This window comes from Acidobacteriota bacterium (assembly GCA_030949985.1).
In the GTDB taxonomy this organism is placed as follows: Bacteria; Acidobacteriota; Polarisedimenticolia; order J045; family J045; genus JALTMS01.
This window is the reverse complement of the sequence record JAUZRX010000119.1, coordinates 1-55802: the sequence shown is the minus strand read 5'-3', so window position 1 is coordinate 55802 and position 55802 is coordinate 1. Positions and strand designations below refer to the sequence as shown.

The following is a 55802-nucleotide window of genomic DNA, read 5'->3' as shown; positions in this document are numbered from 1 at the left end:
CAGGGCCAGCAGCGTGCGGCCATGGAAGGCGCCCTCGAAACAAAGCACCGCCGGACGCCCGGTGGCGGCCCGCGCGATTTTCAGGGCGTTCTCCACCGCCTCCGCCCCCGAGTTGAGCAGCAACCCCCGCTTGGGGAACGAGCCCGGAGTCAAGTCGATCAACCGCCCGACCAGCTCCTGGTAGGACTCGTAGGGCATCACGGAGTAGCAGGTGTGCACCAGCCGGTCGAGCTGGCGCCGGACGGCGGCGAGCACCTTCGGATGCCGGTGACCGGTGGCCAGGGTGCCGATGCCGGTGGCGAAATCGAGGTAGGTGCGACCTGCGGTATCGGTCACCCAGGCCCCCTCGGCGTGAGCCGCGAGCCGATCGGTCAGGGTGGCCAGCGCCCGGGGCACTCCGGTCTTTCCGTTGTGATTAGGCCTTGACATGAGAGGGCAAACCTACCACACTTTTGCAGATTTGCAACACGAAAGAGGGACCATGGGCGCCACCTCCCCCATCATTTTCTTCGCCCTGGCCGCCGAGCCCCTGGGCGCGGCCCACCGGCACCAGGTGACCCTCATCGCCTGGGTCGGCGTGCTGCTGCTGCTCGCGCTTTTCGGCTGGCTGGGAGCACGCTTTTCGAAGATCGAGTCCCGGGGCGAGTTCCTGCTGATGGGCCGCGGGGTGGGCTTCTGGCTGTTCTTCGGCGCCTATACCGGAGCCTCCATCGGTGGGGCCTCGCTGGCGGGGTTCACCGGGGAGGGCTATGCCAGCGGCATCTCGTCGATCTGGCTGATCGTGGTCTCCAGCCTGACGGTACCCCTGTTCGCCGCTTTCTTCGGCCCGGCGATCAATCGCTTCGGCCGCCGGCACGGGGCATTCACCCTGGCCGATTTCCTCGTCTGGCGCTTCGGGCCGGGGATGCGCGGGCCGGCCCTGGTGCTGACCTACCTGCGGCCGGCCTTCATCACCGGCCTGCAGTTCCTGGCCCTCGGCACCCTGCTGCGGGCGGCTTTCGGCCTGGACACGGCCAGCGGAGTGCTGCTGGGAGCCGGCGTGGTGCTGGCCTACAGCATGCTCGGCGGGCAGTACTCGGCGATCACCAGCCAGTGGCTGCAGGCCCTGTTCCAGGGCCTGGGGATGTTCCTCTTCCTGGTGCTGGCGATCGGCCTGCACGGCTCGCTGCGGGAGGCGGGCGCGGCCTTGACCCGGGAGTTGCCGGCGTCCTTCCTCGACGTGTGGAGCATCGATCCGGCCCTGTTGTCGGTGTGGGTGATCTCCATGGGCCTGTTCTACTTCGTCGATCCCTGGCTCTACCAGTGGGCCTACATGGCCCGCGACCAGAAGACCTCCCGCAACGCCCTGGTGGTCGCCTCGGTCTCCTCCCCCTGGACGGCGGTCTCCTTCCTGGCGGGCATGCTGCTCGCCGCGGCGGTCCGCAGCGATCGGCTGAACCTGCCGGACGACATCGGATCCGACCTGGTCTACCTGCATTTCATTCAGAACCACGTGGGCACAGGGGTGGCCGCTTTCCTGCTGGTCTCCTTCCTGATGACAGTGCTCTCCTGCGCGTCGTCCTTCCTGATGAACGGCGCGACGATCCTCCAGAGCGACCTGCTCGAGCGGGTCGCCGGGGCGTGGAGCCGGCGGCATCCGGTGCGCGTCGGCCGGCTGGCCGTGCTGGCCACAGGCCTGTTCGGCGTTGCCGCGGCCCTGTGGATTCCGGTGCTCGTCCCCCTCTGGATCATCGGCCAGACGATCGCCGTCAGCGGACTGTTCTGGCCGGTGCTCGCGGCCTGGTACTGGCCGCGGGCCACCTCGGCCGGCGCCATCGCCGCACTGGTCTCCGGATCGGGATCGAGCTTCGCCTGGGCCATCGGCGCCTGGCTGCAGGCCGGTTCGGCCAACGCCCTGTGGCACGGGCTGCACGCCGCCCACGTGGGCATGGGCCTGTCCCTGCTGGTGCTGGTCACCGTCTCCCTGGCGACTCCCGCGAGGAAACCCGCATGAAACGGACGGCGATCATCGCCGGGTGGATCCTGGTCTGGGGACTGTTCGTGCTGTTCAACGTTCTGCTCCTGACCGGCCGCATCGTCGCCCTGCTCTACCTGACCCTGGGCAGCCTGCTGCCGATCTGGATCCTCTCCGCCGTGGGCGGCTCGCTGGAAGTCGCCACGTTGCTGCGTGCGCGCCCGACCGACAAGAAAGGAGAAAAACCATCATGACCATCGCCAGGACCCTGGCCGGACTCGCCCTCGTCACCGCTCTCACCGTGCTCCCCTTCGCCGCGGCGGGCACCGGGGAGGTGGAGGTTCACGCCGTCTTCGACCGCAACCCCGACTGGTACTACGGATCGGGCGCCAGCTACCTGATGACCCTACGGGGCAATGGCTTCACCTCCTGGGGTTCGTTCAACTACTACCTGGACGTGGACTTCAAGCCCGATCGCTCGACAGAGACCGACACGCTCTACCTGGAGGTCGCCCCGATCCTCAGCCTGAGCAAGACCACCGGCATGACCCTGCCCCGCTGGCTGACCGACCTGGGCCTGACGGTGCAGTACAACCACGGCCTGGCCGACAGCCGCTACCAGCTCATTCCCCAGGCGTGGCTCTTCGGCACGGTGCTCAGCTTCGGCGGCGGCGCGATCGACGTGCTGGACGTCCACCTGCTGCGCAAGAAGTTCAAGACCTACCACGAAGAGTACGAGATTCCCTACATCGACTATTTCGGCTACCCCCAACTGGCCACCGTGCGCGACGACTGGCCCTACGAGGACGGCTGGCAGGTCACCGTCGAGTGGCTCAAGACCTGGCGGGCGGGCAAGAACGAGATCTTCACCCGCGGCTTCTGCGACTACTGGAAGCAGGAGTGGCAGGTCGTCGAGCAGTGGCCGGACTTCTATCCCGGCCTGATGAGCAAGGGGCCCACCTGGCTGGCTCCGGGCGGCGAGCACAAGCTGATCTGCCAACCCCAGGTGGGCTATCGCTTCGGCATGCGCGGGCAGTACGCCGTGGGTACCGAGATGGAGTACGCGCGCAATCTCTACCGTGTCCCCGCCGCAGACAGCACGTATTCTTACGAGTACGATTCGAGCACCTTCCACTACAGTCTCTTTTTCTCCGTGCGTTTCTGAGCCCCCTGGAGTCCTGCCCACCATGAGCCTGCAGTCGATCAACCCCGCCACCGGAGATGTCCTGGAAACCCTGGCGACCTGGCCCGCAGAACGGGTCGAAAGCGCCCTGGACACCGCCGCCGAGACAGCCCGATCCTGGGCCGCCACGCCGCTCCGGGACCGCTGCCGAATCGTCTCGCGCGCCGCCGGTGTGCTGCGCGACCGGCGGGAGGAACTGGCGCGCACCATGAGCCTCGAGATGGGCAAGTGCATCAACGAGGCCCGGGCGGAAGTGGACAAGTGTGCCTGGGTCTGCGAGCACTACGCCGAGCACGGGCCGGCCTACCTCGAGCCGGAGGTCGTGGCCAGCGATGCGGGCCGCAGCTACGTGGTCTTCCAGCCCCTCGGCGCCGTGCTGGCGGTGATGCCCTGGAATTTCCCCCTCTGGCAGGTCTTCCGCTTCGCCGCACCGGCCCTCGTGGCGGGCAACGTGGGCCTGCTCAAGCACGCGTCGAACGTGCCCCGCTGCGCCGTGGAAATCGAGCGCGTGTGGCAGGCCGCCGGCGCTCCCGACGGAGCGTTCACCACGCTGATGATCCGCGCCTCGGAAGTGGCGCCGGTGATCGCCGATCCGCGGGTGCGCGCGGTGACCCTCACCGGCTCCGATCCCGCCGGCCGGCAGGTGGCCGCCGCGGCGGGGCGGGCGCTGAAGAAGACAGTGCTCGAGCTGGGAGGCTCGGACCCCTTCGTGGTGCTCGAAGACGCCGACCTGGACCTGGCCGTCGAGCAGGGGGTGACTTCGCGTTTTCTCAACGCGGGCCAGAGCTGCATCGCGGCCAAGCGATTCATTCTCGTGGACTCCATCGCCGAGGCCTTCCTCGAGCGCTTCCGCTCCCGGGTCGAGCAGCTCCGGCCCGGCGACCCACTCGACGAGACCACCACCCTCGCTCCCCTGGCCCGCCACGATCTGCGGGACGAGATCCACCAGCAGGTGCTCGATTCGGTGGCCGCCGGCGCCCGGGTGCTCTGCGGCGGTGAGCCCCTGCCCGGCCCCGGCGCCTTCTACGCCGCGACGATCCTCGACGCCGTGCGCCCGGGCATGCGAGCCTACGAGGAGGAACTCTTCGGCCCGGTGGCGGTGGTGCTGCGCGCCACCGACGAGGCCGACGCCCTGCGCCTGGCCAACGACACCCCCTTCGGCCTGGGCGCCGCGGTGTTCAGCGGCGACACCGCCCGCGCCGAACGCTTCGCCCTGCAGATGGAGGCCGGCGCCGCCTTCGTCAACGGCATGGTCAAGTCCGACCCCCGCCTGCCCTTCGGAGGCATCAAGCTCTCCGGCTACGGCCGCGAGCTGGGCCGCGAGGGGATCCGCGAGTTCGTCAACATCAAGACCGTCTGGATTCGCTGAGCGCCGAGGGCCCGCCATCACCCAGGCGAAAGGGCTCGCTCACGGCGAGGGCTCGAAGAAAGTCCGGATGCGTAGATCGCCGGCCGAGAGAAACAGGAGCCGGTTCGCCGATCTTCCCATTTGCCGGGTGATTTCCTGCAATTCGTCGACCCAGTCCCTTTGGCCCGCGGAGGCATGGCGGGGAAAAGCCACCATAACCTCCGTTGTAGAGGCGGTCGCGCATGTCGCCAGAGAGGGGGTCGAGGTCGCCTGGGAGTGGAGCCGGGCTGTTGCCGGCCGAGACGGCCGGATCACGTCCGGGAGGACGCTGCGCCGCTGACAGGAAGCTGCGGAGCAGCGCTAGATATCCAGCGCCACCTCGTGGGTCCGTGAGGTGGAGTGGCCGGGATCCACAGCAGATCAGCTCATCCACCTTCTCGACGACCTTTCCGGGGACCACCTTCTCTCCTCCCGCACCGCCACGGGGCGCGCGATGCTCGACAAAACACCGCGCCACGGCGACAGCCCTTCGGCAGACAGGGCTGCGAGACCGGTCAAAGCGATGAACCCCTCGATGATCACGTGCCGAAGGTTTGTACCCTCACGTATGTCCGAGAACAGATCGACCCCTGCGAGGACCGCGAAGAGGAGCGCCAGCCAGAGGGGGCCCCGTCTCCCATCCGTGTCGTTTCGACCTCGTAACCCTATGTTTTCCATGGAGTTCGCAAAAGGAGGGTGGCCTCTCACCCCAACTGTGGGCACAATGCGCTAGCATCGGACCAACGACTCCCACCTTTCACGGAGCATGCCATGGAGAGCCTCATCTTTCACCCGAAGGTCGTCCATCTGCCCATCGCCCTGGGCGTTCTCATGCCGCTGATCGCGGCTTCTCTGGCGCTCGCCTGGTGGAGGAGCTTCCTCCCGAAGAGGGCCTGGCTGGTAGCGGTCGCCTTGCAAACCATGCTCGTCCTCAGCGGGTTCGTCGCCATGAGGACGGGCGAGGCAGAAGAAGGGAAGGTCGAGCCCATCGTCGGTGAGTCGGTCCTCGAGGCCCACGAGGAGGCGGCGGAGGCGTTCGTATGGACGAGCGCCGCGGTCCTCCTCCTCTTCGTCGGCGCGGCCATCCTCAGGAGAGAGGGAGCATCGCTGGCGCTCGCGGTGGCGGCGACGATCGGAACCCTCGTCGTCTTCGGGCTGGGCTATCGAACCGGCGAGGCGGGCGGCAGCCTTGTCTACGAACACGGCGCCGCGAGCGCCTACACCTCTCCCGGCGAGGGCTCTCCAGCCCCCGCCTACAGGGGAGACCACGAGGACCACGACTAAGGCCCAGGAGAACCCATACCACCGGGCGGCGACGGTCGTCTCTTCCGGTCCGGGGCGGCGGGGCGAGACGCCCCTACACACGAAAACCCACCTCGCTGGAGGTGGGCGCGGCCGGAATCGGCGGATGTGCGGCGATCAGATTCCTTCCGGAGTCACCTCCGTGGCGCGGCGGGTCCACCACCACCAACCGGCGGCGGCCAGGCCCGTAACCAGAATCTGAGTCGCAATCAGCATCTCCGCCATCAGGTACGGCGCTATGCCCCGAGGGTCACCCGAGGGTCAAGGTAAAAGCTCCGCGCTTCCAGCGGTGGGGGGGGGGGGAGGGACAGAGCGCGCACGACATTCTCAATGGGCACCAACCGGGGCAAAACGAACGATCTCAGGATCAAGGCTCGACAGGTTCCGGTCGTTCCGCGGGTCGGGAATCGGCCCCTCGCCGTCGCCCCACGAGGGCCGCCGAGCAGGAAGTGATCTCGCGCTTTCTCGGCGCGGGACAGCGTCGCATCGCGGCCAAGCTTCATCCTGGTCGAGGCCGTTGCCGAGGCCTTCCTCGAGCGATTCCGCGCCCGGGTCGAGCAGCGCCGGCCCGGCGACCCGCTCGACGAGACTACCGCTCTCGCCCCCCTGGCCTCGCCGCGCCGGCGCTCCCCGACCGGATCGCCCGCATCGCGGACTCATTCGACGGGTGAGTCGGTTTCTCTCGAATCCGGAGCGCGCGGGTTTCGAGCAGCCGCCGGAGTCACTCGGCGACGAGGGTCAAGCGGCATCAGCAGAGCCGCGCGCGACGCGTCCTGCGCGTCGGTTCGCTCGCCCCGCTTCGAGCCGACCCGCGCTCTTGGACACTCGACTCGTATCGAGTCGGAGTCAACGGGAGCACACGCACCCGCAGGCCGGCTCAGGGGCAAGGCGCCGAATTGTTCCTCTCGTTGCCCGCCGAGTCGCTGCCGAGGGTCGACTCCTGGGTGCAGTTGAACGACGAGACGAGCTGCACGAAAAGACCGGATGCCGGCAGGGCGCCGTCGTCGAGCAACTCGGTGGCCATGATGCCGCTCTCGTAACAGCTCAGATCGCCCAGCGCGACCTGCTCCCCGCGGTAGACGTTGTAGTGCTCCACATCCCCGGAGGGAGCCATCCACGCCAGGCGCGCGACGGTGCTGCCGGAACTCTCGAGGCTCAGGTCGAGTTGAGGGACTTCCAGCGGGGGGGGAACCAGGGTATTGGAGCAACCGGTGGGATCGATGCACGAATCGTCGGTGCACACGTCGCCATCATCGCAGCTCGGCGGTGCTCCAGCGGCGCACTGGAAATCGCCGCAAGACTCCGTCCCATTGCAGGGCAGGCCGTCGTCGCAGTCCGCAGCGGCCAGGCACTCGGCGGTGGGCTCGAAATAGAAGCGATAGCCGAATTGCTGGCGCTGCATGCGCAGTAGCTCCACGTTCTGGGCCATGCTGGCAAATGCTGGATCGTAACCCCGGCCATAGTCGTCTCCATCGGAGAACGTGTCGACCGTTGCTTCGGTGCCCAGGTAGTCACGGGAGAAGTCAGCACCCTGGACGCGACCGTACCAGTCGTCGCCCTGGTTGGGGTAATCGAAGTCCAGTTGGTATTCGGCGGCGCGTACACCCGCCATCGTGGCGATGAGCACTCCCACCATCGCCAGCATACCGCCCCACTCTCGCGCCAGGCTGGTCACGGTCGCTAGACCTGCGGGCCGGAGGGATTGGTCAAGGTTCTGCTCTGGCCGTCGACGTCGATGGTGATGGTGCCGTACTCGAGGCGGATGCGCTCCCGCGGCGGCTGGCGTGGGCCGCCGCCGTCGGTGGGCTCGATGTCGATCAGCTCGATGGCCAGCACCCGAACCCTCTCGAGAATCACCTGATGGTGCAATACCAGCCGGCCGCTGGGATCAGGATCAAAGAACGAGAACGTCACTCGCGGCAAGATCTGAAAGCTGTTGTAGGCGTCCCAGAAGCGGGTCGATGTCGCCTCCAGTTCTTTGAGAAAGATCACGTTCTCGTGCTCGGTCCCTCGCGTGGCAGATCGCATGAGATGATGGAACTCCAGGCCAGTGATCTCATCGATACTCCGGCGACAGTGAGGGGCCGGATAGTCCGAGACCCAGTCGGTGCCCGAGCCGTCATCGACCAGCACGCAACTGTCGTAAGCACCGAGAGCGAAGCTGCACACAGCACCGCAAACCGCCAGAGCCAGTATCCACTTTTTCATCACAGAGTCCTCATTCCCCTCGCCTACCTGCTGATCGCGGAACTCGAGCCATCCTTGTATTCAAGGGTGACGACGTCGTATTGCAGGCGGATGCGTTCGAGGTCTTTGATAAATTCGGATTCCCGCGGCGTGGCGGGTTCGATGGCGACGACTCGGGCGCCCGAGAGGATCAGCCTGGCGCGGAATTCGGTCGCGGCGCCGTTGGTCTGATAGAAACTGATGGTGACCTCTTGGCTGCTCTGATTGTCGAGCAGGCTCCAGAGCCCCGGCGACGAAGCGTCGAGGCGCTTTCGGAGTACGATGTCCTCGAGAATGCGGCCCTGGCCACCAGACCCGGTCCTGCGGAGCAGGTGATGAACGTCGAGTGCCAGGAAAGAGCCGTCCTTGCAGTAATCCGGTAGCTGGGGAGAGGGTTGGACTCCCGATGCGAACCTCACGCAACTCTCGACCGCCGAGGCGGGGCTCACCACGAGCAACCCGATCAGGGCAATCGCCGCCCTCCGAAGTATGGTCTTCATCAGTTCTTCTCCCGTCTTCTCCCGGCTGCGCGAGCTTTCTCGCTCGGCATGTTCGAACGGTATGTTCGAAGGCCAAACAGATACGACTAACAGAGCCTGACGTCAAGGTTATACCCTGCCATCACAACCCGGGTTTGACGGTATACGCAAGCGGCTCAAAACCACTCGCATCAACGTGCGTCAGCCAGGGCACAGCAACGACCAAGCGGTCGTAGCCGCCGACTCGGCCACCGGAGCAGGTCGGGGCGGGGTTCAGGCGCGGTCGAGCACGGCATGGATATCTTGACCCGGTGTGTTTACAATCACTTACGAGCATCAGTGCTCGTCTCCGTCATCCGCAAGATCCTTCTCGAACTCGGCTTTTCCTTCGTCCCCGCCCACGCCGATGCTCACATCGAACTCCCGAAGCGCGAAATCCTCGAGGTCCTCCGCGTCGCCGGAGCCCTCGAGCGGTTGCCGCGCCCGCGCGGGGCCCTGATCGCCGGCTGCCATCGCCGGGCCACGAAACCCTGCCGCCCGAGCGGCGGAGCGAACCCGGCATCCTCGGCGCGGCACTGCGGATGACGTGAGCCGGGCGGCGGCCCGGCGGGACTCCAAGGCGACCGGAATCGCGCTCGTTCACACGCCCGGAGACCTCCCGGAGTTCGAGAGCAGCCCCCCCGTCCACTCCGAAAGGCGCCCCGACCGCGCACTGGAGCCAGGAGCAGAGCTTCCGCCCCACTCGAGTTCCTCGTTGAACTCTGCCTGCACGTGCTGCTCCCATACCGCGCTTGCACCTGACGCGACGACTCCACGGAGCCGACTCCACGTGACAACGGGAGGAGCAAGCGCGCCAGCGAAAGGGTTCAACGCACAGCGTGGCCGTCAGCGGGAATGACGGCCGCGGACCGCTCCGAGGCCCCCCTCCCCGGCCATGCGAAAGCGGCAAGCTGAGTGGGCTCGCGTGGTATCCAGGGTTTTCGGGCCATTCCATGCTCCCGGAACAAGCAAGAGCGGGGCCGGATCAGGTCGACGGCCGAGCGCCGGCTTCGGTGCCGGAAGCGTCCGCATGCGGGCGGGTGTGGCGGACACATCCGGACACGTTCTCCTTCTGATCGCCTCCACCGGGAAGGACAGTCTCCGCTCCGCAGTGCGGAGTGCCGATTCCGGGCGGCGGCAGGGACCCGCCCAGTTCTGATAGCGAGGTAGAGGCCGGGTAGCGCCATGCCTCCGATCATGACTCGTGCCTGCAGTATTTTTCCGCGCTCGTTCTCCCGCGTCCGGAAGCCAACTGTCAAGCTCCCCCCGCCGCGCAAATTCGTCTATTTTTCGCTGATCGCTCTCATCCCCGCCCCCAGATATCCCATTTGACGTCCCACCCAAGTGCCCCTAGAATCCCTGCTTCGTTGTGCCCACTGCTGGAGGAAACATCATCATGAGCGCGTCTTACGCGGTCATCGCCGCCGGCGGCCGCCAACTCCGCGTGTCGCCCGGTGAAACCGTCCGGGTCGACCGCCTGTCTGCCGGCGTCGGCGAAGAAGTGAGTCTCGAACGGGTCCTGCTGGTCGCCACCGGCGAGGAGGTGCGTCTTGGCGCGCCCCACGTGGACGGCGCCGTGGTCAAGGCCCGCGTCCTCGGCGACAAGCGCGACCGCAAGGTACTGGTCTTCAAGCGCAAGCGCCGCAAGATGTATCGCCGCCGGCGTGGTCATCGCCAGTGGTACACCCTGGTCAAGATCGAATCGATCGAAGCCGGAAGCTGAAGGAGGCCCCATGGCTCACAAGAAAGCCGGCGGATCTTCCCGCAACGGTCGTGACAGTCAATCCAAGCGCCTGGGCGTCAAGCGTTTCGCCGGCCAGTTCGTCAGGGCCGGTAACATTCTCTGTCGTCAGCGGGGCACGCCGATCCGCCCCGGCGAAGGCGTCGGTCGGGGTAAGGACGACACCCTCTTCGCCCTGATCGACGGCGTCGTGCGTTTCCACGATCGCGGTCGTCACGGTCGCTACGTTCTCGTCGAGCCCAGGCAGGACTGACGGCGGAGGTCCGGGGACCTCTGGCTCGAAGCCTGCGCTGCGGCCGGAGGAAACCATGTTCCTCGACGAAGTCACGATTACGGTCGCCGGCGGTGACGGCGGGGCGGGTTGCGTCGCCTTCCGCCGGGAGAAGTACGTCGCCAAGGGCGGCCCCTCCGGGGGTGACGGGGGCGCGGGGGGTTCGGTCTGGCTCGTCGGCGACCCGTCGGAGAACACCCTGCTGCGCTATCGCTTCCGCAAGGAATACCGCGCCGACAAGGGACGCCCCGGCGAGGGGTCCCGCCGCACGGGCCGGGGCGGCGAAGACCTGCTGCTGAAAGTCCCCACCGGAACCCAGGTCTTCGACGAGGACGGCACACAACTGCTGGCGGACATCGTCGAACCCGGCCAGCGATTCCTCGCCGCCGGTGGTGGAAGGGGCGGCAAGGGCAACGCCCACTTCGCCAACTCCGTGAGGCAGACTCCCCGCTTCGCCCAACCCGGAGAGCCGGGCGAGGTCCGCACGCTCAGGCTGGTGCTCAAGCTGATGGCCGACATCGGCCTGGTGGGCTTTCCCAACGCGGGCAAGAGTACCCTGATCTCCCGCATCTCCGCCGCCAAGCCGGAGATCGCCGACTACCCCTTCACCACCCTGGTGCCCCACCTGGGGGTGGTGGACGCCGGCGACTACCGCTCCTTCGTCGTCGCCGACATTCCGGGGCTGATCGAGGGGGCCCACCAGGGCCGCGGCCTGGGAGACCGCTTCCTGCGCCACGTGGAGCGCTGCCGGGCGCTGGCGATCCTGGTGGATGTCTCCTCGGGCGCCGAGCGCGCCCCCGAGGCCACCGTCGAGGGTCTCGAGCGGGAGCTGGAGGCCTACAACCCCGAACTGGCCCGGCGCAAGCGCCTGCTGGTGGCGACCAAGATCGACGCGATGGACGATGCCCAGGCCCTCGAAGCCCTCGAAGCCCTGGCCCGACGGCGGAACCTGCCCATCGTGGCCGTCTCCGCTGTCAGCGGCCAGGGCCTCGACACCCTGCGCCACCTCTTCGCCGCCCAGGCCCTCGGGGAGGGCTGATGCGCATCGGCCTCTTCGGCGGCACTTTCGACCCGCCCCACCTCGGTCACCTGGCGGCGTGTCGGGCCGCACGGGACCAGTTGATCCTCGATCGCCTCGAGGTCGTCCCCTGCGGCCATCCACCGCACCGCGGGACGCCGCGGGCCAGCGGCGCCCAGCGCCTGGCCATGGTGAGGCTCACCCTCGAAGGCGAGGCGAAGCTGGTGGCGTCGGACCGTGAACTCGAACGGGAAGGCCCCTCCTTCACCATCCAGACCCTGGCCGAACTGGCCGCCGAGCGCCCCGGGGCCGAGATCTTTCTCGTCCTCGGCGGCGACTCCTACGACGACCTGCCCGGCTGGCATCGGCACGACGAAATCGAGGCCCTGGCCCACTTGGCGGTGATCGCCCGTCCCGGCGCCGCCGGACTCGAGGCGCTGCGGCCGGGCGACCATCACCGCGTGCGCCGACCCGACCAGCCCCTGCCCGTCGAGGGCCGGGCCGTGATCCCCCTCGAAATGGAGCCCTGCCCGTACTCTGCCAGCGCCATCCGCGAGCGCCTGGCCCGGGGCCTGGCCCCCGAAGGGCTGGCCCCCGCGGTACTCGAATACATTCGCCGGCACGCACTCTACACACCCGAGAGGAGTTCTTCCGGGATGAACGAAGCCCCCCGTGACCTGTTGTCCGTCATCCAGCAGACCCTGGCCGCCCGCAAGGCGGAAAACATCCTGACCCTCGACCTGCGCGGCCGCTGCAGCTTCGCCGATCACTTCGTGATCTGCCACGGCAGCTCCGATCGCCAGGTCAAGTCCCTGGCCGAAGAAGTGCAGCACGAGGTGCGCAAGCAGCTCGGCCGGAAGGCCCGGGCGGAAGGCTTCCAGCGCGCCGAGTGGATCCTGCTCGACTTCGGCGACGTGATCGTCCACGTCTTCTCCGAAAGCGCCCGGGACTTCTTCCGCCTCGAATCCCTCTGGCAGGACGCCCCCCGTCTCGACGAGTAGCGGAGCGGCGCCCCATGGCGGAATGGCTGGAAGTGATCACCGTCGGCAGGACCCGCCGCGGTCCCCTGCTCGACCTGGAAGAGGACTACCTGCGCCGCCTCGAGCGCCTCGGCGGCTGCCGACGGCGCGTGGTGCCACCCTCGAAAAAGGCCCCGGCCGCCCTCCGGCGCCGGGAAGAAGGCGAAGCGCTGGCCGACCTGCGCCGCCGCCGGGGCCTGACCGTGGCCCTCGATGCCTCGGGTCGCGGCTTCGACTCCCCGACCTTCCAGCGCTGGCTGCTCGAGGCCCGGGGCCGGGGCGGCGTGAGCTTCCTCATCGGCGGACCCGATGGCCTGCACACCTCCACCCTCGCCGCGGCCGACCTGAAACTCGCCCTGGGCCCGATGACCCTGCCCCACGAACTGGCCCTCGTCGTGCTCCTCGAACAGCTCTACCGGGCCCTGGCCGCTGAACAGGGCCACCCCTATGCCAGGCACTAAACCCCTCCTTCTTCCCTCCCGCGGGAGCCTTGGCGGCCTCGATGGGTTGACCGCCTGCCGGAACGGCGCGTAGGCTCGCTGCACGATGCGCATCCGAACCTTCATCGCCGTCATTCTGCTGCTCTCCTTTGCGGCGGGAATCGTCTTCATCCTGCTGCCCAACCGCGAGATCCTCGAGTTGCGCGTCGACCTGGCCGGCCACCACGTGCCGGTGTGGGGCGCCCTGCTCGGCGCCTTCGCCGCCGGCTCGCTGATCAGCCTCGCCTTCCAGATCACCGGCTGGGGCCGTACGGCCTATACGCGGGCCCGCTCCCTGTGGAGCACCCGCGGCCGCGAGGCCGCCGGGCGCAGCGTCGAGACGGGGCGTCAAGCCGAACGGGAAGGGCGCCTCGAAGACGCCATCGCCGCCTACCAGCAGGCCATCGAACGCTCTCCCGGTGACTTCCGTTCCCTGATGCGCCTGGGTGACGCCTTGCGGCGAGCCGGACGCAGCGCGGAGGCCGTGGGCATCCACGAGCGGGCCCGGCGCATCGAACCGGACAGCGACGAACCGGGCCACGCCCTGGCCCTCGACTACCTGGAGAGCGGACGCCTCGAAGACGCCAGGCGGGAATTGACCTCCCTGGTGAAGAAAAACCCTCGGGGCGCCATCGGCCCCCTGCGCCAACTGCGGGACCTGGAGATTCGCGCCGGCGAGTGGGAAGCCGCCGCGGACGCGGCTCGCCGCCTGGCCACGGCCTGCTCACGCAGCGGCGCGGTGCCCCTCGATCGCCTCCAGGACCTGGGCCTGCGGACCCAGATCGCCCTCCGGCGCCTGGAAGCCGGAGAGGCCCGGGCCGCAGCCGGCCTGCTGCGCAAGCTGTTGCGCAAGGAGGGCGAATACATCCCCGCCCGCATCACCCTGGCCCAGGCCCTGGCCCGGGCCGGCGACGCTCCCGCCGCCCGGGAAGCCCTGCTCGAGGGCTTCCGCGCCACCGGCGAGCCGGCCCTCCTCGACGCCCTGGCGGCCCTCGACCTCGATCGCGGCCATCCCGAGGAGGCCATCTCCAGCCTGAGGGGGCTGATCGCCGCCCAGCATTTCCCAGCCGCGGCCCGCTGGGCCCTGGGCAAGCTCTACCTGCGTCTCGAGATGCACGACGAGGCGGTGGACCAGTTCGAACTGATTCTCGAGGAGGTGGAAGACCACCCCCTGGTTCTCTTCCACCTGGCCCAGGCCGAGGAACGCCGGGACAACGCTTCCCGGGCCGCCGAACTCTACCGCCACGTCCTCGAGACCCAGGGCCCCGCAGAGGCCTACTGCAGCGCCTGCGGCTGGCATCTCGAAGAGTGGAGCGAGCGCTGCCCGGGCTGCGGACACTTCGGCACCGTGGCCACCGCCCTGTCGCCTGCCATCGCGGAGACCGGTGCCGCCCTGGCCCGCCAGCCGACTTGAACGACCGCCTCGCCCGTTGGCTCGGGGGGCTCTTTCCCGGCACCTGCCTGTTCTGTGACGGGGAACTTCCCCCCTGCGCGTCCTTCTCCGCCTGCCCCGCCTGCTGGCTGTCGCTGCCGCCCCTGCCCGAGGCCGGTGCCGCCCCGCGTGACCCGCCCGGCCCCCTGCTCGCGGGCATCGTCGCCCCCTTCCGCTACGAGGGCGACACCGTGGTGCTCCACCGCCGGATGAAGTTCGCCGGCGCGCTGGAACTGGCGATCCCCTGCGGGCGGCGCATGGCCGCGGCCTGGCAGATCGCGGGACCCTGGCGGCCGGACCTGCTGCTGCCGGTGCCTCCCGATCCCCTCCGTTGGGGTCCCCGGCGGCGGGTCAGCCGGGCGCTGGCCCGTATCCTCGGCGGCCGGCTCGGTGTCGCGGTCGATCCTCGGGCCGCCCGGAAGACCCGGCACACGCCCCCCCTCTCGAGTCTCGACGCGCGCGGGCGCCGGGGCCGGCTCCAGGGGGCTTTCTCGGTTCGCGCCTCCCGGGTGGAGGGCCGCCGGATCCTGCTGGTCGACGACGTCTGCACCACCGGCAGCACCCTCGCCGCCCTGGCCGAAACCCTGCATCAGGCCGGGGCCGGCACCGTGGCGGCCTGCGTCCTGGCCCGGACGCCGCGGCGCCCGTCCGGTGGGCGGAAGGGGCGGAGTTCGGCTAGTCTGTCCGACGGCATCGTTTTTCCCTGCCCGGACGGGGGCCGCGCGCCGCCCCGGGCCGATCGAATGGAGTCGTCGTGATGGTTCCCCCCCCTGGCCTGCTGCACTCCCGCTGGTTCGTCCTCGCCCTCATCCTGGGCCTGGTCTCCGTTCCCACCCCGGCCGCTTCGGACGCACCCCTGACGGCCTCCCTGCGCATGTTCCAGGATGTCTACGAGGTCGGCACGGTGATACGCGGCGAGTTGACCGTGATCAACCCCACGGAGCGCTGGGTCGAGTACAGCCACGGGGCGAACCTGGCCTCGAACCTCGAGCTGATCACCGCCGACGGCAAGGCGATCTCCCCTACCCGCCCCCGCCGTTTCGGTGCGGCGAAGGCCAAGTCCATCGGGCCGGGTGGTTTCATCGGCCTGACCTTCGACGCGGGCATGCTCTTCCCGCGCCTGGACAAGCCCGGCGACTACATTCTGCGCTTCGGTCCCCAGGGCGCCCCGTCCCAGGAGGTGAAGTTCAAGCTGATCGAGGCCTTCTCTCCCACTGCCGACTACCGGCTGTTGCTGGAAACCGCCGTGGGCCCGCTCCGCATCGCCCTCGACACCTCCGAAGCGCCGGTGGCCGTGCACAACATCGTCAACCTGGCCCGCTCGGGGCTCTACGACGGCGCCAAGATTCCGCGGGTGGAAAAGGGCGTGGCCTTCAAGATTCGGGGCCCCGCCTCGGCACGCTACCGCATCCGCCCCCAGGAGAAGACCTCCGCCGCCCTGCTCGCCGGGGCCGTACTCCTCGAGGCCTCCCCTCCCGGCCCGGGCGCCTTCAACATGCCCCACCTGATCGTGCTGCTCGGACCCCGCCCCGAGTGGCAGGGCAAGGCCACGGTGATCGGCCACCTGGTAGGCGGCGCCGAGACTCTCGACAAGCTGGTCGCCCGTGGCGGCGGCTCCGGCCTGCAGGTGATCTCCGCAACGGTCGAGGAAGGCCCCGCCGCCGGGGAATAGCGCGGCTAGCAGCCCAGCAGCTCCGCCAGAGCGGCGGCGTCGGGAGGCCCTGGAAGGTGCAGGCAGCCGGTGTCCGCCGGCTGGCCACGGCCCCAGGTGATGATCAGCATCCCCCGATCCGCCCGCTGCAGTTCCGCCGGCCCCGGCCCGGCTTCAGCCGGTTCCACCAGGGCCAGCTCGTAGCGGCAGCCCGCCCGCAGAAGATCGAGGGCCGCCTCGACTCCAACCGCGCACACCACGCGGCGCCCGGCACCCTCGAGGGCCGGGGTCACGGCTTCGAAGGAGGCCTCCGGGCCGACGAGCAGCACCGCTCCCGGCTCGCCACCCGGCAAAGGAGCCGGCTCGTCGGGCAGGGGCACTGCGATCACCACGCCACCGGCCCGATCCGCCCGTCCCCCGTGGATTCCGGCCAGGGCGCGGGCCAGGGCCAGGAACTCTTCCGGCAGGTCGCCGGCCCCCTCGAGGGTCAGGCGGACCTCCCCCGCGCCCGTGGTGCAGCCGAGGCGCAGCGGCTGGTCACCCCCTCCCCGCATCAGGACCTGATCCACCAGGGTGTCCAGGACCCCCAGCCAGAGTCCCGGCGCCAGGGCGAAGCGCGCCGCGGGGCCCTGGCGTTCGAAGAGAATCAGCCTTCCCGGCCAGCGCTCGCGCCAGGCAGCGAGCCGGAGCCCCAGCAGGGCCCCGGGGTCGAACGCCCGGGGCCCGGGCAGGGCGAACGGCTCGAGCAGAGCAGCCAGGGGGCCGGCCTCGTCCACCCCCCATGCGGCGACCAGTGCGCAGACCAGCCGGGGATCCACCCCGGTAGAGGCCGCCGGGGCCGGCGCAGCCCGCTCCTCGAGCCGCTGGCGCACTTCCTCGAGCAACTCCCCCAGGAAGGCGGTCCCCCGTTCCTTGCCGGCCAGCGGCAGGCAGTGCCGGGCGGGCGGCAGTTCCCCCTCGTCATGGACCCGCCTCCACGACTCGGAGACGAGCAGCAGGTCGGCGGTGCCCTCCGGGGCGGGATCGACCCGCACCTCTACCCCTTCCACTTCCGCCTCGAGGAACTCTGCGATCAGTTCCCGGTGGTCGGGATTCTCCTCGAGCAGAACGATCCGCCGCCGCTGAGCGCGGGGGGGGACCACGGGGACGGGAGGGAAGGCGGCAGCGGGCACGGCGGATTTTCCTCGGAAGAGACGGCCGAGGGAATATACGCCGACTCGCCGCCCCGCACCGCCCCCCCTGCTATGCTGACCGGCCTTGCGGAGCCCCCCCATGGAAACGGGACTGACATCGATCCTGTCGATCATCGGCGCCGGCGTGGTGGCCGGCTTTTTCAACGTCACGGCGGGTGGCGGCTCGACCCTGACCCTGCCCCTGCTGATGATCCTTCTCGGCCTGCCCGGCCCGGTGGCCAACGGCACCAACCGCATCGCGATCATCATCCAGAATCTGGTCGCCGCGCCCACCTTTCGCCGGGGCGGCATTCGCGGGCTGCGCTACACCCTGCCGCTGATCGTCGCGGCCCTCCCCGGCGCCGCCGTGGGGGCCTGGTGGGGGGCGACGATCTCGGACCTGCTCTTCCGGCGTCTGCTGGCCGGGATCATGGTCGGCCTGGCGGCGGTGATCGCCCTGACCCCCCGTCCCGACCCGCTGCCTCGCGACGCGGTCCCCACCCGCTACCGTCCCCTGACCTACCTGGCCTTTCTCGGCATCGGCCTGTACGCCGGATTCGTTCAGGCCGGGGTGGGATTCCTGATGATCTTCGCCCTGGCGGGCCTCGAAACCTTCCCCCTGGTCCGGGTCCACGCCTTCAAGGTCACCATCGTGCTGGCCCTGCAACTGGCCGTACTCCCGATCTTCCTGGCCCATGCCACGGTGATCTGGAGCGTCGGCCTCTACCTGGCCATCGGCCTGGCGGCGGGAGGCTACCTGGGCGCCCGTACCGCCCTCGCGGGCAGCGAGCGGCTCCTGCGGGTGATCCTCGCCTGCGCCGCGGTGGGGATGGCGATCAAGCTGCTGGTCGACACGGGCGGCTAGCCGTCCGTGTGCATCACCACGCCCACACCGCTGTGGCGCCGAACGTTGAGCACCCCCTCATCGAAGAGCAGATACTGGCCCCGGATCGCCTCGAGCCGCCCCTCGATCGATGGTGTTTTGAGCAGGTTGATGCTGCGCACCTTCTCCGGCCAGCGCAGGGCCGGATAGGTGAAGCGGTAGATCGGTCGCTCCGCGAGCAGATACCGGCGGTAGGCCTCGGGGATCCGGCCGATGAGGCGCTCGGCCTCGGCCTCGAGATCCACCCCGGCCTCGTCGCCCCGCAGCATGGCCTGCCAGTGGGTCCGGTCGCTGATCGACCGGGCGAGGATCTTCTCGAGCCGCCCCACCTCGAGCCGGTCCGGCAGCCGGGCCAGCGGCATGGCGGCCGCCGCGCCCTGGTCGATCCAGCGGGTGGGCACCTGGGTGTGACGGGTGATGCCCACCTTGACTCCCGCAGAGACCGCCAGGTAGAGGACGTGGTCGATCAGACAGTGCTCACGCCCCCAGGCGGGATCCCGGCAGGGATTGTCGGCCTGGTGGAAATGGCACAGCTCCGGTTTGACGATGCAGATGTCGTTCTGGGGCAACTTCCGGAAACAACGGAAACAGGAACCCTCGCCGTAAGGCTTGCGGGTCTTGCCGCCGCAGTAGATGCAGCGCACGTCTCCCGTGGTCTCGATACGCAGGCGGCGGCCGAGCCACGACGAAATCGCCACCGGTGCGTCGTCTTCCGCGAGAGCACCGCGGAGTTCATATTCCACCGGCTCGGTGTGCCGGACCGCCATTTTCTTCAGGTACCCGCGCCAGGTCACGACCGACTCCTATCCGCTGCCGCGTCCGGGATTCCCACCCGCGGACGCCGGGGCCCTGAGCCTACACCGGCGGATTTGGGTTTGCCTCTGCGTCCCAAGCTTCGTACTCTCCAGCGCTGGAGGAGCCATGTACCCAGTGATCATCGATTTCGGAACGATCAACATCGGCGGCCACGCGATTCCGATCGCCATTGGGGGCTACGGTGTTTTCTTCCTGCTGGCCGTGATCACCGGCTGGGCCATCGGCACCTACCTGGGTAGACAGGTCTACCCGGACGCCCCCTGGACCGATATCTACTTCGGCTCGGTGGCGGCCGGCTTCATCGGCGCCAAGGTCACCAACCTGATCGTCTTTCTCCCCGACATCGCCGCCGGCAAGAGAAGCTTCATCGGGGTGTTGATGGGGGGAGGCGTCTGGCTCGGCGGAGCGATTGCGGGCGTGGGTTTCTGCGCCTTGATGCTCCGCAAGTACAAGCTCGATCCGGGGATCGTGGCCAACGGCCTGTTCACCGGCGTGCCCCTGGCCCACGGTGTGGGCCGCATCGGCTGCCTGCTGGGCGGTTGCTGCTACGGCGCTCCCACCGACCTTCCCTGGGCGATCGTCTACACCAATCCCCTGGCCCATCGGATCAACGGCACACCGCTCGACGTCCCCCTGCATCCCAGCCCGATCTACGAGTTCCTCGCCGAAATGATGAACTTCGCCATCTGCTACGCCCTCTGGCGGCGCAAACCCGCCCCCTGGACCATCTTCGCGGCCTGGACCGGGCTCTACGGCATCGAGCGCTTCGTGCTGGAATTCTTCCGCTCCGATCCCCGGGGCCAGTACTCCCTGTTCACCACCAGCCAGTGGATTTCCCTGTGCATGGTGGCCATCTCCCTGGCGACCTTCGCCTGGATCCGCAGGACCACGCGTTCAGCGGCCGACGCCGTCTAGTGCCGCCCCTCGACCTGCGCGCATGAGGCCGCCTGGATCGGGCCGCTAGCCCTGGGCGAGGCGTTCGCGCACGAGATCGACCAGCACACCGAAAGGCTTGCCGATCAGGTCGGGGATCTTTTCCGGCGGAACCTCGATCTTGTATTCGTCCTCGATGTCGAGCAGCAGGTTGAGCAGGGCATGAGAGTCGAAACCCAGGTCGAAGTTGAGTTCCTCTTCGTCGCCCACGCTCTTCAACTCGAGACGGGAGTTTTTCAGCACGAGACGCTCGAGCCCCGCTCGCAGGTCGTCACCAGTCAAGATCCCTTCCTCCTCGTCCGCTGCCCGGGGGCCAAGAGTATAGACCCGCCGCAGGCCAGGCGGAGAGCCGCCGGCTGCAGGCCGACCCGGCAGTGGACGGCGGCGGAGGCAAGCACTTCGCCGTCGGCATGGACGGCCACCGGCCGCGAAAAGATGGCCTCGAAGTCGGCACAGCGCCCCATTTCGACCAGCCGGTGGCCGCCATGACCGCCGCGAAGGATCCGCGGCACCAGGCCCAGTATGCTGAGCACAGGCCCCTTGCGGCCGATGCAATAGTCCAGCACGCCGTCGGTGGCCACGGCCCGGGGAACGAGACGGAAGCCGCCTCCCGTACTCGGACCGTTGCCGAAGGTCAGCAGCAGCGCGGCCACCCTGCGCGCCGGCCCGCCATCGATACGCACTTCCGCCGGCCAGGGCCTCAGGCCATCGGCCAGGACCCGGATCAAGGCCAGGAGGTACGCGCCAAGGCCCCCGAGGGGAATCGATCGCGCCCGCCCGGCCACCTCCGCGTCGAGACCGATCCCCAGGGCGTTGACGAAGATCCCGGCGCGTCCGTCGATCCACACCCGGCCCACATCGAGGGGCGCGACCCGGAGCGCGTCTTCCGCCGCCAGGGCCTCGAGAGCGAGGCGGGGATCGAGGGGCAGCCCGAGCCCCCGCACCAGGTCGTTACCCCGCCCCAGGGGCACCAGGCCCAGGAGCGGGGACTCCGACCGCACGTCGGCCGCACGCAGCAAGCCGGCGACAACGGCGCGTATGCTGCCATCGCCGCCGGCGGCGATCACCATCGGGGCACCCGCACTCCAGGCCCGGGCGGCTTCCTCGGCCGCCGCCTCGGCGCTCGCCGGCCGCCGCAGGTCGAAGCCGCGCTCACCGCCGAGGCGGTCGAGAGCGCGGGTGAAGCGGCGCCGGCGACGGGAAGTTCCGGAACGCTCGTTGAGAACCAGGACCGGCCGGGCCATCAGCCCCGGCTGTTGGAGCGTACCCACTGGTCGATGCGATCGATGCCCTTTTCGATATCGGCGTTGGAAGCGGCATAGCTCAGCCGGATGTGCTGCCCCTCGTCAGGTACACGGGGACCGAAGTGGATGTCCGCCAGAACGGCCACACCGGCCTCCCGCAGCAAGCGGCCACGCAACTCTTCGGAATCGGCGCAGCCGGTCATGCGGCAAGCCTCGGTGACGTTGGGCCAGACATAGAACGCCCCGCCCGGGCGGCGACAGCTGAAACCGGGAATGCCGTTGAGGCCGCCGACGATCAGTTCCCGCCGTTCGTGGAAGACCCGTTTCATCTTTTCGGCCTCGTCCTGGGGACCGCTGATGGCTGCCAGCGCCGCGTACTGGTTGGGGTGAGCCGCACAGGACTCGGTGTTGGTCACCCAGCGGGTGAAGTGGGGGGCCAGGGCTTCGTTGACCGCGTAGCCGATGCGCCAGCCGGTCATCGCCCAGGTCTTGGAAACCCCGTCGGCGATGACCGTACGCTCGAGCATCCCCTCTTCGTTGACGATGGAAGCGAACTCTCCGTCGTAGACCAGGCGAGAGTAGATCTCGTCGGCATAGACCCAGACCTGGGGATGGCGGCGCAGGATCTCGGCGATGGCGGCCAGATCCCCGCGCGAGAGAATGCCTCCCGTCGGATTGTGCGGGGTATTGAGAATCAGCAACCGCGTCTTGTCGGTGATCCGCTCCTCCAGTTCGGCGGGATCGAAGGCGAAATCTCTCCCCTCGCGCAGGTGCAGGGGCACCCCCACGGCACCCATGGCGCGGATCTGGGAGTCGTAGATCGGGAAGCCCGGATTGGGATAGATCACTTCGTGGCCCGCCCCGAAATCGGTCACACTGAGGATCGTGTAACTGATGAAGGGCTTGGCTCCGGAACCCACCACCACGTGTTCCGGGCGGAGATCGACGCCGCGGACGCGGCCCAGTTCCCGGGCCACCGCCTCCCGCAGGGCGGGGATACCCGGGGAGGGCGTGTAGCCATGCCGGCCCTCCCGGATCGCCCGGATGGCGGCCTCGCAGACGTTGGCCGGCGTGGGGAAATCGGGCTGGCCGATACAGAAGGAGAGAACGTCCTTGCCCTCGGCCACCAGGGCGTTGACTTCACCGAGGACGACGAACGCGTTTTCCGTGCCCAGTTCAGCGGTGCGGTGACTCAGTTCCGGCATTGTCCCGTTCCTCCGCCGTCAACCCTGGCGGGCCGCGGCGAGCGCGGAGGCGATACGGCCGAGCCGGCTGTCACGCTCCGCGACGAATCTCCCGATACCCTCGACGATGTGCTCGGTCGAAAGGTGGGCTTCGTCGATCACATCCTCCACCGATCCCCCCGTCCGCCAGCGGTCGTCCCAGTCCGCGGAGAGGGTGTACTCGAGGCAGACATCGCTGGCCATCCAGCGACGCAGGGAGTCCCGGCTGCGATTGGTGACACCCATGGCGTCGATGCGGTCCGCCTCGGAGAGCACGCTCTGCCGATAGCCCTCGTCCTGGAGGGCGAAGAGCTGCGGCGAGACCGCGGCAACGATCTTGACGTTCCAGCCCCGGCGATCGATCTCGGGCAGGGCGGCGATCAGGTTGGCCGTGGAGGTCGTCCCCTGGACGATCACCACCCCCTGGCGCGGTGCCCCGTCGCGGTAGTCCCGCATCACGTAGGCCCCCCGCGCGGCTTCGAAATGGGAGGCCAGGGAGAGGGCCTTGCGGTCGGGAATCTCCACCGGCGGACGGGTCAGGTGCAGCGCGAGGATCGGCGCCCCGGCGGCCAGGGCGGCGGCGAGCACCACGGGCACCTCGTTAGCCTCCCAGGGATGCAGATCGATCACGCTTCCCTCGGGAAAGAGCTGCGTCACCGAAGGTGCGAAAACGCCGAAGTGGGTGCGGGAATCCTCCGCCGTCTCGGGCCCGGAATGCCCCGCGACCCAGATCGCCGGTCCCACCTTGAACTCGCAGTCCTGGGCCAGTTGGGAGTACAGGCGCATGGGACCGTACTTGAGATAGCTGAACGAGCCATAGGTCGAGCAGGCGGCGCCGAAACCGTCCCACTCGCGGGTCGGGTCGTCGCTGAAGTTCACCGAGGCGATACCGACGGTCATACCCGAGTTACAGAACTCGGTGATTTCCTGGGGCAGGAGCACGCCCTCGGGATTGTCGTTCCGTTCGTAGACCCCGTAGTTTTCGGCACCGGCGAATGCCTTGGCGAAGCCGGCGATGTTGGTGGATTCCGCCAGGTCGGCCGACATGGCCAGGAAGAGGGGGCGACCGTACTCCTTGCGCGCCCATGAATTGACCCAGGCGCCCCAGAGGGCCAGCGCCTTGCGGTTGGGGACCTTCTGCCCGGGCGGGATCCAGATCTCCGGCGGGTAGCTGCGGAAATCGGTCAGGCGCCGATCCTTCCAGGGGTTGCGGCCGAGATCCAGCATCAGACCCGCGGGGCGCTGCGGGACGCTCTCGCCGATTTCCACCAGGCGATCGGCCAGGTAGCGGTAGAAGTCGGGGTCGGACTTCATCACCGACATCACCACCTGGTAGTTCGCCCGCGCCTGCTCCGTCCGGGACGCCTCGTCACCCGGAGCCGGCTCGCCAAAGCCGGCGAAGGTCACGCCGTACTTCTCCTGGAACGGACGCTTGGTCTCCCAGAACTCCGGCGAGTTCATCTTGTGGGGCGCGCCGTGGGAAGCGTAGTCGTACTTGCCGTAGCCGCGGCCCTTGCGGGTGCGCATCCAAACCGCCGCCGGGCGGCCGCCGCTGTCGGGGTCTTCCACGGCCTGCAGCAGGGCCCGGGTGACGTCGGGCCAGGCGCTGCCGTCGTCGGCCCCGTAGACCCGCCAGCCGTGGGAGCCGATCCAGTCGGAAGGCGTACCGTGGATCACCGAGGAAGCGGGCCGGGCGTCGATGCCGTAATCGTTCCAATCCACCAGGAGGAAGAGATTGTCGAGCCCCAGGCCCCAGGCCGAATTCAGGCATTCATGGGTGCCGCCGGCACTGAGCCCGCCCTCTCCATCGAGGGCGAAAACGCGCACGTCGCCGGCTCCCGCCCGTTTGAGCGCCATCGCCTGCCCCACCGCGGGCGGAAAGCCGTGCCCCGTCGGACCGGTGTTCCACTTGAAGATCAGGGTCTTGCCTTCGAATTCGGCATGTCCGGCGAGACCGCCCCGGCGCCGGAAGCCCAGCAGGTCCTCCCAGGTCAACTGCCACCGGTCGGCATGGCGCACCCGGTACTTCTCGTCGCCGGTCTCCTCCAGGCGCAGGCGCAGGGCTTCGTTCAACGTCGCCAGCACGGCGTAGACCAGGGGCACGGTATGCCCCGCCACGAGCACGAAGCGGTCGGCGAAGGGCTTGTCGGGTCGACGCAGATCCCAGCGCATCACGCCGGAGAGCAGCAGCGTGAGCAGGGCATGCACCTTCGACCGGGAGCCGCCGGGATGACCCGACTGCCGGTAGTTGAGCATCAGGTCGATCAACTGGTCGGTGATGTCGCCCGCCTTGTCCCAATGGGGGAAATCACTTTCGACACGGTGGTAAGACTTCTCCCAGGTGTGGCCCATGGTGCTCTCCTTGGACGGGGCGGCCCTTGCGGCGGCCGGACCGGCGTGGCGGGGCTGAAAACATCGCACAGCCCAGCCCCCGGGGCAAGCCGCGACGAGGCCCTTTGTGGCGATTCTTCGAGCACGACGCGCCGCGTTCCACCACCCCCCGCAGCCGGAGGGCGGACGGGGCGGCCGCCGCGCCCGGCACGCGTTTCGAAGAGGAGCCTCGGCGCGTCGCGCCGGGGAGCGAAAGGCGCTTTGGAGATCCCCGTTGCCGCCACCGGGCCGACACCGTATAGCCTGAGCGGGAGACTCGATGAGACGAACACGCATGAACCGCCGGGATTTCCTCCGCGCCGCCGTGTGGGCCGGGGCCGCCCCCCTGGTCCTGCCGACCCGCGCCTGGTCCCTGCCGGGACGGAATCGCGCCCTGCCGCGGGTCGTCCACGTCCACAACGGTATGGCGGCGCGCTGGCCCAAGACCGGCGGCATGTACCGTGACTTCGTCGACCAGCAGACCGTCTTCGTGATGCTCGACGAGGCCGTCCGTCTGCTCAAGGGCAGTGGCCTGACAGACGCCTGGCAACAGGTTTTCCCCCTCGCCGACCCCGCCACCCGGCACCTGATGATCAAGATCAACTGCAACAACTCCACCGACCCCGCCGACGGAGCGGGTAATATCATCGACGCCATCCCTGAACCCGCGGTGGCGGTGATCCGTGGTTTCGTCCGGGCCGGCGGCCTGTCCGCCAATTGCCACATCTACGACATGACGACGGGCAGCGGCGCACGGTACATCCCGCCCTGGTTCCGGGATCGAGTGCGGGCCTACTATCCCGACGTACAATTCCACGCCAGCGGCGGCGCCCTGGCCGGCGGCGACGCCTGGGACCCCCGTACCCACGTCACCTGGGATCCGGCCCACGTGAACACGCCTCCGGAAACCGAGATCAACGCCCTGGTTCTCGACGCCGACTACATCGTCGACATTCCCATCGTCAAGCGGCACAGCCAGGCCAATGCCACCCTGGGCTACAAGAACCACCTGGGCAGCATCCGCAACGCCAACGCCCTGCACCCCTGGCTCTACAACGACACACCGGAGGCCTCGGTCCTCGCCGACATCATGGGCTCGCCCGTGGTGCCGTCGGATCCGACGGTCAAGTCGATCGGCGAGAAGACCGCCCTGGTGGTCGGTGACATGCTATTGGGGCAGCCCTGCTCGAACTTCGGCCACGAACCGCGCCCCTGGCAGATTTACGGCAACGAGTGGCCCAACAGCCTGATCGTCGGAGACGACACCGTCGCCACCGACTCGGTGATGCTCGATATCCTCGAGTCGGAGCCGGCCTACGATGGTGGCTGCGGCGCCCTGCGGTCGTGGGCCCGGCGCTACCTGGTTCATGCCGAGGCCAAGGGACAGGGAGTCCACGAGAGTGTGGTCCTGCCCACGGGGCAGCGCTTCGACCCGTCCCTGATGACCTACGAACGGATCGACTACCGGCACATCGAGATGTGGCCCAGCGGCGCAGACCTCCGCTGCTCGCGACTCGAGACGGGCGAGGTCCTGCTGGAATGGGATCACTACTTTCCGGGTAACTGCGAGATCCACCGCGCCACCCTGCCGGACTTCTCGGACGCCCAGGTGATCGGAGCCTCTCCCACCGGGCAATACATCGACGCCAGACCCGGCGACCAGGCCTTCTACCGCGTCATCTATGCGGACGCGGGGCCCTAGAAGCCCCCCTGGAAGCCCCCCTGGAAGCCCGTTGTCTCTTCTGTGCGAAGAGCCGGGCTTCCGGCGGCCGGCCGCCCGCCTCCAAGAGCCCCGCTCGGCGGCGTGCTGGTGGTCTCGGAGAGGTAGGCCAGCGGCGGCCCCCGCCGTCCTCCGAATCGCGCTTCGGGCAGACCGGCCAGCCGGGCGTGAATCTCCGCGGCATATGCACCGGCGCCGAGACGGCGCAGCAAGGACTCGAGCACGGTCCACACCGTACCCCGCAGGTCGGTGGAGGGATCGATGTCCGCGGGAATCTCGGTCCGGTCGAGCAGGCGCGCCGCCGGCTCTGCCAGATCCAGGGCGGCGAGCATCATCCCCTCCTCGAGCGCCGCGAGAAAGCGCGACCGCCCTTCCGCCGCCAGGCGGCTCGCCCGGGCCATCGCCAGCCGGGCCAGCAGCAGGCCGCCGCCCAGCCGATGGGGGTTGGGCGGCTCCACCTGGGCCAGGGCCTGTCCCCGGCGCCGCACGCGCCCCTCGGCGTTTTCCACCAGGAGCTCGATCGGCTCCAACGGCGCGAAAGCCGCCACCCGTCGCTCCAGGTCTCCGACAGGATCGCGGGGATCGAGGGCCTGTCCGTTCACCTCGAGCAGAATCTCTCCGGCGGACAGGCCCTCGAGGGGACAGGCCGGGTGAACCTCGCTGATCACCGGCGGACGCCCGATCCGGCCGGCCACGTCGAAACCGACGAAGGCCGCGGGAGCCTCGACCCGTGGAGCGAGCCGTGCGGCGGCCACCCGCAGGGCTTGCTCGCCCTGGGCCAGGGGCCACGCGGCCTGCTCGAGAATGCCGGTCACCGGATCGAAGAACAGCAGCCGGCGGGTGGCCGGGATGGCCTGACGGTTCTCCTCCACCAGGACCAGCAAATCCACGTCTTCGGGCAGAAACGGCCTCGAGGAACCCGTCGGCCGCTGACGCTGGATGGCGGGGTAGAGCGGCACGGCCGACCCTCCCGGCGCCTGCGCCGCGAAGAAGGCAGCCCACTGGGCGGCGGTCGCGGCGTCCAGGACCACCCGGTTCCAGCGACCGCGGGCGGCGGCCTCTACCGCCGGCGGCCCCTCGGCGGCCAGTGCGATGGTGGGCCGGGGATGCACATCGATCACCTTCCGCTCACCGTCCCGGATCTCCACATCCTCGAACCAGCTTCGCTTGCCGGCGAGTTGCAAGGCCACCCGGTGCCGGCCGGGGCAGATCTCGTGCCGCCCGGCCTCGACCTCTCTTCCATCGAGGGAGAGCCAACCCGTCGAGCGGTTCCAGCGCAGTTCCAACTCGGCCCGCGCCGGCTGCAGCTCGATGCGGCCCAGATCCAGCGGACCGGGATCGAGCGCGTCGAGAACGATCTCCAGTCGCTGCTCGAGGCGCTGGTAGCATTCCTGCCGAAGCACCAGCAGATGCTCGCCGGGGAGCAGTTCCCGCAATTCGAACCGGCCCGTCGCCGGATCGTCCTCGACCGCCTCGGTCTGCCCCACCACCACCCCATCGAGCAGCACTTCCACGCCCGCGGGAACCGTCTCGAAACGCAGGTCCCGCGCCACTTGCCGGAGTTCCGCCTCGAGGACCTTGTGCTCGCCGGCGGCGATTTCCAACTCGCCGCTTTCCCAGGCTTCGAAGCCGTGGCGCAGCAAGCGAACCCTGTGCTTGCCGGCGGTGACCGCCAGCTTGCCGCCGGCTCCCGGACGCACGTCGACGCCATCGACCTGGTAGCCCTCGCAGGGCAAGGGCTTGCAGGAAGGTGAGAAGAAACCGACTTTCTTCTCCCGCCGGGAGCGGTACAGCTCCACGTACCTGGGCCCGACAATCTCACCGCCGACCTCGTAGGAAGGCAGGTGGTCGATCAGGCGGTCGAGAGCCTTCGCCGTTCCCTCCGCGTCGCCCAGGGTGAAACGACACTGGGCGACCAGGTCCAGGGCCATGGCCAACTGATCGCGCGATGCGGCCCGGGCCGCGACCTCCTGCGCCAGCTTCTCCGCGGTTTCCAGGTCGGCCTGCTCGAGAGCCGTGCGCGCATCGGCCAGCAGAGCCTCGGGGGCCCTCTCCCCGGGGGCCGTCTTCTCGGCGACCGACAGCGGCAGAACGCATCCCAGCAGGAACAGGACGAACAGCAGCCGCAGGCCTTCCGCCCGTCTCAGCGCAGCCATGTCAGGCTCCTCTTCCTTCCATCGGATACGAGCAGGTCCCCGGCCGGCGAGACGGCGATCTGGTCCGGTCGCACCAACGCACCCTCGCCCTCGACAGGCAGGCCGATGCGACCCTGCATGTCCCCTTCCGGTGTGAGGATCACCACCTGCTTCTGTTTTCCATCGAGCACGTAGAGATAGCCGAGCCGGTCCCCGGCCAGGGCCAGCGGCGCGCGGACCCACGATTCGAGGTCGCGGGTCTCGAGCAGAGAGCCGTCGCTGGCCACGCGGTGCAACTGGCGCCGCCGGCCGTCCAGGACCCAGGCTCCCCCGTCACCGGTGGCCACCAGGTCGAGGGGCGCGGCCTTGCCGGGCAGGGTGACGGTGGCGACCACCCCGCGGCCGGCCTCCACCCGCGCGACCCGCCGGGCGCGCGCATCCACCACCCAGGCCGCAGCCGGTCCCACGGGCGCCAGCGCCGTGATGTCCACGTTGCCTTCCAGCACCAGGTTGGCCTGGGGCATCATCACCGTCTTTCCCCCCGCCCCCCACAGGCGGCCCCAGGCGTCCAGCGCCACCGCGCGGGCGGAAGGCAGCGGGCGGCTGTCGACGTCGCCGTCCGCGCCGCGGGACCACACGACGCCCCGCCGCTCGAGGGCCGCCCACACCCGGCCCTCGGGGTCCACCACCAGGTCGGCGGCGCGCTCCGGAAGTGGCAGCGCGGGATCTCGGGGCCGGTAGAGGGACTCGCGGCGCACGAGACCGAAGGTCAGGCGATCGAGCAAGGTGGCCAGGCTCCGACCGTGACGCGCCACCTCCTCGTCTCCCGCCGCCTGGGCCCGGCCGAAGGCCGTCATCGCCGCCCCATGCAGGCCGAGTTGGAACGCGGCCCGTCCGGCCACCAGCCATGCCCGCCGGGCGGCGGGGTGATCGGGAAAACCGGCGAGCAGCCGCCAGCACAGTTCCCGCGCGCGGGCCGGGCGCCCGGCCTCGAGGTGCAGCCGCGCCGCGAGGAGCAGGGCGTCGGGGACCCACGGCGAGCCGGGATGGATCGTGGGCAGGCTGCCCGCCACGGCGATGGCGCCGCCCGGGTCGTAGAACCCCGGCTCGGGCAGCGTGCGCAGCCACGCCAGCCGGTAACCCGCCTCGGCGGCGGAGTTGGAATCCTGGAAATCGTTCCAGACCTTCTCCAGCGCCCGGCGCGCCTGCTCGAGGGCCTCCGGCCGGGACGAGCCCAGCAGGCCGGCCTCCGAAACCACCGGCCAGTCCAGCCGCGCGAGGGCCAGCAACGCGTCGTCGGTCCATTCCCCGCCCTGCCCGCCCCAGGCCAGGCGTTGGTAGATCTCCCGCGCCTGCTCCACCTGGCCGTCCCGCTCGAGGTCGCGGGCCGCCCGGAGCTGACGCTCGGGAAGAGAGCCCTGGGCCCACAACCAGGGAGCCGCCAGCAGAACCACGCCGAAGACCAGCGCTCTCGTCGCTACCATCCGCCTCTCCCCTTGCCGGCACGAACCACCGCCACGGCCCCGGCCCGCACCTGGACCCGCTCACGGAAGAGCGCTCCACTGACGGGGTGGAGCACTTCCACCTCGTACTCCCCGGCCACGGCCTTGTGCTCGCCGGTGGGCGTCCGGCCGATTTCCCGCTGCAGGCCGGCAGCGGGGACACGCACCGTGACCCTGGCACCGGGAGGCACCGAAATCACCGACAGGCGACCCAGGGCCGGGTAGGCCACGGGGAGCGCCACCTGCTGGCCGGGCTCGAGATCCACGTCGAATTCACTGCGGTAGAACACGTCTTCGGCCACCAGCGCCAGGCGGTGCCGCCCGGGGCGCAGCCGGAGTTTCCGGCCCGCGTACCCGAGCCGGCCGCCCCGCCGGGCATCGATCACCTGCACCCTGTAGTGGGGGCTCGCCGTAACCTGCAGGAAGGCGTCCTCGATCCGCGGCATCTTCAGCGAAGCCAGGCGCTCTTCCCAGGCCGCCGGCTCCTCGTCCGCGGTCAGTTCCACTTCCAACTCCGGGCGTCCCGCCACCCGTAAAGAGAGACTGTGCTGCCGGCAGAGTTCCAGTTCCACCACGAGGGGCGTTCGCCCGGCGATGCGCTGGCCGTCGACTTTGACGGCGGCCCGCGCGGGCGAGGAAACCACCTTGAAACTCCGGCGCCGCGGCCGGGTCTCGATCACCAGGGGAGACGTCGCCGTCGCCGGGTCGAGTTCGACGCGTCCTTCCCGGCAGGCGTCACCGGCCTCCAGGGAAAACGGCCCCTCGAGATCACCGGGGATGTGCAACCGGCGATCCTCGTCCACCACCACCCGCGGGTCCGAAGGCACCACCTCGAGTCCCCGCGGCTGGGTCAGCACCGCGATGACCTTTTCGGGGGGAGTCAGGCGGATGCCGTCTCCGATCACGCCCAGCCTGGCCGACAGCCAGTCCTCCACCGGCCGGCGGCGCTCACCCAGCGGATCGACCCCCGACCACAGGGGCATCGTCCAGGCCGCGGCCGCGACCACCAGCAACAGCCCGACACCGAGCCCGGTCCGTCGGCGGCCGCCCCGAGGGGGCCTGGCAGCCAGTCCCTCCGCACCGGAGCCGCTCCTGCCGGTGGTCGGAGCCCCCGCCCGCGCCGGGGGCGGAATGCGCAGGGACGCCGGCAGGCCCCCCATCTCCGCCAACACCTCCCGCAACTCCCGGGCCACCTCGTTGCCGGTGGCGGGCCGGCGGCCGGGATCCTTCTCGAGGCAACGGGCGAGCAAGTCCCCCAGGCGCGGTGGCAGATCCTCGCGCAACTCGGCGAGAGGCGTAGGAGGATCGTTGACGATGCGGTAGAGCACCGTGGAAACGGTGTCGCCTCCGAAGGGACGCCGACCGGTGAGCAACTCGAATAGGCACACCGCCAGCGAGAAGAGATCCGAGCGCGTGTCCAGCGCCGCCCCGGAGACCTGTTCGGGCGACATGTAGTTGGGAGTCCCGAGCAGGGTGTCGGCGGAAGTCAGCGCGGTGCGGATGTCCTTGGCCAGGCCGAAGTCAGCCACCTTCAGCGAGCCATCCTGCATCAGCACCAGGTTGGCGGGCTTGATGTCCCGGTGCACGATTCCGGCCCGATGGGCCTCGTCCAGGGCCAGGGCGGCCTGGATACCCACTTCCACCACCTTGGCCGCGGGCAGCCGGTGGCCGTCGGCCACGTGGCGATCGAGGGAGACGCCCTCGAGGTACTCCATCGCCATGTAGGGCTGACCGTCATGCTCACCCACGTCGTAGATCGTCACGATGTTGGGGTGGCTCAGGGCGGCCGCCGCGCGGGCCTCCCGCAGAAAACGCGCCCGGGATTCCTCCTGCTCCGCCGGGGGCAGCGCTTCGAGACCGGAGAGGGTCTTGACGGCCACGCGCCTGGTTAGGGCGGGATCCTCGGCCAGGTACACCTCCCCCACCGCTCCCCGGCCGAGAAGCCGGACCACGCGGTAGCGGCCAAAGGTGCGGGGTCGGGAAGGAGAATTCATCCGTGCACAGGCAGTCCCAGGCGCCGTATTCTGGTCGAAATATCGTGGGCGGAGGAAGCGTAGGCCCACGCCCCCGAGGTGTCAACGCAGCCAAGTGCCTGCCGGGAGTGACGATGGTCATCGACACGGTGAGCCTGGACCGGGAAGTGCAGGGCATCCTCAAGCTCGGCCTGGTGGCCGTGACTTTCGACACGGCACCGTCTCCCGCCGCCATCACCCCCCTGCTCGACGAAGCCGTGGCCCGCCTGCGCCGGGCCGAAAACGGTCGAAGCGCCGGCCGGATACCGCGCCTCGGCCCGGCCCGGCGGCTCTACCGCGCCTTCGGCCTGGACCCCACCCGCCGACGACCGAGCCCCGAAGCGCTGATACGGCGCCTGCTCAAGGGCCAGGCCTTTCCCCGCATTCACCCCGCCGTGGACCTGGCCAACTGCTGGGCCATCGAATCGGGGCTGCCGGTGGGACTCTACGACACGGCCCACGTCCGTGGCGCGGTCAGGGCCCGCCGGGGCAGAGACGGCGAGAGCTACACGGGAATCCGCCGGGGCGAGATCCACCTCGACGGTCGGCCGGTGCTGGCCGATGCCGAAGGCCCCTTCGGCAACCCCAGCGCCGATTCCCTGAGAACCTCGGTGGGAGAGACGTCCCGCGACCTGCTCTACGTGCTTTTCGCACCGGAAGTGGTACCCGGCGCGGATCTCGAGGGTTGGATCCGCTGGCTCGATACCCGCGCCGCCGAACGGCTCGGCGCCCGGACGGTCACGCGTATCGTGGACTGAGGCGCCGCGCCGTGCGGACGGAAACACGAAGCGGGCGGCGGAGATCCCCGGGGATACCCGCCGCCCCTCCCGCCGGAAGTCCGCGGTCAGGCTGAAGGCCTTCCCGCGTCCCCTTCCAACTCGCCGATGAAGCTCTCCGCCAGGCGACGATGCTCCGCGTCGCCCATCGAGCGGGAGAGCACCTTGCCCGCCACCTCGAGGGCCAGGTCCGCCACGGTGCCGCGGATCTGGGCCAGGGCGGCCCGGGTCTCCTGTTCGATCTGCTCGCGCCCGCGGGCGAGGATCTTCTCGTACTCGGCGCGGGCCTCGTCGAGAATTCTCTGCCGTTCGCGCTTGGCGTCGGCCTGGGCCGTGGCGAGCATCTCGGCGGTTTCCCGCCGGGTCTTGTCGAGCAGGGCCTTGTGCTCGGCCAGCAACGCCGTGGCCTGCTCGCGCTCCGACCGCGCCTCGTCGATGGCGCCGCGGATGGCGTGGTCCCGATCGTCGAGCTTTTCGATCAGCATCCCCCAGCCCCAGCGCCAGAGCACCACGAGCAGCAGGAGGAAGATGATCAGCGACCAGATCGCCAGGCCGGGCTCGGGCTTGAGCAGAGGATTGCCCCCGCCGTGGCCGGCGGCCGCGAGGAGGACTCCGATCTGCGGCATGGCAGCCACCGATCCGCTCAGCCGACGAAGACGATCAGGATGCAGACCACCAGGCCGATGATCGCCACGCCCTCGAGCAGGAAGAGCGGCAGGTTGACCGCACCCGTGATGGCCGAAGCCGCGGAGGGCTGACGGGCGATGCTCTCCGCCGCCGCCGCGGCGAACCGGCCGATGCCCAGACCGGCGCCGATGGCCACCAGGCCGGCACCCAGGCCGGCGCCCATCTTGCCGATCGGCCAGGCCGTGCCACCGCCGCCATGATCGGCTCCCTGGGCCAGGACGAGAGTTCCGGGAGCGAGGAAGAGAAGCAGAATCAGCGCCAGTCCCGTGTACTTGAAGAACTTTTTCATGACTACCTGGTCCTCCGGTGGTCCCGCCAGCCTCTGTCAGTGCTGGGGGTGAATTGCCATACCGATGAAAACTCCACTGAGCAAAGCAAACACGTACGCCTGCACGAAGCAGACGATGATTTCGAGCATCAGAATACCGACCGAGAGCAGCACCACGGGGATTCCCACGGCCCAACTCTTGAGAATGAAGATCATCGCCATCAGCGCCAGCAGGCCCATATGCCCGGCGGTCATGTTGGCCGCCAGTCGCATGGTCAGGGCGAAGGGCTTGACGAAGGTCGAGAGGATCTCGATCGGCAGCAGCAGGAACCAGCGCACGATGAACGGCACGCCCCCGGGGGCCAGGTGCGAGAAATGACCGACCACCCCGTGCTTCATCACCCCGAAGACGATGATGGCGAAGAAGGTCACCGTGGCCAGGGCCATCGTCACCCAGACGTTGCCCGTCGCCGTCGCCGCTCCCTGAACGATCTGGGGGGGAGTCTTGCCCATCAGGTGGAACACCAGGGTGGTCACTTCACCGATGGGCACCAGGCCGAGCAAATTGCAGGTCAGGATGAAGAAGAAGAAGTTCAACAGCAGCGGGGCCACCTTCTTGGCCCACTTCTCGCCCGAGAACTTGATCGCCACGTCCCGGTAGAAATGCTCGACGAAGGGGTCGAGCATCTGGGCCCAGCGCGACCGGGGCACACCCGACTCGTCGTAGCCCGCCACGGCCCGCCGGACGCCGATCAACACCAGCACCGAAGCGATGGCCATCATCACCACGGCCTTGGTCAGCATCGCCGGCCAGGAGCCGTAGCCGTAGTCCGCCACGTGGTGGAGGATCACGCCGGCGGCATCGAAGGTTTCCTCGGCGGCCGTCATGGCCAGCATGCCGATCATCGCTGCCCGTCTCCCGCATCCCGCCCGTCTGCCGCACGGGAACGCATTTCCTTGCCGATCCGCACGGTCTCCCATGCGGAAGGTACCAGCCAGCCCACCAAGGCCCCCACGGTCGTGGCCTCGGGACTGCGCCCCAGCAGGCCGACACTCACGCCGACCACGGTCAGCACCACCACGGTCCGCCCCAGCAGCCGCCTGGCCCGGCCTCCCATGTGAGCCTCGAAGGGCCCGCAGGGTACCGGCGCGACCCGCGCCACCAGCAGACAGCCGAAGCCGCTTGCGGCGGCCGCTGCCAGAGCATCGGCGAGAACGCTCACGGATCCTCCCCGTCGTCGCCTCGCCTGCTGCTGCGGAAAGCGACCCGTGCCACCTCCGCCATTCCTACCACAAGCCCCAGCAGCACACCCAGCAGCAGAAACACGGGCTCGCTCTGGAACCTGCGATCCAACCACCAGCCGAGGGCCAGCCCGGCCAGCAACCCTCCGGTCAGCGCCCAAGCCGCTCCCATGAAGGGCACCGCCTGCCGCCAAATCCGGGCCATCTCGCCGAGAAATCCCTCCGGCCGCTCGGCGTGGCGGGGAATCCTAGCAGATTCCCTTTCCCGGTCAAACCTCCTCCCGCCCTCATCGGCAACCACCGGCTCCACCTCCGACGGCGGCCGCCATCGGCCCTATTCGCTTTCGGTGACGACCTCCGCCACCTTTTCCGGCGGCAGGGTCACCTCGGCGCCGGCGGCGCGCAGAACAGGGTAGACCTGGGTTTCGACCAGGCGCTCGATGGGGGCCTCCATGATGCGGAAGATCGGCTTAGGATAGAGGCCGATCCAGACCGCCAGAACCACCAGCGGAATCAGCGTCCACTTCTCTCGCCAGGAAAGGTCGGCCAGTCCCTCGTTCTTCGGATTGGTCACCGCCCCGAACATGGTCTTCTGGTAGAGCCAGAGCAGGTACACCGCTCCCACGATGATGCTGGTGGCCGCCACCACGGTCCACCAGAAAGGCGGCAGACCGAAGAAGGAGTAGGCCCCGCCGCCGACCTGGGCCAGGCCGACGAGAATCGTCAACTCACCGACGAAACCATTGAGCAGCGGCAGACCGGCCGAGGAAAGCATGGCGATCATGAAGAAGACGGCGAAAACCGGCATGGTCCGCGCCAGCCCACCGTACTCCGAAAGCAAGCGCGTGTGCCGCCGTTCGTAGATGATGCCGATGATGAGGAAGAGCAGGCCGGTCGAGATCCCGTGGTTGAGCATCTGCAGCACGCCGCCCTTGATCCCCGTCAGGTTGAGAGCGAACAGGCCGATCATGGTGATGCCCAGGTGGCTGACCGAGGAATAGGCCACCAGCTTCTTCCAGTCCTTCTGCACCAGCGCCACCATGGCGCCGTAGATGATGCCCACCACGCAGAGGGTCAAAAGCCACCAGAGGTTGTCGGCGGTCTGCTTGGGGAAGATCGGCAGGGCGAAGCGGTAGAAGCCATAGGTCCCCATCTTCAGCAGCACGCCGGCCAGGATCACCGAACCCGCCGTGGGAGCCTCCACGTGGGCGTCGGGCAGCCAGGTGTGGAAAGGGAACATGGGCACCTTGATCGCGAACCCCAGGAAGAAGGCCAGGAAGACCCAGGTGGCCGCGGGCCACACGGCGGTGGCCGGGCCCAGGGTGTGGAGCTGCACCACGTCGAAGGTCCGCTCGGCCAGGTGCTCACCCGAGAACAGGTAGAGGGCGATGATGCCCACCAGCATCAAGGCCGAGCCGAAGAGGGTGTAGAGGAAGAATTTCATCGCCGCGTAGAGCTTCCGCGCGCCGCCCCAGATACCGATGATGAAGTACATCGGGATCAGCATCACTTCCCAGAAGATGTAGAAGAGGAAGAGATCGAGGGAGCAGAACACCCCCAGCATGCCCACCTGGAGCATGAGGAAGAAAGCGTAGTACTCCTTGACGCGATCCTGGATCGCAGTCCAGGAGCTGAGCATGCAAATGAAGCCCAGCAGGGTCGTCAGCACCACCAGCAGCAGCGCGACGCCGTCGACACCCAGCTTGTACTGCACGCCCAGCGAAGGAATCCAGGAGTAGGCCTCGACAAACTGGAATCCCCCATCGGTGGGGTCGTATTTCAGCAGGGGAAACAGGGAAATCAGGAAGTCCGCCAGGGCCGTCCAGGTCGCGATGTGCATCGCCGCCCGGGGATTTTTCCGGGGCACGAAAAAGATGATGACCAGGGCCGCCACAAGGGGCAGGAAAGTGATGATGGACAGGATGTTGTTCATCTGAGTTCCTGGGTCGAAGGGCACAGCCGAGAGGGAAAAGAGGCTTCGGCCATCGAGCCTCCCTAAAGGGCCGGTAAGCCTAGCCCAGGGGCGGCCGGATGGTCAAGGAGATCCGGCACCTTCCCGGCCCGGCAGCACGGCGGTCAGCAAGGCCTCGTCCAACCGACAGGCGAGAGACCTCCCCTCGAGCAGCCGGCAGGCGCGCTCGGCGGCCGAGGTCGAGGAGAAGAGCAGCTCGAGCCGAACGCCGTCCGGCCCCGCCGGCAGGAGGTTCTGATCGAGCAGGTTGGCGGCCCATCCCGGGGAGGGTTCGCCCCAGGCCAGGACTTCGGCCACCCGGGGACCGGGACGGCAGCCGCCGTCGGAGCGGGGCGCCGGCACCCTCTCGAGGGGGTGCAGGAGCTGCTCGGGACGGACGATCGGCCGTTCGACGGCCGCCATCAGAGCCGGCAGTCTCCCCTTGAGGTAATGGAAGACGGCCCAGCGCAGACCATCGCGGGTCAAGGTCTCGATCACCGCCCTCTGGGCGGCGTCCTCGGCCAGTTCCAGCGCCGCGCTCCGGGGCCAGAGCCCCGAGCGGTCCCGATCGGTGCCCAGCAGGGCCGAGCCCAGTTCCGCCGGATCCAGGCCGGCGCCCCGCAGCATCACCAGCATGCCGGCCAGCCGCGCCACGCCCTCGAGCCGGGCCACCCGGGCCATGCGCAGCAGGGGGTCCGCCGGCGCCGGGCCGAGGTGGCGGGCCGCCACCAGGCGGGCCCACTCGCCGGTCAGGGCCACCTCGAAGGGAAGCACACCGCTGGCGGAGAGCAATTCGAGATCGGCCCGGGTCTGGACGCCGAGGCGCCGGGGCACCAGCAGTTCGTCCCGCTCGAGGTCCGCCACCGGCCGATCCTCGCCGATCAACGCGTCCCAGCGGGCGGGGTCGGGCGGTGCGGTCCCCAGTCGCTCCAGCACCTCCGCGCAGCGGGGACCGGTCAGTGGGAAAAAGGCCTCGGCAAGCTGGCGCCGGGCCGCGGCGCGACGCTCGCCGAGGGAGGCCGCACGCACCCGGACCCGGGCGCCGTCGAAGGGCGGGCCGAGCCGGGCGCCGATCCCCTGGGCCAGGTCCGCCGGACGAGAGAGCACCACCCCGGGAGAAGACGCCTGCCCTCCTGCGGCCGGGAACACCACCAACGCCGCCGCCAGCGCCCAGGAGCGCCTCACGGATCCGTCCCCTGCTCGAAGGGCGTGACGAGCACCCGCGCCCCGGGCACCAGGCCGTAGCCCTCGGCCTGATCGGCGCCGACTTCGATCACGTAGCGGGCCGGCGCCGACGGCGCCCAACTCGGGCAGGGCTCCCGGCCGCAGGGCGGCAACGCCCGTTCCACGTGAACGACCCGGTGATCCGCCGAGAGCCAGACGATGTCGAGGGGAATCTTGCAGTTCTTCATCCAGAAAGGATGGCGGCCCTGCCGCTCGAAGACGAAGTACATCCCGCCTCCCGGCGGCACCTCCTCGCGACCCATCATGCCCTGGGCCCGCTCGGCGGGAGTCTGCCGGACCTCGAGCACGAGCACCGCCCCCGAGGGCGTCGCCACCCGCACCCAGGCGGGCGCAGCCGCCCGGGACGGGGAAGCGGTGGGCCCGCAGCCCGCCGCCAGCGCCACCATCAGCGCCAGGCCGAAGGCCGCGGCTTCAGTGGACACTTTCCCCGGCTCCCCGCATCGCGTCGCCGTCCGCTTCCGCACCGGCGTCGGGTGGAACGACCTGGCCGGTGTCGATCACCAGGTCGGTTCCCAGCCCCCGGCCGCCGGGCAGCCCGTCTTCACCGTAGCAGAAGACCTGGTAGCCTTTCTCCGTGCGGCGGTAGGCGACCTCGAAACCCCAGGGATCGATGACCGGCCCTTCGAGGTACTGGCCGAAGAGTTCCTCCAGCCGCTCGGGATAGCGCCCCCTCTCCAGGCGGAAACTCTCGGCCGCAAAACCGACCTTGCGCACCGCGTCCCAGGCCAGCAGCGCCGGCCCCCGCACCTCTGCGCTGCGCAGGCTGCGCACCCATTCCAGTTCCTTGCGCGCCTTGTCGGCCGCGGCGGTCTCCGGCCAGCGGGAGATGATCGCCTCGAGCCGCCGCGCGATCTCCTCGAGACTCTGCTCTTCCTCGGCGGCGACGACCTCGTCGAAGGATTTCCGGGCGGCCTGCTCCTCCGAACAGCCACCCAGCATTGCAGACGCCACAATGAGACCGGCGACCAGCAACCGGCATCCTGGGCTCATCGGCCTCCTCCTCGGCATCGTCCACCTCTCCCGCGGATTATGCACGATCCCCCGGGGGGGGTCTTTCGAGTTCGCGCCACGCCCGGGGGAGGCGTAGGCTTCCCGCCTTCCGCTCGGCCGTTGACCCGGACCGATCGGTCCTGCGAGAATGAACGGTCGGGTCACGCCATACTGCGGTTCGGTTTTTCTGGGCGGGAGGACGCTCCATTGGCTGGCGCTGTCTCACAGCGATCCCTTTCCCTCTGGCTGCGCCGGCTGGCCTCGGCGGAACCCGCAGAGGCGGAAAAAGCCCGACGCTGGCTGCTCGCCCACCCCGACGCCAGCCTCCCACGCCTGCTCGAGGCCCTCGACGACGAAGACGAGACCCTCCGCTGGAGGATCATCGCCCTGCTTCCCCTCTTCGGTTCGTCTCGCTGCGCCGCGCCGCTGGCCGCTTTGTTGCACGATCCTTCCGAGGCGATCCGCTGTCGGGCCGCCGCGGCCCTGGCGCGGGTGTCATCCCGACGCTCGGTGCCCGCCCTGACCCGACTGATCGAACGCGAGACCTCCCACCGAGTGCGCTGGGCCGCCACCCGGGCCCTGGTGCGCCTGGCCCAGACGGGGCGCGAGAGCGCCCTGGGCCCGCTGCTGGCGATCATCGGGGATCCCGCCGCCTCGGCACGCATCCGCGTGACGGCCATGGCCGCCATTCCCTGGATGACCCGGGGCCGCCACGACACCTCCGCGCGCCGCCTGCTGGAGGCCCTGGCCGCCGATCCGGAGCCATCGGTGGCCTCCCGCGCCCGGCGCATGCTTTCCGGCGGCCTGGGCACCCGCCTCGAACCCTGGACCCTCGGACGACTGCTCGACGACCTGGCCAGCCGGCGCCTGGGAGTCTGGCAGCGGGCCCAGACCCTGCTCGCCCGCGCCGGGGGCATCATCGTCGAGCCGCTGGTCGAGGCCATGTCCCGGAGACCCGACGACGCCGTCTTCCTCTCCCACTGCGGCCTGACCCTCAAGTCCCTCTCCCCGCGCCAGGTGGCTCGTATCGGACCGTTTCTCGAATCGGTGGAGAACCCCGCCGTGCTGGCCGTACTGGTGGACGTGGCGGCGGAGGCCGGCTCGCGCCAGTTGCTGCTGCGCCTGGCGGGGGTGATCGACGCGCTGGCCGCCCGCCACGCCCCGGGAGCGCTACCGGCCGCTGACGGGGTGCGCCAACGCGCCCACCGCGCCCTGGCCGAGGCCGGCTCCCGCATGGCCATCGACGACCTGCGGCTGCTGCTCGAGGACCGCCGGCTGAACATCACCCCCGACCTGGTGGAAGCAGCCACCCGTATCGCCACACGCAAGGATCTGCCGGCCCTGCTCCGGGCCTACCTCCGCTCCCGGGGGGTGACCCGGCTCGGCCTGCGGGAAGCCGTGCTGACCGTCGCCCGCCGCGAGAAGATCCGCCGCACCGAGCGCCTGCTGGCCCGGCTCGACGAACGGGAACGCCGGGCCGCCCGCGAAATACTCGGCACCCCCCTCCCCCCGGCCCGTGCCCTGACGCCCCGCCGCTCTTCCCTCTCTTCCCTGGCCCCGGGCCTCGAACGCTGAGGCGCGTTATTCTCGCGGCACTGTCCCCGCCAGGAACTTCCGAGGATCCGTGATGACCCTTCGTATCGGCGTCAACGGCCTGGGCCGCATCGGTCGCTGCCTGCTGAGAATGCTGCGCGGCAGGGAGGACCTGCGCTTGGTGGCGGTCAACGATCTGGCCCCCGCGAGCACCCTGGCCCACCTGCTGCGGCACGACTCGATCCACGGGCCGTTCCCGGGCGTCGTCGAGGCCCGCGGCGGCGACGCCCTGCTCCTCGACGAACGCCTGCTGCCCTATTCCCGCATCCGGGCCCCGGGAGAGATCCCCTGGTCCGAGAACGGCGTGGACGTGGTGATCGAGGCCACCGGCCAGTTCAGCGGCAACGACGAGGCCCGACGGCATCTGGGCGGCACGGTGCGCCGGGTGCTGGTCAGCGCCGTCTGCCCCGCGGCGGACAGGCAGATCATCCTCGGCATCGACGACCCCCGCCCCGGGCCCGAAGACACCCTGATCGCCATGGGCTCGTGCACGACCCACGCCGCGGCCCTGCCGCTGGCTTGCCTCGAGACGTGGTACGGCGTCGAGGCCGCGGAAATGACCACCCTGCACTGCACGACCGGCTCCCAGGTGACCATGGACGGCCCCCACCACGATCTGCGTCGCTCCCGCTCGGCCCTGGTATCGATGATCCCCACCACCACATCCGCCAGCCGCGGCCTGGTCCGCGCCCTGCCCTTCCTCGAGGGCCGACTCTCCTGCCTGGCGGTGCGGGTCCCCACCGCCAGCGTCAGCCTGGTGGAAATCGTCGCCCACACCCGGCGGGAAGCCGACCGCCCCGAAGACCTGGCCCGCCGCTTCCAGCAAGCCGCCGCAGGTCCCCTAGAGGACCTGCTCGGCGTGAGCACCGAGCCACTGGTCTCGGTGGACTTTCGTGACGACCCCCGTTCGTCCATCATCGACCTGCCCCTGCTCGAGCGGCCGGGGAGGCACCTGGTGCGGATCATCGCCTGGTACGACAACGAGTGGGGCTATACCAGCCGGCTGGTGGACCTGCTCGGCCGCTGGTCTGCCCAAGCCGACCCGCGTCCCGCGGATTGAAGGAGGCCTGGAACCATGAACGATCCACGTCGTCTCCCCCTGGTCACCGACATCGACCTCTCCGGCAAGCTCGTCTTCTGCCGGGTGGACTTCAACGTCCCCCTCGACGGCAGCACGATCACCGACGACCGGCGCATCCGCGCCGCCCTGCCGACGATAGAGCACCTGCGCCGCAACGGCGCGCGCGTGGTCTGCGCCAGCCATCTGGGCCGCCCCAAGGGGCAGCGCCGGCCGGAGATGAGCCTAGCCCCGGTGGCCGCGCGCCTGGCCGAACTGCTGGGCGACCCCGTTCCCCTGGCCGACGACTGTATCGGTCCCGCGGCCCAGGCGATGACCACGAGCCTGGCCGACGGCCAGGTGGGGCTGCTCGAAAACCTGCGTTTCCATGGGGGCGAGACCCGGGGGGACCGCGACTTCGCCCGGGCCCTGGCCGAGGGCTTCGAGGCCTATGTCAACGATGCCTTCGGCGCGGCCCACCGGGCCCACGCCTCGGTGACCGGCGTGCCGGCCCTGCTGGACCGGCGCGCGGCGGGCCTGCTGATGGCCCGGGAAATCGACGCCCTGACGCGGCTGGCCGAAGATCCCCGGCGCCCCTACTTCGCGATCCTCGGCGGGGCCAAGGTCTCGGACAAGATCCCCCTGATCGACGCGCTGCTCGAGCGGGTCGACGGCATCCTGGTCGGTGGCGCGATGGCCTATACCTTCCTCGCCGCCCGTGGCGTCGAGGTCGGCGCCTCCCGGGTCGAAGACGGCCAGTTGGAGCTGGCCCGCAAGCTCGAGGAGCGAGCCCGGGCCCGGGGCGTGGCCTGGCACCTGCCCGTCGATCACCGGGTCGCCGGCCAGATCGACGGCCGGCGGGTCTCGGGCCTGGAGACCACCCCGGGCGAGGCGATCGACCCGGGCCGGGCCGGCGTGGACATCGGCCCCCGCACCCTCGAGCATTGGCGCGAGGTGCTGGGCGACACCGTGCGCACCGTGCTGTGGAACGGGCCGGTGGGCTTTTTCGAAGCCGAGGGCTGCGAGACGGGGACCCTGGAGCTGGCCCGCCACCTGGCCGGGTTGCCGGCTTTCACGGTACTGGGTGGAGGCGACACGGCGGCCGCGGCGCACCGCTTCGGCCTCGAGGCACGCTTTTCGCACGTTTCCACGGGCGGGGGCGCCGCCCTCGAACTGCTGTCGGGTGTCCGCCTCCCCGGCGTCGCAGCCCTGGAAGGAGACCCAAGGTGAGCCGCAAGAAACTGGTCGTCGGCAACTGGAAGATGCACCACACCCGTTCGGAGACTCTCCACTGGTGGAGCCGCTGGCAGGACATGCAGGCCCAGGGGGAACGGCCCGATCCCGACCGGGTCGACCTGGGCGTCGCTCCCCCCTTCACCTCCCTCGCCACCCTGATCGAAGCCCGCGCGGCCCAGCCTCTGCTGGTGGGGGCCCAGAACGTCCACTGGGAGAGTTCCGGAGCCTTCACCGGCGAGGTGTCCGCGGAGATGCTGGCCGAGGCGGGCTGCGATTTCGTGATCATCGGCCATTCCGAGCGGAGGCAGATCTTCGGCGAGACGGACACCCGCATCGCGCGCAAGGTGGCCGCCGCCCATCGGGCGGGGCTGCTTCCCATACTCTGCGTCGGGGAAAGCGCCGACGAGCGCAGCGCCGGACGCATGGAGGTGGTCGTCGAAGAGCAGCTCCAGCGGGCACTCGACGGGGTCGCCTGGAAAGATCCCGACGCCCTGGTCCTGGCCTATGAACCGATCTGGGCCATCGGCACGGGCCAGACGGCGACCCCGGCCCAGGCCCAGGCGGCCCACCGCTTTCTCCGGGAAATCCTCGCCTCGATGGCGGGCGCCGAGGTGGCGGCCGGAGTCCGGATCCTCTACGGGGGCTCGGTCAAGCCGGCCAATGCGGCGGAGCTGGCCGCGGAAGAGGACATCGACGGCTTCCTGGTCGGCGGCGCCAGCCTGGACGCCGCCTCCTTCGCCGCCATCGCCCGCTAGCCGTCCGCTCCTCCGGGCCGGCGAGTTGCCGGAACCGGCCGGCCGTGCTACTTTCCTCCGGCTTTGGTCCCCGCCTGAGGCGGGAAGCCCGCTTCGGCGGGAGGAGAGTTTCGTGCTCTATGCCCTGGTGGTTACGCTCCACATCATCGTATCGATTTTCCTCATCCTGGTCGTACTGCTGCAGACCGGCAAGGGTGGCGATCTCGCCAGCGCCTTCGGCGGCGGCGGCACGCAAACCGTTTTCGGCCCCCGGGGCACGAGCAACGTGTTGACCAAGGCCACGACCACCGCGGCGGTGCTCTTCATGTTCACCTCCCTGGGACTGGTTTTCCTGACCCAGAGTGGAAGCCGCTCGGTGATCGACGAGGTGGCGGCGCCGGCGGCGGCCGAACAGAGCGCGCCCCGGGCGGAACCCGAGCCCCAGGCCGACCCGGCCACGCCGGGCGAGAGGGTGCCCGCCGGTGGTGCAGAAGACCCCGGCCAAGAAACTCCCGGCAAGTAGTTTCGACCTGAGCTAGAATCCGGCGCGCGGCGGGCCGATCGATGACGGCACGCTCCCGCGCCCGACGAAGTGCCGAAGTGGCGGAATTGGCAGACGCGCATGGTTGAGGGCCATGTGAGCGCAAGCTCGTGCGAGTTCGAGTCTCGCCTTCGGCACCACCCCCGGGCCCCTCGTCGGGCCCTGACGTCGCTCCTCTCTCCGGGCAGGATCCCGCCCCCAATGCCGACGCCGGTTCCGGCGTAAAACCGCCAAGGGACCGGACGCGGCGGATACCGCCCGGCCCCCCGGGGTCAGGGAAACTTCCCCTCCCACCCCGAAGGCGCCTGTTCCGAAAGGGGTCGGTTTGGGTCCGCCTGGCTTGGCCTCGGGGCCGAAGTGGTCCCTGGCTCGGGGGCGGGAGAGCGGCCTCTCCCACCCTTCCGCCGGGACGCGCCCCTGGAGATACACCGGCGGAAGGACGGCGGCAAGCCGTCCTTCGGGTTTTTCCCGGCGCTCGCTGTTGCCCCTCCCGATTCCGGGCCGCATAGTTTCACTATCGTTCACTGTTTGTGCCGGCGGCCCCTGCCAGGGGGTATCGCCCGATGGAGTCCCCGAGCATGGCTTATTCGCAACTTCCGGGCGATTACCCGGAGATCCGTACCCTTGCCACCGCGGAGTTCCATCTGCCCGAGGAGTTCTCGCGCCTGCGGGAGCTGGCCTACAATTTCTGGTGGAGTTGGACGCCCCAGGCGCGGCTGCTGTTCTCGAGCATCCACCCCGCCCTCTGGGCCCGTTACCGGAATCCGGTGGAAGTCCTCTCCCACGTCGAACCGCAGCACTGGGAATCGCTCCTTCTTTCCGACTCCTTCCAGGCCGCCTACGACAACGTCCTGCGCAGCTTCGATCGCTACATGGGCCGTCCCGAACAGTGGTGGTTCAACCGCACCTTCCCCGACCATCAGGCAGGCCCGGTGGCCTATCTCTCCACCGAGTACGGCATCCACGAAAGCCTGCGTATCTATTCCGGCGGCCTGGGCGTTCTCTCGGGGGACCACTGCAAGGCCGCCTCGGACCTGGGTGTCCCCTTCGTCGCCGTGGGCCTGCTCTACCGGCGGGGCTATTTCAGGCAGACGATCAACGCCGAGGGCCGGCAGCAGCACATGTATCCCGACTTCGATCCCACCCGCCTGCCCCTCCTGCCGGTTCTCGGCCCCGAGGGCCGGCACCTCGTGATCCAGGTTCCCCTGCTCGACCGCAAGGTGCAGCTGGCGGTCTACAAGGTGCAGGTGGGTCGCGTACCGGTGCTGCTGCTCGACTCGGACCTGCCTCAGAACGATCCCAGCGACCGCCCGATCACCCACATCCTCTACGTCCGCGGTCGCGAGATGCGCCTGTGCCAGGAACTGGTCCTGGGCGTGGGCGCGGTGCGAGCCCTCAGGGCCCTGGGAATCGACCCCTCGGTGTGGCACCTCAACGAAGGGCACGTGGCGCTGATGACCCTCGAGCGCCTGCGGGAAGAAGTGGCCAAGGGTGAACGCCTGCCCCGGGCCCTCGAAGTGGTGCGGCGCAACATCGCCTTCACCACCCACACGCCGGTCCCGGCGGGCAACGAGACCTTCGAGGGCGAAGTGGTGCGCCTCTACCTGGGAAGCTGGGCCGTACAGCTCGGCACCTCGGTGGGCGAACTGCTCAAGCTCGGCCAGGCCCACCCGAACGACGACTCCGGGGCTTTCAACCTGACGGCCCTGGCCCTGCGGGCCTCGAGTTACCACAACGCGGTCTCGGTCCGACACGGGGAGGTCAGCCGCCGCATGTGGCACGGCCTTTTCGAAGGCCAGGGCGAGGCGCCGATCGACTCGATCACCAACGGCGTGCACGTGGAGACCTGGGTCGGCCTGGAACTCAGGGATCTGCTGACCAAGACCCTCGGGCCCAACTGGGAAGAGAAGGCGCACCAGAGCGAGGTGTGGGGCAAGAACCTCGACGCGATCCCCGATGACGAGTTCTGGGCCGCTCACCAGGCCCAGAAGCGGCGGCTGATCCGCAAGTCCCGGGAGATCGTGCGCCGCATGCTCGCCCGGCACGGCGCTTCCCCCCGGGAACTGGCCTCCGTCAACAACCTGCTCGACCCCCGCGCTCTGACCATCGGCTTCGCCCGTCGCTTCGCCACCTACAAGCGAGCCGGCCTGCTCTTCCACGATCTCGGCCGCCTGCGTCGGCTGATCGCCGATCCGGAGCGTCCGCTACAGGTGATTTTCGCCGGCAAGGCTCATCCGGCGGACCTGGCGGGCCAGGACCTGATCACCCAGATCTTCCGCCTGTCGGGCTCGGACGCCTTCCGGGGCAAGATCGTCTTCCTCGAGGACTACGACCTGTTGATCGGCCGGTTGATGGTGCAGGGCGTCGACGTGTGGCTGAACAATCCCCGCCGCCCCCTCGAAGCCTCCGGCACCTCGGGCCAGAAGGCCGCCGCCAACGGCGCGCTGAACCTCTCCGTACTCGACGGCTGGTGGGTCGAGGGGTATTCCGAGCAGGTGGGCTGGACCATCGGCCGTCCGGAGACGATGGACGACCAGGAAGCCCAGGACGCGGAAGACGCCGCATCGCTCTACGACGTGCTCGAGGAGCAGGTGATTCCGACTTTCTACGAGCGGGACGAGTCCCGTCTGCCCCAGCGGTGGATTTCCATGATGAAAGAGTCGGTCCACCGCCTGCTGCCGGTGTTCAGTGGATCGAGAATGGTGCGCGACTACGTAACCCGCGCCTATGTGCCACTGGCCACTCGAGAAAAGGTGGAAACGTAGCCCCCGCCGTGGTGTGACGGGCGTGGTGTGACGGGCGGGGGCCGAAGGTTTCCTAGCCCTCCTGACGGCGGCGATCGCGCTGGTAATGCTTGCTGCACATGCCCTTGGCGTAGTGGTCCTCGTCACAGCCTCGCACGGTGCACTTTTCGTAGATCGCCGGCCGACCCGGCCCCCGGGCGCTCTTGCTGCGCCGGCGGCGTACGCCGGCACGCTCGGCGAGGGTGTCGAGACGCTTTTCGAGGCGGGCCACGGCGGTCTTGAGGTCGCGCAGTTCGGCCAGGGCGTCACGATCACCGACGGTCTTGGCCAGCCGAGCCTCCAGCATGTCATGGATCATCCCGCGCAGGACACTCTCGATGCTGACAGGTGCTGTCTTTTTTTTGTTCTGACGAGCCATGGGGGATCCTCGGGCCCTGTGCGGGCCAATCTGGTACGTAGAAAAGCCGGAGCACTCCGCCCCGGCTCCATCAGGCTAGCACAACGAAAGAAAAATGCACACTACCACTCGTTGTAGTAGGTTCCATCGAGGGCCAGACGTGTCGAGGTCGAAGCCACGTCGTAAAGATTGTCGCATCGCGAAGAGAAATCGTCGGGATCATCGTCATAAGCCCGGCAGTCCCACTCGGCCTCGCCGGTGATCGGATCGACGGGAATCTCACGTAAGAATCGGACCAGGACGGGATCCTGATCGGCCGCGGCCTTGACCTCGACCCCTTCGACGAGCATCTCCAGGTCTTCGGGATACATCATCCAGTCCAGGTCCCAGGGCTCGATCTGCCCGAGCATGGCCAACTCGTGAAAGCGATCGATGGCCCCACGCATCATGGCCAGGTTGCGCTTGAGTTCGAGTTCCTGCATCAGGCGGTACCTGTGATGCACGAAGGGCAGCGCCACCAGGGCCAGGGTGCTCATCAGGGCGAGCACGACGAGTAACTCGATGAAAGACAACCCGCTCTGCCGACTGCTTCTCATGGTTTCGTATCCGCCCGCTGAAGCCCCCCACCGGCGGGGGCCCTCTGAATTTTTACGCATCCCGAACCCCAGGCGTCCAGTCCCCGGCGCTCACCCCCCCGTCAACCGGCGCCACCAGGACTTCTTCCGGCAAGGCGGGGGCTGGCGGCCGCGGACGAAGGCCTCGAGCGGCCCGCCGGCAGCACGGACGCAACGCCGCTCCGGGTCCACCGGCACACGCACGATACCGGGAGGAGGCTCGGGAATCTCTCCCACCAGGGAGGGCCCCAGTGCCTCGAGCATGCGCCGCACGACCTCGAGGGCCGCCGTCGCACCGTAGAGCCCGACGGCTGCACCGTCGTCACGCCCGACCCAGGCCACGACCACCGCACTCCTTCCCGCCAGCACGAACCAGGAATCCCGACCCCCGGGGCTGGTTCCCGTCTTGGCCGCCACTTCCCGTCCCTCCAGCAGGGGCGCCAGGGCCCGACCGGTCCCCCGTCGCACGACCCCGCGGAGGGCGTCGAGCACCTGGTAGCAGGCCTCCGGCGACAGTACACCCGGGGCCTCTTCCACTCCGGCCAGGGCCACGGCCTCCCCCTCCCGGCCCGCGGCCACCACCAGGTGGGACTCGATCCGATCGCCCAGGCGCACCAGGCTGGCATAGCCCGTCGCCAGGTCGAGAGGCGTGACCTCCCCCGCCCCCAGGGCGAGGGACGCGGTGGCGGGGAGGCGACCTTCGATCCCCGCCGCCCGCGCGACGGCGACGATGGCCTGCGGGCCGACAGCCAGCCCCAGCCGCGCCAGGGGCACGTTGAGACTCTGCTCGAGGGCCTGGCGCAGGGTCACGGTCCCCCGGTAACGATGGTCGTGGTTCTCCGGACTCCAGGCCGCCTCACCCCGGCCCACGGTCAGGGGCCGATCCTCGAGAACCGAGAAGGCCGCGTACTCTCCGCCGGCAAAGGCCGCCAGGGCCACGAAGGGCTTGAACGCGGAACCGGGCGGGCGGCGGGCGGAAAGGGCCCGATGGAAAGCCCCGCGCTCCCCCCTCCGGCCTCCCACCAGCGCGATCATGGCTCCCGTCGCCGGACGCAGCACCACCACCGCCCCCTCGAGGGGAGCCAGCGCCGGTCGTGCCGCCTCCAGTTCCGCCAGGGTCGCGCCCAGGGCCCGGCGGGCCGCGGCCTGGACATCGGCTTCCACCCGGGTCTCCACCACCGCGGGCCGGCGAGACGGCACGGGCTCCCAGCCACGCCGGGCCACCTCCCGGGCCACCGCGTCCAGCAGATCTCCCGCGGGATCGAGGGCCTCGGCCGGCGCCGCCGGCGCCACGGGGCGCGCCGATGCCGCGCGCCGCTCCGCCTCGTCGATCAGGTCGAGGGCGGCCATCCGCTCCAGCACCCAGTTCCGCCGCAGCAGGGCCCGCTCGGGATGGCGGCGGGGGTCATAGCGCCCGGGCGAGGCGATCAAACCCGCCAGGAGGGCCATCTCGTCCAGGTCCAGGTCGCCGATCCGCTTGCCGAAGTAGAAGCGCGCGGCGGCCGGCATGCCCAGTATCGAGACGGATCCCTGCTGGCCGAGGTAGACCTCGTTGAGGTAGATCTCCAGTACGCGCTCCTTGCTCACGCTGCGTTCGACCCACAAGGCGAGCAGCGCTTCCTTCATCTTGCGCGTCAGAGTGCGGGCCGACCCCACGACCCGGTTCTTGATCACCTGCTGGGTGATGGTGCTGCCCCCCTGGGCACCACGGCGCTGCACCAGATCGACCCACGCCGCGCGAAGGATACCCCGGGGATCGATCCCGGCGTGGTCGAGGAATCGCGCATCCTCCGCCGCCAGCACCGCGTCGACCAGTCGCGGGGGAAAGGCCTCCAGGGCCATGGGAGTCCGGGCCTGGGACAGGGGCCCGCGAAACGCGCCCAGTTCCACGGGCTCGCAGACCAGCAGGCTCCGCCGCTCCCCCGCCCCGTCGCGAATCTCCAGCAGGCGATCGCCGAGCCACCGCAGGCGGGCAAAAGCCGCCGGATAGGTACGGGTCGCCCCCCTCCATTCCCGGCGATAGAGCAGGAGACTCTCCTCGACCGTGGCGTACTCCCCGGGCTGCCGCGGCGTACGGGACACCCGGCGATAGCCCAGGGCCCGGAGTTCCCGCTCGACCCGGGCCCGGGGGAGGCGGTCTCCTTCCCGCAGCACCCGGGGCGCGGCCAGGACCCGCACGGGCGCTCCCGGCAGGTCTTGCGAGAGTTGATCGACGGCCCGCTGGCCAGCGGCCGCCAGGGCGAGGAAGGCCCAGAGCAACCCCGCAGCCGCCATGGCGCCGACCGCCAGCGCGTAGCTCCGCCGACGCGAGACCGACGGGCGTCGCTTCCTCCCCTGTCCGGTCTTTTTCCGGGTTCGCGTGGTTCTGCCGCTCAACTCAGAGGGTCACCTTCTGGACCTTGGAGCCCGGAACGATTTCGACGCGTCCGTTGGCGAAACGCACCTGGGCTTTGTTGCCCTTGTCGTAGTCGCGGGCCCAGACTTCGATGGTCACCCGCTTGCCCTCGACTCTCCCGGGGCGAGTGCCCGCCTGGTCGAGACCCCGCCAGAGGCGGACGAAGGGGTTGCGCTCGAGTTCGTGCCCCACCGTGGAAGTCTCGCCATGACCGGGATAGATGGTCGTCTCGCCGGGCAGGGACAGGATGCGGTCGAGGATGCTCGACCGGAGATCATCGAAGGAAGTGTGGCCCGGCGCGACAGTACCCCCGACAGAGCCCTTGAAGAGTGTGTCGGCCGTCCAGACCCCCACACCGGGCACGTGCAGGCCGATCTGGCCCGCAGTGTGTCCGGGGATGTGCACCACCTCGGCATGCCACTTGGAGAACTCGAAACGGTGACCGGCTTCGATGGTGCCGGTGGCCGACGCGATATGGGCCTTCTCGAGGCGATGGACCAGAACCTCGGCACCCAGGTTGCGCGCCAGGAACTCGTTACCCGCCACGTGATCGTAGTGCCTGTGGGTGCAGACGATGGCAACGATCTTCACGCCATGGCGCCGCACCATCTCGAGCACCTTGGCCACGTCCGCGCCGGTATCCACGAGCAGGCCGCGGCCTTCCTCGCGCCCGGCGATCAGCCAGGTGTTGACGAGCCATCCAGGGTGCTGCACCCGGTCGATGATCACAGTCCTGTCCTCTCCCTGCCTGCACCTCCCGCCCCCCGGAGAGCCGTCCGCTTGCTCCGGCCGGGCGAGCCCGGTGGCTGCAGGTCGCTTTCTCGGCGAGAACTATATGCGATTCAAGTACTTCCCGGTAGCCCCTCCACCTGCGCTCAGCGGTTTTTCGCCCAGAGTTTCTCCAGTTCCGCGCGAATCGCCGGATCGTGGGGCGCCAGGTCGCGAGCCGCCTCGAGTGCGTCGATGGCCGCCTGGACCCGGCCTTGCTGGGCCAGTACGCCGGCCAGGGCCTTGCGCGGCTGGATGTCGTAGGGATCGGTGGCGATCGCCTTGCGGTAGGCTGCCGCCTCGCCGTCGAGATCCCCGGCGTGGCCCCGAAGCTGACCCAGGCGATACCAGGCCAGGGAAAAATCGGGAGCCACCTTCACCGCCCGGGCGAAAACCCCTTCGGCCCGCTGGTAGCGGTGGGCCATGATCAGGGCCTGGCCGTACTGGAGCAGCAAAGAAGGGTTGTTCCCGTCGATCCCGGCCAGCGCCTCGAACTCGGCGATGGCCTGATCCAGGCGACCCTGCCGGGAGAGCGCCACCGCGGCATCGTGACGGGCGATGAACGCCTTGCGATCCTTGGGATCGATGCCGTGGGGATCGACCAGTTCGGCTTCCTCGGTGACCGACCTTCCGCTGGCGGCGTAGCCCAGCGAGCGCAGCATTTCCAGATCTTGCTGGGAAGCCGAACGCTCGGAAGAACCATCCGGCGCCAGGGCCCGGGCGCGGGCGACGAGACGATCGAGACGCTCTGCCAGTTCCCCGACCCGTGCCGGCTGCTCCGCGGCCAGGTCGTGTTCTTCGGCCGGGTCCGCGCGCAGATCGTAGAGTTCCGGCCTGGGCGCGGCGACGAGTTTTCTGCCCCCGCCGACCCAGGCCCGCAGCCCCGACCAGCCGAAGTCGATTTGCGGCAAGTGGCTTTCGGCGAAGACCTCCCGTTCGGCAGGAACGTCCCCCCCGGCGAGGACCGGAGCCAGGCTCTCTCCGTCACCGCCGAGAGCGAACTCCACCCCCAACAGGTCGAGCAGAGTCGGGGCGATGTCGGCCAGGCTGACCGCTCCCTCGACGGCCCGGGCGGCGACACGCCATGCCGGAGCGTAGACGACCAGGGGAACGTGCAGGGTCTCCTGATAGAGAAATACACCATGGGTAGGCTCACCATGAGCGCCAAGCCCTTCGCCATGATCGGAGGTGACGACGACGATCGCCCGCTCTTGGCGGCCGCTCGTGCGCAGCCCGTCGAGCAGCCGCGCCACACCGGCATCCGCCGCGGCGACTTCGCCCTGGTAGCGATCGTCCTTGAAACGTTCGGCGAAAGGGGCGGGCGGACGGTAGGGCGCGTGAGGCTCCCAGAGGTGAATCCAGGCGAAGACCGGACGCTGCCGCTGGTCCATCAGCCAGGCCACGGCCCGGTCCACGGTCTGTCGGGCGGAGCGCTCGGGATAGTGCACGACCAGTCCCTTCCTGGGCTGCTTGTCGTCGATCCGGTCGTCGTAACGGTCGAATCCCCGGGCCAGGCCATAGCGCCGGGCGAGCACCGGAGAAGAGATGAACGCGCCGGTGGCATAGCCCGCCGCCGCCAGGGCCTCGGTCAGGGTCGGTACGGACTCCGGCAGGGCGAAGGTGCCGTTGTTGAACACGCCGTGAGCAGGAAGCGACCGTCCGGTGAGAATCGATGCGTGAGCCGGCAGAGTCAGGGGCGAGGTGGTCTGGGCCTCGAGAAAGAGCGTGCCCTCCCGGGCCAGGCCGTCGATCGCCCCGGTGCCCGCCTGCTCGCGACCGTAACAACCCAGGCGGTCGGCGCGCAGGGTGTCGATGGTCACCAGTATCACCGTCGGAGCCTCGACGGGCGCCCCGCCACTCCCGGTCCCGGCCGGCCGGGGAGCCCCCCCGCAGGCCATCGTCATAAGGCAGGCCCCCAGGGCCGCTCTCACCGTCCATTTCCAGGCACTTTTCGTCATTCCGGCCATCCTCCGGCGCTCGCGGTACAATCTCCCCATGGCGTTCCGGCCCGTTCCAGCTCTGCTCGCCACCCTGGCGGTGCTCGTCCTGCCTCCGGCGACGGCCGGAGGCGAGCAGGATCCGCCCTCCGGAACGACGGCCGCCCCCCCGACGGGGGATGCCGCGAAGGATACCGCCACCGCGCAGGCCCCGCCCCCGCCCACCCGCATCGATCCGCGCCGCTACCCCCGGGGAGTGACGGTGCTGGTAGAAGGCTGGAAGAGCCCGGTGCGGGCGCAAGCGTACCCGGAAGGCGTCACCGTCCTGGGCAAGCATCGACGGCGGGTGGGGCGAGTTCCGGTGATCCGCCTGACGGTTCCAGTTCCGGCGGACGAAGCCATCGAGGCCTCCAGGACCCCCGCCGGGGACACCACTGCCCAAGGGCCGCCACCCGAGACCGACATCTCCGGCGAGGACCTGTTGCAGGATCCGGCCGCCGCCCTCGCCGAGCAGCGCCGGCGGCACCGGCGACGAGAGCCGGTGGGGCCGGCGATCGACGAGCAACTCGACGCCTTCGGCCGGCCGCCGCAATCGGCCGGGCGCCCCCTGCAGGACGCGAATATCTGGCGCCCGGTCTCCGCCTTCGAAAAACGCGACCCGAAGCGCCCCTACCCCTGGCACCCTGCTCGCTTCGCCACCCCCCTTTTCGACCCCGAGTGGCCCCTTACCGACGCCTGGCCCGATCGCCGGGAAGACGTGCCCTACCCCTGGCATCCCGCCATCTTTACCGAGCCGGCGTTCGACCCCACGTGGACGCCCGTCGATGCCTGGGGACGGAGCCTGGGAGTCCCCGAAGGCGTCACGCGCTACACCGTCGGGCCTCCTGCCGGGGCCCGGGCCGAAGAGCCCCCCGCCGCCACGGCGGAGGAGCCGACCGGGGCACAGCCGCCGGCCGCAGCGGAAACGCCCCCGCCCCCGGGCAACGACGGGAAAGAATGACTTCCGTCTCCCGGGAATTCTCTCGCTGGCGCTCACCCTGGGCGGTGATGCTGGCCCTGGCCGGCGGGGCGCTGAGCGGTCTGGCGCTGCACCTGGCCGCGCCGGTCCTGGGGCCGGAGCTGACGGGGCTGCTGATCGCCCCCTTCGACCTGGCGGCCGATATCTTCCTCCGCCTGCTAAGGATGCTCGTCGCCCCGCTCGTGCTCTTCTCGATCATGGCCGGGATGGTGGGGATCGGCGACCCCCGCCGTCTCTCGCGGCTGGGCCTGCGCACCTTCCTCTACTACATGGGCACAAGCCTGGTGGCGATTCTCACCGGCATGTTGCTGGTCAACCTCATCCGCCCCGGCATCGGTGCCGACCTGGCCCTGCCCGAGGCCACGGCCCCGGCCGGCAGCGCCGATGCCCTGGACATCCTGCGCCGCCTGGTCCCGGAGAACATCTTCGATGCCCTGGCGCGGATGGACATGTTGCAGATCATCTTCTTCGCGCTGCTGGCGGGCTTCACCATCACCATCCTCCCCGACCGGCACCGGAAGACACTCAGTGGCGGCACCGAAAGCCTCTTCGAGTTGATGACCCATCTGGCCCACGTGGTGCTGGGTGTGCTTCCCATTGCGGTCTTCGCCCTGCTCTTCCGCATCGTGGCCCACGGCGGAGTCAGCCGGCTGGGTGGGCTGGGCTGGTACTTCCTGACCGTCTTGACGGCATTGCTGGTGCACAGCCTCTTCACCCTGCCGCTGGTGGCGCGCCTCCTGGCCCGCGTTTCTCCCTATCGCTGGGCCGTCGCCGTGGGCCAGGCCCTGATCACGGCGTTCTCCACCTCGTCGTCCAGCGCAACCCTGCCGGTGACACTCGAGACCGTGGAAAAGAAAGGCGGGGTGAGCAACGAGGTCTCGTCTTTCGTACTGCCCCTGGGCGCGACGATCAACATGGACGGTACGGCCCTCTACGAGTGCATCGCGACGATTTTCATCGCCCAGTACTACGCCTCGTCTTCAGGCTACGAGCTGACACTCTCCCGACAGTTGATGGTGGTCTTCACCGCTCTGCTGGCCTCCATCGGGGCCGCGGGCATTCCCTCCGCCGGCCTGGTGATGATGACCGTGATCCTCCAGGCGCTCGACCTGCCCCTCGAGGGCGCCCTGCTCGTCGCCGCCGTCGACCGTCCCCTCGACATGGTCCGCACGGCTGTCAACGTCTGGAGTGACACCATCGGTGCGGCGGTCATCGGCCGCTTCGAGGGTTCCCCCCCCCTCCCCACCACGACACCATAACCCCCACCGTGGAGCGAAGAATGTACCCCGTGGCCCCGGGGGCCGGGGGGGCGCAAGCCGCCGGGGGTGTCCGGACCCTGTCCGCGGCACCTGTCCGCATGCGGACGCCTCGTCCCCAAACTCCGCGCCCGAGCGCGGGTTCAAACTGGCCCCGCTCTT

53 protein-coding genes and 1 tRNA gene (1 of these 54 running past the window's edge) are annotated in these 55802 nt (G+C 69.4%); 26 read left to right on the top strand and 28 right to left on the bottom strand.

Annotated elements, in window-relative coordinates; translation table 11 throughout:
• Positions 1-396, bottom strand: the beginning of a protein-coding gene (locus Q9Q40_15435) for an aspartate aminotransferase family protein (GenBank protein ID MDQ7008613.1). Its footprint begins 894 nt before the window's first position; the window shows 396 of its 1290 coding nt (coding positions 1-396); the start codon lies at positions 394-396; the stop codon falls past the left edge of the window.
• 85 nt (positions 397-481) lie between these two features.
• On the opposite strand from Q9Q40_15435, the gene Q9Q40_15430 reads away from it, so the two are divergent.
• From Q9Q40_15430 to Q9Q40_15410, 5 genes are all read left to right on the top strand, one after another.
• Positions 482-1993, top strand: coding sequence for a sodium:solute symporter family protein (locus Q9Q40_15430; GenBank protein ID MDQ7008612.1), 1512 nt, complete (start codon positions 482-484; stop codon positions 1991-1993).
• Positions 1990-2208, top strand: coding sequence for a hypothetical protein (locus Q9Q40_15425; protein MDQ7008611.1), 219 nt, complete (start codon positions 1990-1992; stop codon positions 2206-2208). The genes Q9Q40_15430 and Q9Q40_15425 overlap by 4 nt, the downstream gene beginning before the upstream one ends.
• Entirely contained in the window at positions 2205-3119 is a 915-nt protein-coding gene (locus Q9Q40_15420; GenBank protein ID MDQ7008610.1) for a hypothetical protein, read from the top strand. Before Q9Q40_15425 ends, Q9Q40_15420 begins: the two co-directional genes overlap by 4 nt.
• Before the next feature lie 22 nt (positions 3120-3141).
• The gene (locus Q9Q40_15415) at positions 3142-4506 is read left to right on the top strand and encodes an NAD-dependent succinate-semialdehyde dehydrogenase (GenBank protein MDQ7008609.1); all 1365 of its coding nucleotides are present in this window, start codon (positions 3142-3144) and stop codon (positions 4504-4506) included.
• Between the two features lie 789 nt (positions 4507-5295).
• Complete coding sequence (locus tag Q9Q40_15410) at positions 5296-5808, top strand: hypothetical protein (protein ID MDQ7008608.1); 513 nt, start codon at positions 5296-5298, stop codon at positions 5806-5808.
• 895 nt (positions 5809-6703) lie between these two features.
• On the opposite strand, the gene Q9Q40_15405 is transcribed toward Q9Q40_15410, so the two are convergent.
• From Q9Q40_15405 to Q9Q40_15390, 4 genes are all read right to left on the bottom strand, one after another.
• Entirely contained in the window at positions 6704-7501 is a 798-nt protein-coding gene (locus Q9Q40_15405; protein ID MDQ7008607.1) for a hypothetical protein, read from the bottom strand.
• Between the two features lie 5 nt (positions 7502-7506).
• A complete protein-coding gene (locus tag Q9Q40_15400; GenBank protein MDQ7008606.1) occupies positions 7507-8034 on the bottom strand; it encodes a type VI secretion system tube protein Hcp in 528 nt (175 codons plus the stop codon).
• Positions 8035-8057: 23 nt separating this feature from the next.
• Positions 8058-8552, bottom strand: coding sequence for a type VI secretion system tube protein Hcp (locus Q9Q40_15395; GenBank protein MDQ7008605.1), 495 nt, complete (start codon positions 8550-8552; stop codon positions 8058-8060).
• Positions 8553-8867: 315 nt separating this feature from the next.
• On the bottom strand, positions 8868-9044 hold the full coding sequence (locus tag Q9Q40_15390) for a hypothetical protein (protein ID MDQ7008604.1): 177 nt from the start codon (positions 9042-9044) through the stop codon (positions 8868-8870).
• Positions 9045-9966: 922 nt separating this feature from the next.
• Here Q9Q40_15390 and rplU point away from each other — a divergent pair.
• From rplU to Q9Q40_15350, 8 genes are all read left to right on the top strand, one after another.
• Complete coding sequence (gene rplU / locus Q9Q40_15385) at positions 9967-10293, top strand: 50S ribosomal protein L21 (protein ID MDQ7008603.1); 327 nt, start codon at positions 9967-9969, stop codon at positions 10291-10293.
• A gap of 10 nt (positions 10294-10303) precedes the next feature.
• Positions 10304-10564 (top strand): 50S ribosomal protein L27, encoded by a 261-nt coding sequence (gene rpmA, locus Q9Q40_15380; protein ID MDQ7008602.1) that lies wholly within the window; start codon positions 10304-10306, stop codon positions 10562-10564.
• Positions 10565-10619: 55 nt separating this feature from the next.
• Positions 10620-11621, top strand: coding sequence for a GTPase ObgE (obgE, locus tag Q9Q40_15375; protein MDQ7008601.1), 1002 nt, complete (start codon positions 10620-10622; stop codon positions 11619-11621).
• On the top strand, positions 11621-12601 hold the full coding sequence (gene nadD, locus Q9Q40_15370) for a nicotinate (nicotinamide) nucleotide adenylyltransferase (GenBank protein ID MDQ7008600.1): 981 nt from the start codon (positions 11621-11623) through the stop codon (positions 12599-12601). The genes obgE and nadD overlap by 1 nt, the downstream gene beginning before the upstream one ends.
• A 14-nt stretch (positions 12602-12615) precedes the next feature.
• Positions 12616-13080, top strand: coding sequence for a 23S rRNA (pseudouridine(1915)-N(3))-methyltransferase RlmH (locus Q9Q40_15365; protein MDQ7008599.1), 465 nt, complete (start codon positions 12616-12618; stop codon positions 13078-13080).
• Positions 13081-13165: 85 nt separating this feature from the next.
• Positions 13166-14512 carry a tetratricopeptide repeat protein gene (locus Q9Q40_15360; protein ID MDQ7008598.1) on the top strand — a complete coding sequence of 449 codons (1347 nt, stop codon included), beginning with the start codon at positions 13166-13168 and terminating at the stop codon, positions 14510-14512.
• On the top strand, positions 14509-15288 hold the full coding sequence (locus Q9Q40_15355; GenBank protein ID MDQ7008597.1) for a phosphoribosyltransferase family protein: 780 nt from the start codon (positions 14509-14511) through the stop codon (positions 15286-15288). The genes Q9Q40_15360 and Q9Q40_15355 overlap by 4 nt, the downstream gene beginning before the upstream one ends.
• Entirely contained in the window at positions 15288-16202 is a 915-nt protein-coding gene (locus Q9Q40_15350; protein MDQ7008596.1) for a peptidylprolyl isomerase, read from the top strand. The genes Q9Q40_15355 and Q9Q40_15350 overlap by 1 nt, the downstream gene beginning before the upstream one ends.
• A gap of 5 nt (positions 16203-16207) precedes the next feature.
• Here Q9Q40_15350 and Q9Q40_15345 read toward each other — a convergent pair whose 3' ends face one another.
• Positions 16208-17353: a hypothetical protein gene (locus Q9Q40_15345; GenBank protein MDQ7008595.1), complete on the bottom strand. Its 1146-nt coding sequence runs from the start codon at positions 17351-17353 to the stop codon at positions 16208-16210.
• Between the two features lie 100 nt (positions 17354-17453).
• Here Q9Q40_15345 and Q9Q40_15340 point away from each other — a divergent pair, with 100 nt between their 5' ends.
• Positions 17454-18218 (top strand): sulfite exporter TauE/SafE family protein, encoded by a 765-nt coding sequence (locus Q9Q40_15340; GenBank protein ID MDQ7008594.1) that lies wholly within the window; start codon positions 17454-17456, stop codon positions 18216-18218.
• Here Q9Q40_15340 and Q9Q40_15335 read toward each other — a convergent pair.
• Positions 18215-19030 carry a DUF2797 domain-containing protein gene (locus Q9Q40_15335; GenBank protein ID MDQ7008593.1) on the bottom strand — a complete coding sequence of 272 codons (816 nt, stop codon included), beginning with the start codon at positions 19028-19030 and terminating at the stop codon, positions 18215-18217. The genes Q9Q40_15340 and Q9Q40_15335 overlap by 4 nt on opposite strands.
• Before the next feature lie 127 nt (positions 19031-19157).
• Here Q9Q40_15335 and Q9Q40_15330 point away from each other — a divergent pair, with 127 nt between their 5' ends.
• Positions 19158-19967: a prolipoprotein diacylglyceryl transferase gene (locus Q9Q40_15330; GenBank protein ID MDQ7008592.1), complete on the top strand. Its 810-nt coding sequence runs from the start codon at positions 19158-19160 to the stop codon at positions 19965-19967.
• A gap of 45 nt (positions 19968-20012) precedes the next feature.
• Here Q9Q40_15330 and Q9Q40_15325 read toward each other — a convergent pair whose 3' ends face one another.
• Genes Q9Q40_15325 through Q9Q40_15310 form a run of 4 tightly spaced genes read right to left on the bottom strand, consistent with a single transcriptional unit; the run spans position 20013 to position 24804 of the window.
• Positions 20013-20267, bottom strand: a complete 255-nt coding sequence (locus tag Q9Q40_15325) for an acyl carrier protein (GenBank protein MDQ7008591.1) — start codon at positions 20265-20267, stop codon at positions 20013-20015.
• Complete coding sequence (locus tag Q9Q40_15320) at positions 20264-21256, bottom strand: diacylglycerol kinase family protein (protein ID MDQ7008590.1); 993 nt, start codon at positions 21254-21256, stop codon at positions 20264-20266. The genes Q9Q40_15325 and Q9Q40_15320 overlap by 4 nt, the downstream gene beginning before the upstream one ends.
• On the bottom strand, positions 21229-22434 hold the full coding sequence (locus tag Q9Q40_15315; protein MDQ7008589.1) for a pyridoxal phosphate-dependent aminotransferase: 1206 nt from the start codon (positions 22432-22434) through the stop codon (positions 21229-21231). Before Q9Q40_15315 ends, Q9Q40_15320 begins: the two co-directional genes overlap by 28 nt.
• A gap of 18 nt (positions 22435-22452) precedes the next feature.
• Positions 22453-24804, bottom strand: a complete 2352-nt coding sequence (locus tag Q9Q40_15310; GenBank protein ID MDQ7008588.1) for a transketolase — start codon at positions 24802-24804, stop codon at positions 22453-22455.
• 298 nt (positions 24805-25102) lie between these two features.
• Here Q9Q40_15310 and Q9Q40_15305 point away from each other — a divergent pair, with 298 nt between their 5' ends.
• Complete coding sequence (locus Q9Q40_15305) at positions 25103-26524, top strand: DUF362 domain-containing protein (protein ID MDQ7008587.1); 1422 nt, start codon at positions 25103-25105, stop codon at positions 26522-26524.
• Here Q9Q40_15305 and Q9Q40_15300 read toward each other — a convergent pair.
• From Q9Q40_15300 to Q9Q40_15290, 3 genes are read right to left on the bottom strand one after another with little or no spacing between them, the layout of a single operon-like run.
• The gene (locus tag Q9Q40_15300) at positions 26521-28698 is read right to left on the bottom strand and encodes a hypothetical protein (protein MDQ7008586.1); all 2178 of its coding nucleotides are present in this window, start codon (positions 28696-28698) and stop codon (positions 26521-26523) included. The two genes, Q9Q40_15305 and Q9Q40_15300, sit on opposite strands and share 4 nt — an antisense overlap.
• The gene (locus Q9Q40_15295; protein MDQ7008585.1) at positions 28686-30161 is read right to left on the bottom strand and encodes a hypothetical protein; all 1476 of its coding nucleotides are present in this window, start codon (positions 30159-30161) and stop codon (positions 28686-28688) included. Before Q9Q40_15295 ends, Q9Q40_15300 begins: the two co-directional genes overlap by 13 nt.
• Positions 30155-32173, bottom strand: a complete 2019-nt coding sequence (locus tag Q9Q40_15290) for a serine/threonine-protein kinase (protein MDQ7008584.1) — start codon at positions 32171-32173, stop codon at positions 30155-30157. Before Q9Q40_15290 ends, Q9Q40_15295 begins: the two co-directional genes overlap by 7 nt.
• A 113-nt stretch (positions 32174-32286) precedes the next feature.
• Here Q9Q40_15290 and Q9Q40_15285 point away from each other — a divergent pair, with 113 nt between their 5' ends.
• Positions 32287-32949: a phenylalanine--tRNA ligase beta subunit-related protein gene (locus Q9Q40_15285; GenBank protein MDQ7008583.1), complete on the top strand. Its 663-nt coding sequence runs from the start codon at positions 32287-32289 to the stop codon at positions 32947-32949.
• 86 nt (positions 32950-33035) lie between these two features.
• On the opposite strand, the gene atpF is transcribed toward Q9Q40_15285, so the two are convergent.
• From atpF to Q9Q40_15240, 9 genes are all read right to left on the bottom strand, one after another.
• Positions 33036-33593, bottom strand: a complete 558-nt coding sequence (gene atpF, locus Q9Q40_15280; protein ID MDQ7008582.1) for a F0F1 ATP synthase subunit B — start codon at positions 33591-33593, stop codon at positions 33036-33038.
• Positions 33594-33610: 17 nt separating this feature from the next.
• Positions 33611-33817, bottom strand: a complete 207-nt coding sequence (locus Q9Q40_15275) for an ATP synthase F0 subunit C (GenBank protein MDQ7008581.1) — start codon at positions 33815-33817, stop codon at positions 33611-33613.
• Between the two features lie 162 nt (positions 33818-33979).
• A complete protein-coding gene (atpB, locus tag Q9Q40_15270) occupies positions 33980-34828 on the bottom strand; it encodes a F0F1 ATP synthase subunit A (GenBank protein MDQ7008580.1) in 849 nt (282 codons plus the stop codon).
• Complete coding sequence (locus Q9Q40_15265) at positions 34825-35145, bottom strand: hypothetical protein (protein MDQ7008579.1); 321 nt, start codon at positions 35143-35145, stop codon at positions 34825-34827. The genes atpB and Q9Q40_15265 overlap by 4 nt, the downstream gene beginning before the upstream one ends.
• Positions 35142-35369: an AtpZ/AtpI family protein gene (locus Q9Q40_15260; protein MDQ7008578.1), complete on the bottom strand. Its 228-nt coding sequence runs from the start codon at positions 35367-35369 to the stop codon at positions 35142-35144. Before Q9Q40_15260 ends, Q9Q40_15265 begins: the two co-directional genes overlap by 4 nt.
• 129 nt (positions 35370-35498) lie before the next feature.
• Positions 35499-37097, bottom strand: coding sequence for an NADH-quinone oxidoreductase subunit M (locus Q9Q40_15255; GenBank protein ID MDQ7008577.1), 1599 nt, complete (start codon positions 37095-37097; stop codon positions 35499-35501).
• Positions 37098-37199: 102 nt separating this feature from the next.
• On the bottom strand, positions 37200-38300 hold the full coding sequence (locus Q9Q40_15250; protein ID MDQ7008576.1) for a hypothetical protein: 1101 nt from the start codon (positions 38298-38300) through the stop codon (positions 37200-37202).
• The gene (locus Q9Q40_15245; GenBank protein ID MDQ7008575.1) at positions 38297-38782 is read right to left on the bottom strand and encodes a DUF192 domain-containing protein; all 486 of its coding nucleotides are present in this window, start codon (positions 38780-38782) and stop codon (positions 38297-38299) included. Before Q9Q40_15245 ends, Q9Q40_15250 begins: the two co-directional genes overlap by 4 nt.
• A complete protein-coding gene (locus tag Q9Q40_15240) occupies positions 38772-39350 on the bottom strand; it encodes a type II secretion system protein GspG (protein ID MDQ7008574.1) in 579 nt (192 codons plus the stop codon). Before Q9Q40_15240 ends, Q9Q40_15245 begins: the two co-directional genes overlap by 11 nt.
• Before the next feature lie 207 nt (positions 39351-39557).
• On the opposite strand from Q9Q40_15240, the gene Q9Q40_15235 reads away from it, so the two are divergent.
• The 7 genes from Q9Q40_15235 (at position 39558) to glgP (ending at position 47276) form a co-directional block, all read left to right on the top strand.
• Positions 39558-40925, top strand: a complete 1368-nt coding sequence (locus Q9Q40_15235; protein MDQ7008573.1) for a HEAT repeat domain-containing protein — start codon at positions 39558-39560, stop codon at positions 40923-40925.
• Between the two features lie 52 nt (positions 40926-40977).
• Positions 40978-42003 (top strand): glyceraldehyde 3-phosphate dehydrogenase NAD-binding domain-containing protein, encoded by a 1026-nt coding sequence (locus tag Q9Q40_15230; GenBank protein ID MDQ7008572.1) that lies wholly within the window; start codon positions 40978-40980, stop codon positions 42001-42003.
• A gap of 15 nt (positions 42004-42018) precedes the next feature.
• A complete protein-coding gene (locus Q9Q40_15225; protein ID MDQ7008571.1) occupies positions 42019-43230 on the top strand; it encodes a phosphoglycerate kinase in 1212 nt (403 codons plus the stop codon).
• Positions 43227-43991 (top strand): triose-phosphate isomerase, encoded by a 765-nt coding sequence (gene tpiA, locus Q9Q40_15220; GenBank protein MDQ7008570.1) that lies wholly within the window; start codon positions 43227-43229, stop codon positions 43989-43991. The genes Q9Q40_15225 and tpiA overlap by 4 nt, the downstream gene beginning before the upstream one ends.
• Positions 43992-44103: 112 nt before the next feature.
• Positions 44104-44493, top strand: a complete 390-nt coding sequence (secG, locus tag Q9Q40_15215; protein ID MDQ7008569.1) for a preprotein translocase subunit SecG — start codon at positions 44104-44106, stop codon at positions 44491-44493.
• 71 nt (positions 44494-44564) lie between these two features.
• Positions 44565-44651, top strand: a tRNA-Leu gene (locus tag Q9Q40_15210).
• A 438-nt stretch (positions 44652-45089) separates the two neighbouring features.
• Complete coding sequence (gene glgP, locus Q9Q40_15205) at positions 45090-47276, top strand: alpha-glucan family phosphorylase (protein MDQ7008568.1); 2187 nt, start codon at positions 45090-45092, stop codon at positions 47274-47276.
• Between the two features lie 52 nt (positions 47277-47328).
• Here the strand turns inward: glgP and Q9Q40_15200 are convergent, their stop codons facing one another.
• From Q9Q40_15200 to Q9Q40_15180, 5 genes are all read right to left on the bottom strand, one after another.
• Positions 47329-47673 carry a hypothetical protein gene (locus tag Q9Q40_15200; GenBank protein MDQ7008567.1) on the bottom strand — a complete coding sequence of 115 codons (345 nt, stop codon included), beginning with the start codon at positions 47671-47673 and terminating at the stop codon, positions 47329-47331.
• Between the two features lie 101 nt (positions 47674-47774).
• On the bottom strand, positions 47775-48248 hold the full coding sequence (locus tag Q9Q40_15195) for a type II secretion system protein (protein MDQ7008566.1): 474 nt from the start codon (positions 48246-48248) through the stop codon (positions 47775-47777).
• 90 nt (positions 48249-48338) lie between these two features.
• Positions 48339-50642 (bottom strand): transglycosylase domain-containing protein, encoded by a 2304-nt coding sequence (locus tag Q9Q40_15190; protein ID MDQ7008565.1) that lies wholly within the window; start codon positions 50640-50642, stop codon positions 48339-48341.
• A 1-nt stretch (position 50643) separates the two neighbouring features.
• The gene (locus Q9Q40_15185; GenBank protein ID MDQ7008564.1) at positions 50644-51390 is read right to left on the bottom strand and encodes an MBL fold metallo-hydrolase; all 747 of its coding nucleotides are present in this window, start codon (positions 51388-51390) and stop codon (positions 50644-50646) included.
• Positions 51391-51536: 146 nt separating this feature from the next.
• The gene (locus Q9Q40_15180; GenBank protein MDQ7008563.1) at positions 51537-53387 is read right to left on the bottom strand and encodes a sulfatase-like hydrolase/transferase; all 1851 of its coding nucleotides are present in this window, start codon (positions 53385-53387) and stop codon (positions 51537-51539) included.
• 37 nt (positions 53388-53424) lie between these two features.
• Between Q9Q40_15180 and Q9Q40_15175 the strand changes: the two genes are divergently transcribed.
• Both Q9Q40_15175 and Q9Q40_15170 read left to right on the top strand, forming a co-directional pair.
• Positions 53425-54366 carry a hypothetical protein gene (locus tag Q9Q40_15175; GenBank protein MDQ7008562.1) on the top strand — a complete coding sequence of 314 codons (942 nt, stop codon included), beginning with the start codon at positions 53425-53427 and terminating at the stop codon, positions 54364-54366.
• On the top strand, positions 54363-55643 hold the full coding sequence (locus Q9Q40_15170) for a dicarboxylate/amino acid:cation symporter (GenBank protein ID MDQ7008561.1): 1281 nt from the start codon (positions 54363-54365) through the stop codon (positions 55641-55643). The genes Q9Q40_15175 and Q9Q40_15170 overlap by 4 nt, the downstream gene beginning before the upstream one ends.
• The last annotated feature ends 159 nt before the right edge of the window (positions 55644-55802 follow it).

What these genes read in the sequence shown, in the direction of transcription:
- rplU (MDQ7008603.1), top strand. Translation starts at nt 9,967, where the DNA reads ATGAGCGCGTCTTACGCGGTCATCGCCGCCGGCGGCCGCCAACTCCGC.
- glgP (MDQ7008568.1), top strand. Translation starts at nt 45,090, where the DNA reads ATGGCTTATTCGCAACTTCCGGGCGATTACCCGGAGATCCGTACCCTT.
- obgE (MDQ7008601.1), top strand. Translation starts at nt 10,620, where the DNA reads ATGTTCCTCGACGAAGTCACGATTACGGTCGCCGGCGGTGACGGCGGG.
- Q9Q40_15240 (MDQ7008574.1), bottom strand. Translation starts at nt 39,350, where the DNA reads ATGAGCCCAGGATGCCGGTTGCTGGTCGCCGGTCTCATTGTGGCGTCT.
- Q9Q40_15315 (MDQ7008589.1), bottom strand. Translation starts at nt 22,434, where the DNA reads ATGCCGGAACTGAGTCACCGCACCGCTGAACTGGGCACGGAAAACGCG.
- Q9Q40_15255 (MDQ7008577.1), bottom strand. Translation starts at nt 37,097, where the DNA reads ATGAACAACATCCTGTCCATCATCACTTTCCTGCCCCTTGTGGCGGCC.
- Q9Q40_15295 (MDQ7008585.1), bottom strand. Translation starts at nt 30,161, where the DNA reads ATGGTAGCGACGAGAGCGCTGGTCTTCGGCGTGGTTCTGCTGGCGGCT.
- Q9Q40_15415 (MDQ7008609.1), top strand. Translation starts at nt 3,142, where the DNA reads ATGAGCCTGCAGTCGATCAACCCCGCCACCGGAGATGTCCTGGAAACC.
- Q9Q40_15260 (MDQ7008578.1), bottom strand. Translation starts at nt 35,369, where the DNA reads ATGGCCCGGATTTGGCGGCAGGCGGTGCCCTTCATGGGAGCGGCTTGG.
- Q9Q40_15175 (MDQ7008562.1), top strand. Translation starts at nt 53,425, where the DNA reads ATGGCGTTCCGGCCCGTTCCAGCTCTGCTCGCCACCCTGGCGGTGCTC.
- Q9Q40_15430 (MDQ7008612.1), top strand. Translation starts at nt 482, where the DNA reads ATGGGCGCCACCTCCCCCATCATTTTCTTCGCCCTGGCCGCCGAGCCC.
- Q9Q40_15300 (MDQ7008586.1), bottom strand. Translation starts at nt 28,698, where the DNA reads ATGGCTGCGCTGAGACGGGCGGAAGGCCTGCGGCTGCTGTTCGTCCTG.
- Q9Q40_15395 (MDQ7008605.1), bottom strand. Translation starts at nt 8,552, where the DNA reads ATGAAGACCATACTTCGGAGGGCGGCGATTGCCCTGATCGGGTTGCTC.
- Q9Q40_15170 (MDQ7008561.1), top strand. Translation starts at nt 54,363, where the DNA reads ATGACTTCCGTCTCCCGGGAATTCTCTCGCTGGCGCTCACCCTGGGCG.
- Q9Q40_15310 (MDQ7008588.1), bottom strand. Translation starts at nt 24,804, where the DNA reads ATGGGCCACACCTGGGAGAAGTCTTACCACCGTGTCGAAAGTGATTTC.
- Q9Q40_15350 (MDQ7008596.1), top strand. Translation starts at nt 15,288, where the DNA reads ATGGTTCCCCCCCCTGGCCTGCTGCACTCCCGCTGGTTCGTCCTCGCC.
- Q9Q40_15340 (MDQ7008594.1), top strand. Translation starts at nt 17,454, where the DNA reads ATGGAAACGGGACTGACATCGATCCTGTCGATCATCGGCGCCGGCGTG.
- atpF (MDQ7008582.1), bottom strand. Translation starts at nt 33,593, where the DNA reads ATGCCGCAGATCGGAGTCCTCCTCGCGGCCGCCGGCCACGGCGGGGGC.
- Q9Q40_15400 (MDQ7008606.1), bottom strand. Translation starts at nt 8,034, where the DNA reads ATGAAAAAGTGGATACTGGCTCTGGCGGTTTGCGGTGCTGTGTGCAGC.
- Q9Q40_15420 (MDQ7008610.1), top strand. Translation starts at nt 2,205, where the DNA reads ATGACCATCGCCAGGACCCTGGCCGGACTCGCCCTCGTCACCGCTCTC.
- Q9Q40_15390 (MDQ7008604.1), bottom strand. Translation starts at nt 9,044, where the DNA reads ATGGCAGCCGGCGATCAGGGCCCCGCGCGGGCGCGGCAACCGCTCGAG.
- Q9Q40_15225 (MDQ7008571.1), top strand. Translation starts at nt 42,019, where the DNA reads ATGAACGATCCACGTCGTCTCCCCCTGGTCACCGACATCGACCTCTCC.
- atpB (MDQ7008580.1), bottom strand. Translation starts at nt 34,828, where the DNA reads ATGATCGGCATGCTGGCCATGACGGCCGCCGAGGAAACCTTCGATGCC.
- Q9Q40_15425 (MDQ7008611.1), top strand. Translation starts at nt 1,990, where the DNA reads ATGAAACGGACGGCGATCATCGCCGGGTGGATCCTGGTCTGGGGACTG.
- Q9Q40_15195 (MDQ7008566.1), bottom strand. Translation starts at nt 48,248, where the DNA reads ATGAGAAGCAGTCGGCAGAGCGGGTTGTCTTTCATCGAGTTACTCGTC.
- Q9Q40_15285 (MDQ7008583.1), top strand. Translation starts at nt 32,287, where the DNA reads ATGGTCATCGACACGGTGAGCCTGGACCGGGAAGTGCAGGGCATCCTC.
- Q9Q40_15360 (MDQ7008598.1), top strand. Translation starts at nt 13,166, where the DNA reads ATGCGCATCCGAACCTTCATCGCCGTCATTCTGCTGCTCTCCTTTGCG.
- Q9Q40_15410 (MDQ7008608.1), top strand. Translation starts at nt 5,296, where the DNA reads ATGGAGAGCCTCATCTTTCACCCGAAGGTCGTCCATCTGCCCATCGCC.
- Q9Q40_15230 (MDQ7008572.1), top strand. Translation starts at nt 40,978, where the DNA reads ATGACCCTTCGTATCGGCGTCAACGGCCTGGGCCGCATCGGTCGCTGC.
- Q9Q40_15200 (MDQ7008567.1), bottom strand. Translation starts at nt 47,673, where the DNA reads ATGGCTCGTCAGAACAAAAAAAAGACAGCACCTGTCAGCATCGAGAGT.
- Q9Q40_15305 (MDQ7008587.1), top strand. Translation starts at nt 25,103, where the DNA reads ATGAGACGAACACGCATGAACCGCCGGGATTTCCTCCGCGCCGCCGTG.
- Q9Q40_15180 (MDQ7008563.1), bottom strand. Translation starts at nt 53,387, where the DNA reads ATGACGAAAAGTGCCTGGAAATGGACGGTGAGAGCGGCCCTGGGGGCC.
- nadD (MDQ7008600.1), top strand. Translation starts at nt 11,621, where the DNA reads ATGCGCATCGGCCTCTTCGGCGGCACTTTCGACCCGCCCCACCTCGGT.
- Q9Q40_15275 (MDQ7008581.1), bottom strand. Translation starts at nt 33,817, where the DNA reads ATGGGCGCCGGCCTGGGTGCCGGCCTGGTGGCCATCGGCGCCGGTCTG.
- Q9Q40_15290 (MDQ7008584.1), bottom strand. Translation starts at nt 32,173, where the DNA reads ATGAATTCTCCTTCCCGACCCCGCACCTTTGGCCGCTACCGCGTGGTC.
- Q9Q40_15330 (MDQ7008592.1), top strand. Translation starts at nt 19,158, where the DNA reads ATGTACCCAGTGATCATCGATTTCGGAACGATCAACATCGGCGGCCAC.
- Q9Q40_15365 (MDQ7008599.1), top strand. Translation starts at nt 12,616, where the DNA reads ATGGCGGAATGGCTGGAAGTGATCACCGTCGGCAGGACCCGCCGCGGT.
- rpmA (MDQ7008602.1), top strand. Translation starts at nt 10,304, where the DNA reads ATGGCTCACAAGAAAGCCGGCGGATCTTCCCGCAACGGTCGTGACAGT.